The organism is Enterovibrio baiacu (assembly GCF_004120195.1).
Classification (GTDB): Bacteria; Pseudomonadota; Gammaproteobacteria; order Enterobacterales; family Vibrionaceae; genus Enterovibrio; species Enterovibrio baiacui.
Window position 1 is genome coordinate 1 of the sequence record NZ_SCHN01000030.1, and the last position, 46,568, is coordinate 46,568.

The 46,568-nt window shown below is 47.4% G+C and carries 36 protein-coding genes and 1 tRNA gene; 11 read left to right on the forward strand and 26 right to left on the reverse strand.

The window, feature by feature from the left end:
- Positions 1–423: 423 nt before the first annotated feature.
- Genes EQP46_RS23065 through EQP46_RS23080 form a run of 4 tightly spaced genes read right to left on the reverse strand, consistent with a single transcriptional unit; the run spans position 424 to position 3,369 of the window.
- Complete coding sequence (locus EQP46_RS23065; RefSeq protein ID WP_129495833.1) at positions 424–864, reverse strand: type IV pilus modification PilV family protein; 441 nt, start codon at positions 862–864, stop codon at positions 424–426.
- On the reverse strand, positions 854–2,140 hold the full coding sequence (locus EQP46_RS23070) for a hypothetical protein (RefSeq protein WP_129495834.1): 1,287 nt from the start codon (positions 2,138–2,140) through the stop codon (positions 854–856). Before EQP46_RS23070 ends, EQP46_RS23065 begins: the two co-directional genes overlap by 11 nt.
- A gap of 3 nt (positions 2,141–2,143) precedes the next feature.
- Entirely contained in the window at positions 2,144–2,833 is a 690-nt protein-coding gene (locus EQP46_RS23075) for a PilW family protein (RefSeq protein WP_129495835.1), read from the reverse strand.
- Positions 2,830–3,369, reverse strand: a complete 540-nt coding sequence (locus EQP46_RS23080; RefSeq protein WP_129495836.1) for a pilus assembly FimT family protein — start codon at positions 3,367–3,369, stop codon at positions 2,830–2,832. The genes EQP46_RS23075 and EQP46_RS23080 overlap by 4 nt, the downstream gene beginning before the upstream one ends.
- 102 nt (positions 3,370–3,471) lie before the next feature.
- On the opposite strand from EQP46_RS23080, the gene EQP46_RS23085 reads away from it, so the two are divergent.
- The gene (locus tag EQP46_RS23085; RefSeq protein ID WP_240671790.1) at positions 3,472–3,909 is read left to right on the forward strand and encodes a type IV pilin protein; all 438 of its coding nucleotides are present in this window, start codon (positions 3,472–3,474) and stop codon (positions 3,907–3,909) included.
- Positions 3,910–3,952: 43 nt separating this feature from the next.
- On the opposite strand, the gene dnaJ is transcribed toward EQP46_RS23085, so the two are convergent.
- The 3 genes from dnaJ to grpE form a co-directional block, all read right to left on the reverse strand.
- A complete protein-coding gene (gene dnaJ / locus EQP46_RS23090) occupies positions 3,953–5,095 on the reverse strand; it encodes a molecular chaperone DnaJ (protein WP_017012482.1) in 1,143 nt (380 codons plus the stop codon).
- Positions 5,096–5,221: 126 nt separating this feature from the next.
- Entirely contained in the window at positions 5,222–7,135 is a 1,914-nt protein-coding gene (gene dnaK, locus EQP46_RS23095) for a molecular chaperone DnaK (protein WP_129495838.1), read from the reverse strand.
- Positions 7,136–7,331: 196 nt separating this feature from the next.
- Entirely contained in the window at positions 7,332–7,934 is a 603-nt protein-coding gene (gene grpE / locus EQP46_RS23100) for a nucleotide exchange factor GrpE (RefSeq protein WP_129495839.1), read from the reverse strand.
- Positions 7,935–8,117: 183 nt separating this feature from the next.
- Between grpE and nadK the strand changes: the two genes are divergently transcribed.
- The 3 genes from nadK to bamE all read left to right on the forward strand — a co-directional run bounded on the left by nadK (position 8,118) and on the right by bamE (position 11,329).
- Complete coding sequence (gene nadK / locus EQP46_RS23105; protein WP_129495840.1) at positions 8,118–8,999, forward strand: NAD(+) kinase; 882 nt, start codon at positions 8,118–8,120, stop codon at positions 8,997–8,999.
- Between the two features lie 158 nt (positions 9,000–9,157).
- Positions 9,158–10,825 (forward strand): DNA repair protein RecN, encoded by a 1,668-nt coding sequence (gene recN / locus EQP46_RS23110; RefSeq protein WP_129495841.1) that lies wholly within the window; start codon positions 9,158–9,160, stop codon positions 10,823–10,825.
- A 147-nt stretch (positions 10,826–10,972) separates the two neighbouring features.
- On the forward strand, positions 10,973–11,329 hold the full coding sequence (bamE, locus tag EQP46_RS23115; RefSeq protein ID WP_017012477.1) for an outer membrane protein assembly factor BamE: 357 nt from the start codon (positions 10,973–10,975) through the stop codon (positions 11,327–11,329).
- A 69-nt stretch (positions 11,330–11,398) separates the two neighbouring features.
- On the opposite strand, the gene phoU is transcribed toward bamE, so the two are convergent.
- Genes phoU through EQP46_RS23135 form a run of 4 tightly spaced genes read right to left on the reverse strand, consistent with a single transcriptional unit; the run spans position 11,399 to position 16,826 of the window.
- On the reverse strand, positions 11,399–12,106 hold the full coding sequence (phoU, locus tag EQP46_RS23120; protein ID WP_017012476.1) for a phosphate signaling complex protein PhoU: 708 nt from the start codon (positions 12,104–12,106) through the stop codon (positions 11,399–11,401).
- 13 nt (positions 12,107–12,119) lie between these two features.
- Complete coding sequence (pstB, locus tag EQP46_RS23125) at positions 12,120–12,938, reverse strand: phosphate ABC transporter ATP-binding protein PstB (RefSeq protein WP_129495842.1); 819 nt, start codon at positions 12,936–12,938, stop codon at positions 12,120–12,122.
- Between the two features lie 25 nt (positions 12,939–12,963).
- A complete protein-coding gene (gene pstA, locus EQP46_RS23130) occupies positions 12,964–14,610 on the reverse strand; it encodes a phosphate ABC transporter permease PstA (RefSeq protein WP_129495843.1) in 1,647 nt (548 codons plus the stop codon).
- A 44-nt stretch (positions 14,611–14,654) separates the two neighbouring features.
- Positions 14,655–16,826 (reverse strand): ABC transporter permease subunit, encoded by a 2,172-nt coding sequence (locus EQP46_RS23135; protein WP_129495844.1) that lies wholly within the window; start codon positions 16,824–16,826, stop codon positions 14,655–14,657.
- 241 nt (positions 16,827–17,067) lie between these two features.
- Here EQP46_RS23135 and EQP46_RS23140 point away from each other — a divergent pair, with 241 nt between their 5' ends.
- The 3 genes from EQP46_RS23140 to ppx are packed head-to-tail and all read left to right on the forward strand — an operon-like array spanning position 17,068 to position 21,194.
- Positions 17,068–17,577: a glycine cleavage system transcriptional repressor gene (locus tag EQP46_RS23140; protein ID WP_129495845.1), complete on the forward strand. Its 510-nt coding sequence runs from the start codon at positions 17,068–17,070 to the stop codon at positions 17,575–17,577.
- Positions 17,578–17,596: 19 nt separating this feature from the next.
- A complete protein-coding gene (gene ppk1 / locus EQP46_RS23145; RefSeq protein WP_129495846.1) occupies positions 17,597–19,693 on the forward strand; it encodes a polyphosphate kinase 1 in 2,097 nt (698 codons plus the stop codon).
- On the forward strand, positions 19,686–21,194 hold the full coding sequence (ppx, locus tag EQP46_RS23150; protein ID WP_129495847.1) for an exopolyphosphatase: 1,509 nt from the start codon (positions 19,686–19,688) through the stop codon (positions 21,192–21,194). Before ppk1 ends, ppx begins: the two co-directional genes overlap by 8 nt.
- Before the next feature lie 93 nt (positions 21,195–21,287).
- Here ppx and EQP46_RS23155 read toward each other — a convergent pair whose 3' ends face one another.
- From EQP46_RS23155 to sbcD, 5 genes are all read right to left on the reverse strand, one after another.
- A complete protein-coding gene (locus EQP46_RS23155; protein ID WP_129495864.1) occupies positions 21,288–22,241 on the reverse strand; it encodes a PstS family phosphate ABC transporter substrate-binding protein in 954 nt (317 codons plus the stop codon).
- 14 nt (positions 22,242–22,255) lie between these two features.
- Positions 22,256–23,551 (reverse strand): phosphate regulon sensor histidine kinase PhoR, encoded by a 1,296-nt coding sequence (gene phoR / locus EQP46_RS23160; RefSeq protein ID WP_129495848.1) that lies wholly within the window; start codon positions 23,549–23,551, stop codon positions 22,256–22,258.
- Positions 23,552–23,614: 63 nt separating this feature from the next.
- Entirely contained in the window at positions 23,615–24,304 is a 690-nt protein-coding gene (gene phoB, locus EQP46_RS23165; RefSeq protein ID WP_129495849.1) for a phosphate regulon transcriptional regulator PhoB, read from the reverse strand.
- 146 nt (positions 24,305–24,450) lie between these two features.
- Positions 24,451–28,140 carry an SbcC/MukB-like Walker B domain-containing protein gene (locus EQP46_RS23170; protein WP_129495850.1) on the reverse strand — a complete coding sequence of 1,230 codons (3,690 nt, stop codon included), beginning with the start codon at positions 28,138–28,140 and terminating at the stop codon, positions 24,451–24,453.
- Complete coding sequence (gene sbcD, locus EQP46_RS23175) at positions 28,137–29,372, reverse strand: exonuclease subunit SbcD (protein ID WP_161972889.1); 1,236 nt, start codon at positions 29,370–29,372, stop codon at positions 28,137–28,139. The genes EQP46_RS23170 and sbcD overlap by 4 nt, the downstream gene beginning before the upstream one ends.
- Before the next feature lie 122 nt (positions 29,373–29,494).
- Between sbcD and rdgC the strand changes: the two genes are divergently transcribed.
- A complete protein-coding gene (gene rdgC / locus EQP46_RS23180; protein WP_192545542.1) occupies positions 29,495–30,409 on the forward strand; it encodes a recombination-associated protein RdgC in 915 nt (304 codons plus the stop codon).
- A gap of 70 nt (positions 30,410–30,479) precedes the next feature.
- Here the strand turns inward: rdgC and EQP46_RS23185 are convergent, their stop codons facing one another.
- Entirely contained in the window at positions 30,480–31,760 is a 1,281-nt protein-coding gene (locus tag EQP46_RS23185) for a peptidoglycan DD-metalloendopeptidase family protein (protein ID WP_129495852.1), read from the reverse strand.
- Positions 31,761–32,052: 292 nt separating this feature from the next.
- Here EQP46_RS23185 and trhP point away from each other — a divergent pair, with 292 nt between their 5' ends.
- Together trhP and EQP46_RS23195 are read left to right on the forward strand one after the other, a co-directional pair.
- Positions 32,053–33,444: a prephenate-dependent tRNA uridine(34) hydroxylase TrhP gene (gene trhP, locus EQP46_RS23190; protein WP_129495853.1), complete on the forward strand. Its 1,392-nt coding sequence runs from the start codon at positions 32,053–32,055 to the stop codon at positions 33,442–33,444.
- Between the two features lie 3 nt (positions 33,445–33,447).
- Positions 33,448–33,702, forward strand: coding sequence for a YfhL family 4Fe-4S dicluster ferredoxin (locus EQP46_RS23195; protein WP_129495854.1), 255 nt, complete (start codon positions 33,448–33,450; stop codon positions 33,700–33,702).
- 59 nt (positions 33,703–33,761) lie between these two features.
- Here EQP46_RS23195 and mepA read toward each other — a convergent pair whose 3' ends face one another.
- The 8 genes from mepA to EQP46_RS23235 form a co-directional block, all read right to left on the reverse strand.
- Positions 33,762–34,598 (reverse strand): penicillin-insensitive murein endopeptidase, encoded by an 837-nt coding sequence (mepA, locus tag EQP46_RS23200; RefSeq protein ID WP_129495855.1) that lies wholly within the window; start codon positions 34,596–34,598, stop codon positions 33,762–33,764.
- A gap of 193 nt (positions 34,599–34,791) precedes the next feature.
- Complete coding sequence (locus EQP46_RS23205) at positions 34,792–36,717, reverse strand: TonB-dependent receptor domain-containing protein (RefSeq protein ID WP_129495856.1); 1,926 nt, start codon at positions 36,715–36,717, stop codon at positions 34,792–34,794.
- 152 nt (positions 36,718–36,869) lie between these two features.
- The gene (locus EQP46_RS23210) at positions 36,870–37,574 is read right to left on the reverse strand and encodes a response regulator transcription factor (RefSeq protein ID WP_129495857.1); all 705 of its coding nucleotides are present in this window, start codon (positions 37,572–37,574) and stop codon (positions 36,870–36,872) included.
- Between the two features lie 141 nt (positions 37,575–37,715).
- A complete protein-coding gene (locus EQP46_RS23215; RefSeq protein ID WP_129495858.1) occupies positions 37,716–38,546 on the reverse strand; it encodes a sugar phosphate isomerase/epimerase family protein in 831 nt (276 codons plus the stop codon).
- A gap of 1 nt (position 38,547) precedes the next feature.
- Positions 38,548–39,822: a DUF6005 family protein gene (locus tag EQP46_RS23220; protein ID WP_129495859.1), complete on the reverse strand. Its 1,275-nt coding sequence runs from the start codon at positions 39,820–39,822 to the stop codon at positions 38,548–38,550.
- Between the two features lie 9 nt (positions 39,823–39,831).
- Positions 39,832–41,088, reverse strand: a complete 1,257-nt coding sequence (locus EQP46_RS23225; RefSeq protein WP_129495860.1) for an AMP-binding protein — start codon at positions 41,086–41,088, stop codon at positions 39,832–39,834.
- Positions 41,089–41,110: 22 nt separating this feature from the next.
- Positions 41,111–42,826 carry an IucA/IucC family protein gene (locus EQP46_RS23230; protein WP_129495861.1) on the reverse strand — a complete coding sequence of 572 codons (1,716 nt, stop codon included), beginning with the start codon at positions 42,824–42,826 and terminating at the stop codon, positions 41,111–41,113.
- Positions 42,813–44,675 (reverse strand): IucA/IucC family protein, encoded by a 1,863-nt coding sequence (locus EQP46_RS23235; protein WP_129495862.1) that lies wholly within the window; start codon positions 44,673–44,675, stop codon positions 42,813–42,815. The genes EQP46_RS23230 and EQP46_RS23235 overlap by 14 nt, the downstream gene beginning before the upstream one ends.
- A gap of 153 nt (positions 44,676–44,828) precedes the next feature.
- Between EQP46_RS23235 and EQP46_RS23240 the strand changes: the two genes are divergently transcribed.
- Positions 44,829–46,181: an MATE family efflux transporter gene (locus EQP46_RS23240; protein WP_129495863.1), complete on the forward strand. Its 1,353-nt coding sequence runs from the start codon at positions 44,829–44,831 to the stop codon at positions 46,179–46,181.
- 171 nt (positions 46,182–46,352) lie between these two features.
- Here the strand turns inward: EQP46_RS23240 and EQP46_RS23245 are convergent.
- Positions 46,353–46,429 (reverse strand) — tRNA-Asp (locus EQP46_RS23245).
- Between the last annotated feature and the right edge of the window lie 139 nt (positions 46,430–46,568).

Genomic DNA, 46,568 nt, shown 5'->3' on the forward strand with positions numbered 1-46,568 from the left:
ACGAGTGCCCACACAGATGCCCACACAGATTGTATAGGTCAAATTGTTAAAGAACGTTGACTATAGAAGCGTTCGCTTCTCATCGTCAGGGCTGCGAATTTTACGCTGCCGGGCGATGAAGTCAAGAAGAAATTTTGAGATTTTTCAGCGTGGTGTTCACCACATCCAAAACGTCTTGTTGACTCCCTTCAACCGCGATAAGCACTGGGCTTTTCCGTTGAAGCAGGCGGGCATTCTACTGATTGAGAAGGTCACGTCAAGCGTTTATTTTCAATCAATTTTGAAGCCGTTTCGCCATCCTGATTCAGTGGCCAGTTCCGTGTGGAGCAGGTCGCCGTGTCAGTGAGGTCGCATTATAGGGACGGTTCAGATCTTGGCAAGGGCTTTTTGTGAAAAACATCACGAAAAGCGTCCAATCGAGCGCTAATTGAGCAAGTTGGTGTATTTTGATACGGAAACAGGTATCGATAGGTTTTTGAGGCCTCCTGAACGGTCATTCCAGGATACGCTAACAGTAAGTACCTTCGCGTAAGTTACTTCGGCACCAGTATCATTGTTACTATTTAATACTCCTCCAGATGCCGTATTTAACACTATAGAGAAAGGACTACCACTCTCGAGCGATAACTTACAATCCGTTATGTCAGCTAACGTTCTATCGGCGCAGCTAGAACCTATCGCATTAAAGCTTTGAAGCATGGCAATTTGCTTTTCAGCAATATAGGTCGCTTTAACAAATAGACCTGCATTCGCTTTTTCTACCTCTATATAGCTATATAACTTCAGTGTTCCGACGCCTGATAGCACAACAATAAAGATAGATATCAGAATCTCTGCCAATGAAAACCCACGATTAGAAGTCATGAATGCTACCTTTTAATATCCTGGGTATACCAGAACCTCCTGGTGAGGGGTCTTTACCTTCGTCATACCCTGGCTTAAACGATCCTTTCACGAGTGATATTGAACCGGGAACATCGACGAGATAGCTTCCCTTACTCTCATAGGAACCATGAAAGTAAAACGGTAATTTACCCCATTTACTCGAATCATTTTTGTACTCAAGAATCAACTCAGCACAAAGAGAAGACATCGCTCCGTCTTCACATAGATTGTGACCCGTCCCGTCTGTCTTTTGATATGCTCCCCAAGAATCTGCGAGGCTGCTTTCTGAGTAATCGACTGTAAACTGAAAAATGGTTCCATGAAATGTGAAGGCGTCTTTAGCGCCGACTACACCATTCTTTATCACTACAAGCGGTGGATTTTCACTACTTCCTGCACCGGATAGCCCTGCTATAAAACAGTCGCCATCAACCCAAATCTTCTTTTTACCTGCATCGATTTCAGACTTAACAGTACTGCCGCAACTGCTAACTGCTTCTTTGTTTGCAATCGCAGATCCTGTGGTTATCTTAACGTCAAACGTCTTTTTTACACTTTCCCAATTCTCTTTGGGTGTATCAAACAAGTCTTGGAATACATCGACATTTTCTTGATTATCTAATATATCTGATTCGAATTTGTTTGTTACAGGCTCAGACTTCGCAGGTATGTGAGTACTGAAATTTTCATGGCATTGCTCATTTGTTCCGGTCAATGCCGACTTAAACTCTGCTGTACTATTGCCGACATCGATAGTGACATCCCCTCCTGCAATGATGGCAATGCACTCATATATACCAATATCACCATCGGTACCGACTTTGTCGCCTTTCGCTGGTATCCAAGCATTACCACCATCAATAACCAAACTGCCAGAGGTCTTGAATGCTGCAGCTGTCGCTCCACCAGATTTAACCAAAACACTCTGAACGGCATAGCCTGACGTAGCACTCAATGTCCAGTGAGTCTTGTTATCAATCAATGTGATTCTGCTGTTTGTTGGCGATTTACAAACATCAAAAACTGATTGGCTAAAATCAGCATCTTTGGGATTGAGCCCCTTTTCCTCAAACACAGCGATGGCGCAATCTAGTCCGGCTTTCGCGTTTGCTCTTTGCTGAGTATCTATCACTACGTTTTGTGATTTTTTAATGTCTGATATCCCGGAGCTTCCAACTGAGATAGCAAACAAAGCGATGATTAAAACAACACCGCTAACTACAGCTAACGTAGCCATTCCTTTTTGGTTGTTCATGCATTAACCATCCACATTGGGTACAACAACGGAAAAATTTACCGAATCAGTTACCGAGCTATCTGCTTTCAATGAAGCTTTGATCTCTATGTCAATAGATTGAAGTCGATTCGTATTGGTACCAACTGAGTGGTAGCTGCTTCTTTGGAAAGTCAGCGTATTAATAACAATCCTGTCAAAAGTCATATCTCGCCAATATCCACTTGTACCGCCATCAGAACTATCACTGGCACAGTTCCAATTTGTAAGCCCTTTCCAGTTTTCATAAACTTCAATGACAGGGTTATTCTTACTGTCTGCGCCTAACCTGTATCCCTTCGCATCATCTTTATCAAGCGATAAGGCTCCTGAACGCTTGTCATGGTTATAGGCAAATAGGATACATGCCCCTTTCTTCGTTTCAGTCGCGCTATCATCGATTAAAATTGAAGAAGAATTACCTAGCGCATCTGACAACATAAAGACATTCGTCGACACGCAATCAAAGCAAAAACCTGCTCTTTTAATCTCATTGCTTATTGTTGTCGCTAACATATTTAGCTGAGTATTGAGAAAATCTCTTTGGAGTTGTTGCGTACCCATGCTGGCATTAACTGAAAACAAGGCGAGAGCGGAGGCGAGAACGATAAGACTGACGGTCAAGCCAATCATCATTTCTATAAGGGTGTAACCGTACAGCCATGCTTTTTTCATGATGGACAAGCATCCCAATCACTCACCGCTGTGTTACTGCATCCTTTTAGACCGGAATATTGTCGGATCATAATGCCAGACTCTTTTCCCGTTTCAGAACCTGCAGCAAGTTTAAGTGTGGTATTCGTAGAAGGAAGGCCAGTCATATGTGAGAAGTGAAAGAGTTTTACTGGTTCAGTTTTCACTGGAAATTGAACGGCAACCAAATCGTCAATGTTGAGAAGCACTTTTTGTAAGCCTTCATTTTCCGAACAGGAAAAATCGTCAGCTTCAGATATTTCGCTTAAACCAATACAACCATCAGAATCATTAGAGGCTGGGATGTAATGCACATAGACATTACGATGACGTTTTAGCGACTCTGATTGCCCAACTTCCAAAACCGAAAGCAACTGCATAGCAGTGCTTTCAACCTTCGCAGTTTTGTGTGAGGAAACATATGTAGGGACGGCTACCGCTGTGACCACTGCCAGTACTGACAAGGTTGTTATCATTTCAATTAAGCTAAATCCGCGTAGTCGATTCCAATAACTCACTGCTGACGTCCAATCTTTCCAACATAACTTGTCTGGATATTATCACGAAGATAACTTATGCCTTTGGAATCAATAAAGATTTACTGCATAGCGAAGATAAAAATGGACCGAGGAATCAAAACGTTACAGCTGGGTATGACATTGATCGAAATCTTAGTGGCTATCGCTATTATTGGTGCGCTGACATCTATAGCGGTCCCCGCATTCAGCAACTATTTGATCCAGGCAGAAAGAAGCCGTGTGCAAACCGACCTTTATCAATTGCAAGTCTGGGTTGAACAACAATACACAGCTAAAAGCGTTTACCCTTCTGAAATAAAATGCACGAGGTGCCAAGTTTCCGACGAATATACATTTACTATCGACATCGACAAATCAGGGACAGGCAATGACGTTTACAAAATTAAGGCCACGCCAAAGTCAACGTCAAATCAGAAGAATGATACCGACTGCTACACAATGATCATTAATGCTGCATCGGAGCAATCAAACAAAAGTAAAGATGGAACTACATTAGACAGCAGCAAATGCTGGGTATAAAAAACCAGCCATCAGGCCGGTTTTTTTGTATTCACTTTGTGTCTTAGCTTGTCAGGTCATCAAAGAATTTTTTGACGCCATCAAAGAAGCCTTCAGATTTAGGCTTGTGCTTTTTCGCTGCACTTCCACCTAAAGACTCTTCAAACTCTTTTAGCAATTCTTTTTGTTTGCTGCTTAGGTTAACTGGCGTTTCTACCACAAGCTTACAAATCAAATCACCAACGCCGCCGCCACGAACAGACTGAACACCTTTACCGCGCATGCGGAACATACGACCGGTTTGTGTTTCAGACGGTACTTTCAAGCTAACACGGCCATCAAGTGTTGGGACTTCAACTTCACCACCTAGCGCAGCCATCGTAAAGCTTACTGGCACTTCGCAATAGAGGTTGTTGGCATCACGCGTAAAGATGTGGTGGTCGCGAACGTGAACTTGTACGTACAAGTCACCTGCTGGTGCACCAAACTCTCCTGCTTCACCTTCGCCGGTCAAACGGATACGATCACCCGTGTCGACACCCGCTGGGATCTTAACGCTGAGGGTTTTGGTTTTCTGAACTCGGCCTTGACCATGGCAGGAATCACAAGGATCTTTGATGATTTTCCCACGACCATGACAGGTAGGACAGGTTTGCTGAACCGCGAAGAAGCCTTGACGCATCTGTACTTGGCCTTGGCCATGACACGTACCACATGTTTGTGGTGATGAGCCCGCTTTCGCGCCACTGCCACCACATGGGTCACAGCTTACATAGGTAGGAACATCGATTTCGCGTGTAATACCGCGAACCGCCTCTTCGAGAGACAATTCCATGTTGTAACGAAGATCCGCGCCGCGTTGCGCACGTTGTGCACCACCGCCACGACGACCGCCGCCAAAAATGTCACCGAAGACATCACCAAAGATGTCACTGAAGTCTGCGCTTCCGCCACCGAAACCGCCGCCACCCATGCCACCTTGTTCAAATGCAGCATGACCGTACTGATCGTAAGCAGCACGTTTCTGATCGTCAGTTAAGATTTCATAGGCAAGTTTAACTTCTTTAAACTTGTCTGTGGCTGATTCATCACCTGGATTTTTATCAGGGTGATATTTCATCGCCAGGCGCTTGTACGCTTTTTTAATGTCGCGTTCGCTGGCGTCACGGCTTACGCCAAGTACTTCATAAAAATCACGTTTTGACATTTTTCAGTTGTCACCTGTTTTTATACTAGGCGGACATAAATCCGCTTCGCATCATACAACTACGGGCGGAGGAGAATCCTCCTACGCCCGTGCGAAATAAAACGGCTAGCTAAAAATTAGCTGGTTTTATTTTTTGTCGTCTTTAACTTCTTCGAACTCAGCATCAACAACATCGTCGTCTTGCTTAGATTCTGCACCGGCGTCTTGAGCTTGAGCAGACTGGGCTTGTTGCTGTGCAACTTCCATCAATTTCTGAGAAGCAGCGATAAGCGCTTGTACTTTCTCGTCGATTGCTGCTTTGTCTTCGCCTTTACGCGCTTCTTCTAGCTCAGAGATAGCAGCTTCAATTTTTGCTTTCTCGTCAGCAGGTAGAGCGTCGCCAGCTTCTTCAATTTGCTTGCGAGTGCCGTGAACCATTTGGTCAGCTTGGTTGCGAGCAGTCACAAGTTCTTCGAACTTCTTATCTGCTTCTTTGTTCGCTTCCGCTTCCTGAACCATTTTCTCGATTTCGTCGTCGCTCAGACCACCAGATGCTTGGATAGTGATCTTCTGCTCTTTACCTGTGCTCTTGTCTTTTGCAGACACGTGCAAGATACCATCCGCATCCAGGTCGAAGGTTACTTCGATTTGTGGCATACCACGTGGCGCCGCTTGGATACCTTCTAGGTTAAATTGACCTAGAGATTTGTTGTGCATGGATTGCTTACGCTCACCTTGCAGAACATGGATAGTTACAGCGCTTTGGTTGTCGTCAGCTGTTGAGAACACTTGATTCGCCTTAGTAGGGATCGTGGTGTTTTTCTCAATCAGTTTCGTCATCACGCCGCCCATGGTTTCGATACCAAGAGACAGTGGAGTCACGTCTAGTAGAAGTACGTCTTTCACGTCACCCGCAAGAACACCACCTTGAACCGCAGCACCAACAGCAACTGCTTCATCAGGGTTCACGTCTTTACGTGCTTCTTTACCAAAGAATTCAGCAACTTTTGCTTGAACCATTGGCATACGAGTTTGACCACCAACAAGGATAACGTCGTTGATGTCGCTAACAGACAGGTCTGCATCCGCAAGAGCAACTTTCAATGGCTCTAGTGAACGTTGAACCAGATCTTCAACCAGAGACTCAAGCTTCGCACGAGTCACTTTGATGTTCATGTGTTTAGGGCCTGTCGCATCAGCAGTGATGTACGGCAGGTTAACGTCAGTTTGTTGTGCAGAAGACAGTTCGATTTTCGCTTTTTCTGCTGCTTCTTTTAGACGCTGCATTGCTAGCGGATCTTTACGCAGGTCAATGCCTTGGTCTTTTTTGAACTCTTCAACCAAGTAGTTGATCATGCGGTTATCAAAGTCTTCACCACCTAGGTGAGTGTCACCATTGGTTGCTAGTACTTCGAACGTCTTCTCGCCTTCGACTTCATCAATCTCGATGATTGAGATATCGAAAGTACCACCACCAAGGTCGTATACCGCGATAGTGCGGTCGCCGCCTTCTTTGTCCAGACCGTATGCTAGTGCAGCTGCGGTTGGTTCGTTGATGATACGTTTAACTTCTAGACCTGCGATACGGCCAGCATCTTTGGTTGCTTGACGCTGAGCATCGTTAAAGTACGCAGGAACAGTGATAACCGCGCCAGTTACTTCCTCACCAAGGAAGTCTTCTGCAGTTTTCTTCATTTTCTTCAGAACTTCAGCAGAAATCTGAGGCGCAGCCATTTTCTCGCCTTTCGCTTCTACCCAAGCGTCGCCATTGTCAGCTTTAACAATTTTGAACGGCATGATTTCGATATCACGTTGTACTTCTTCGTCTTCAAAACGACGACCGATCAGACGTTTGATCGCGTACACAGTGTTTTCTGGGTTAGTAACAGCTTGGCGTTTTGCTGGCTGACCTACTAATGTTTCACCGTCCTGGGTGTAAGCGATGATCGATGGCGTTGTGCGATCGCCTTCGGCGTTTTCGATTACGCGTGGCTTGTCACCGTCTAGTACTGCTACACATGAGTTGGTAGTACCCAAGTCGATACCAATGATCTTACCCATTTGGTTTTCTCCGAAAATTCATCTTATATATTGCGTAAACCCTATATGGGGTTCGCTATTCAGGGTTCAACCCTAATAAAGAAAATTTTTTATTTTCTTTCCCGATGACAGGTAAATGAGGGCTGCTTTTTTGCTTTCAAGGCTTCAAACGAAAAAAAACCCGCTTAAAAACGGGTTTTCTTCAAAACTGGCAATATTAGGCTTGTTCGTTAACGTTGCCTGATGCTGCTTTTGAAACCATCACCATCGCTGGACGTACAACACGACCATTCAGTGCGTAGCCTTTTTGCATCACCAACATCACAGTGTTTGGTGCATGCTCAGCACTTTCTTGGATAGACATCGCTTGGTGGAATTCAGGGTTGAACGCTTCACCTTCAGGGTTTAGCTCAACAAGGCCAAATTTCGCCACAGAGTCTTTCATGGTTTTCAAGGTCAACTCAACACCTTCAAGCATAGGCTTCAGTGCTTCGTTTTCTTTGTCTGCCATTTCTAGCGCGCGTTCCATGTTGTCGATAACTGGAAGCAGTTCATTCGCAAAACGTTCCAACGCGAACTTACGCGCTTTATCGATCTCTTGCTCGGTACGACGACGAATGTTTTCAACATCAGCGCGCGCACGCAGTACGCTATCTTGCTGTTCTTTTACCGTCGCCTCGCTTGCTTCAAGCGCCGCTTCAAGTTCGGTGATCCTGCTAATCATTGCATCCGTCTCTGCATCAAGGGCGTTTTCGTCCTCTGACGCAACCGCGTCGTTTTGCAATTCTTCTTCCTGGATCTTATTTTCTTCTTTGCTCATGCTCTCTCCGACACAATACTCTGTGTTAACTCCCCAAAAAACCGATATTGGGAAATCAATCTCGACAGTTTTGCTTATTATGGGGATGTATGCCTGTGTTTCAAGGTGTCATTCGTGGCAAAGCACGACAAGCTTTTATCAATAACTTATAATCGAGCCTCTAAATGGCGCAGGATCAATAAGATGTCAAAGCGTTTCAATACTATCGCTCTGGTTGGTAAGCCAAGAAATCCGGAGGCGGTAGCGACTCACGAGAGTCTTTACCAGTGGCTTACTGAGCAAGGTTATCGCACATTGGTCGACAACCGGCTCGATAATTACTTAAATATTCCCGCGCAAGATTTTCATGATTTACTTTCCCTAGGCGAAAAAGCCGATCTTGCGATTGTCATTGGTGGTGATGGCAACATGCTGGGCGCAGCGCGCGTTTTATCGCGTTTCGATATTTCTGTTATTGGTATTAACCGCGGCAACCTTGGCTTCCTGACCGACATTGATCCTGATGATTACGAAGAAGCGCTAACGTCTGTTTTGGAAGGTGACTTTGTCGAGGAACATCGTTTCTTGTTAGAAGCGGAAGTGCACCGTCATGGGCAGATTAAGAGCCATAACGCAGCCCTTAATGAAGCCGTGCTTCACCCCGGCCAAGTTGCACACATGATTGAGTTTGAAGTGTATATCGATGATAACTTCGCCTTCTCTCAGCGTTCAGATGGCTTGATCATTTCAACACCAACAGGGTCGACTGCATATAGCCTGTCCGGTGGTGGGCCGATTCTCTCGCCAAGTCTTGATGCAATTTCATTGGTTCCTATGTTTCCGCATACGCTCTCAAGCCGACCACTGGTTGTCGATGCAAACCGCCACATTAAATTGGTGGTTTCTCCGGACAATGGAAGCACGTTGGAAGTCAGCTGTGACAGCCAAGTTTCTTTGCCCGTCAATCCTGGAGATGAAGTTCACATCTATCGCAGCCCATCGTTTTTGCAGCTGATTCACCCTAAAAATTACAGCTATTACAAAACACTGCGAACAAAACTCGGATGGTCAAATAAACTGTTTTAGTACCCCACCATTCGCACAAAAAGAGCAGGCTTAGCCTGCTCTTTTTGTTATCAGAGTCACATTTTTCTCATTCACAGCACACTGAACAACTTTACTGTATGTAATCACAGTATATACTGTACATATCAACAGGTGATGATTAATACAGGTATTCATACATGCTGGCGCACATTACGATTCAGAACTTTGCCATTGTTAAAGCGTTGGAACTCGACTTTCACAAAGGAATGACCACCATCACGGGTGAAACAGGTGCAGGTAAATCTATTGCGATTGATGCACTTGGCCTATGCCTGGGCGATCGCTCAGACCCTTCAATGGTACGCCCCGGTGAAGAGAAAGCTGAAATTGTGGCCCTGTTTAATTTGCAGAATAACCCTGCAGCTCGACGCTGGCTCGAAGACAACGAGCTTGTCGATGGCGATGAGTGCATTCTTCGCCGTGTCATCACCAAAGAAGGACGCTCTCGCGCATTCATCAATGGCAGCCCGGTGCCAGCGTCTCAGCAAAAATCACTTGGTCAGCATCTAATCAATATCCATGGTCAGCATGCACACCAACTGTTAATGCGTAACGACTATCAGCTCACTTTGCTCGATCAGTACGCTGGCCATCAAAACCTACTTCATACCATGCGACAGCGCTATCAAGCGTGGCGCGCGGCAAGAAATGAGCTCAAGCAACTCGAAAAAAACAAAGATGCCTTCGAAGCGCAAAAGCAGCTTCTTGAATACCAAGTGAATGAGCTTAACGAGTTAGCACTGGGTGAAAATGAATACCCAGAATTAGAAGAAGAACACAAACGCCTTTCCAATTGTGGTGACATCGCCATTTGTAGCCAAAGTGTGCTTCAAGCGCTCAGCGAAGATGACAATAACAATGCCATGTCGTTGCTGCAGTTTGCACAGCATAAGCTCGCTGAACTTGCGGCGATGGATTCACGCTTTTCTGAACTGACCCAAATGTTAGATGAAGCCTATATTCAGGTTCAGGAAACAACGCACGAGATTTCCAGCTACATGGATCGACTCGACATGGATCCATCACGCCTTAGCTACCTCGATGAACGCATGGCAACCATCCTTCGTTTGTCGCGCAAACACCAAGTTGCCCCTGATGCACTGTTTGCCGCCCACCAATCTCTGGTGGCTGAGCTAGAAACCTTTAACAGCAGCGATGAAAAAATTGAGCAAATGGCTGCAGACGTTGATGCTAAATATCAGGCGTGTTTGGTTGCTGCGGAAAAACTCAGTAAGAGTCGCAAACGTTACGCGAAGGAATTAGACAAACTGATTTCTTCCAGCATGCATGAATTAAGCATGGAGCACGGTAAATTCCATATCGCATTAGAAAGTCACCCTGATAACAATTTGTCACCTCTGGGTGTGGATAGCATTGAATTGCTGGTTTCCACCAACCCAGGACAGCCTATGCACGCGCTTGGAAAAGTGGCATCGGGTGGTGAATTGTCGCGTATCTCTCTCGCGATCCAAGTGATCACAGCTCAGAAAGTCGACACCCCAAGTTTGATTTTCGATGAGGTCGATGTCGGCATTAGTGGCCCAACAGCTGCTATCGTAGGCCGATTACTCAGAAAGCTTGGCGAATCCACACAGGTAATGTGTGTTACCCACTTGCCGCAAGTGGCGGGTTGTGGCCATCAACAAATGTTTGTCACCAAGACCAGCAACAAAGGCAACACCACAACAAGCATGGTGCCGCTGGACGTGTCATCACGCGTTCAAGAACTCGCACGCTTACTTGGTGGCAGTGAAATCACAGAGCACACGCTGGCCAATGCACGCGAGCTACTGATCGCTGCATGATTTTCAGATTTATAGGTTTTCGCGGTCTAAGATAAGAAACTTTTTGGAAATAGCACGGTCGAACTGACAAGTTCAAGCAAGAGATTTTTACTTCTCGTAATAGCTTGTTTATCATCGACCCCTATTTTGGAAATGAAGTAAGAAGTCATGCGTTGGAAAAACATCGCTGTGGTATCACTTGTTTTAGCCAGCCTTACTGGCTGTTCTCTTGCTAACAAGTTGGTTTACCGCATAGATATTAATCAGGGAAACTACATCGACCAAAATGCAGTTGAAGAACTCAAGTTTGGCATGACCAAGGAACAAGTAAAATTCTTACTTGGTCCTCCAATGTTAGTAGAATCAGGCTATCCAAATACTTGGTATTTTGTGCAATACCTAAAACCTGGACATGATGCGCCAGAGCAAAAGGAATTGATTTTGTCATTCGACGACAGCAACCAATTGGTCGGCATGAAAGGCGATTATCAACCCGGCACCCGTTTCTTTGAAGCCATTCGCTAACGCGTTCCCCTTTACGAAAAAACCCGCTACTGCGGGTTTTTTTCTATCAGGGCGATGTGAAGTAGCAACCTACTTGAGCATTTTTTCGAGCTGCTCTTTGTTCGTGTGTCGGATGTCTTTGCCTTTTACGAAGTAAATAATGTATTCGCAAATGTTCTGGCAACGATCCCCTACACGTTCAATCGCACGAGCAGACCACATCACTTTCAATACGTTAGGAATAGAACGCGGGTCTTCCATCATGTAGGTCATAAGCTGACGAATAATCGCTTCGTATTCTTTATCGAGTTGGTCGTCCGAGTGGTAAACTTTCATGGCCGCATCAACGTCCATGCGCGCAAATGCATCCAGCACATCATGCAGCATTCGTGCGGCTTTCTGCCCAAGGTTCTCAAGGGATACTAAGAACGGCTGCTGATGGTTTGAAAAGTTATCCAGTGCCATTTTCGCAATGCTGTCAGCGACATCACCAATGCGCTCTAAATCCGTGATGGTTTTGATGATAGCAATCACCAATCGCAGATCACCCGCCGTTGGCTGACGCTTTGCGATGATCCTCGTGCAGGCTTCATCGATCGCCACTTCCATCGAGTTAACCTTGTGATCTTCTTTGATCACCTGCTTAGCAAGATCAGCATCTTGGTAATGCATCGCGCGCAGCGCATCCGTTAACTGACGCTCCACCAGCCCTCCCATCGCTAAAACATGCGTGCGAATAGATTCAAGCTCAGCATTGAACTGACCTGAAATATGACGGCTGATGTTGAGGTTATCCATCTACGTAAAATCCTTAGCCGTAACGGCCAGTAATATAATCTTCTGTTTGCTTGTTCTTCGGTGTGGTGAACAGCGTATCTGTATCCGCATATTCTACCAATTTCCCTAAATTGATAAACGCGGTTTGATCAGAAACACGTGCTGCTTGCTGCATATTATGCGTAACAATAACCACGGTGAATTCACGCTTTAAATCATTGATCAACTCTTCAATGGTAAGTGTGGAAATGGGGTCGAGTGCCGATGTTGGTTCATCAAGGAGCAGAACTTCAGGTTCAATAGCAATCGCTCTCGCAATCACCAAGCGTTGTTGCTGACCACCAGACAAACCAAAGGCATTTTCATGAAGGCGGTCTTTCACCTCATCCCACAATGCCGCACCACGCAGAGAACGTTCAACCGCATCATCCAATGTACGCGCATTTTTTACGCCTTGAAGACGAAGACCATAAATCACGTTTTCGTAAATAGATTTAGGGAAAGGATTTGGGCGTTGAAACACCATGCCGACTTGTCGACGCAATGCGGGTACATCCACGTCTTCATTGTAGATGTTCATCCCGTTCAGCGATATTTCGCCGTTTACACGGCAACCATCAACCAAATCATTCATGCGGTTAATACAACGAAGCAGCGTCGATTTGCCGCACCCTGACGGACCGATAAATGCGGTGACTTTCCCTTTAGGAATACGCATGTTGATATCGAACAATGCCTGAGTATTGCCATAGTGCAGGTTGAGATGTTTGATCACCAATGCCGTCTGTTCATCAGGCAGTGATGACAGATCAACTGGGCCAGGTAATCCAATGTTGGCATTGATAGAGATCATTTCGCTATCGGTTCCTCATGAAGAATTACACTTCTTGTTCAAGCGCACGATATTTCTCGCGCAGATGGTTACGAATGGTAATCGCTGCTAAGTTCAGACTCACAATCACGGTAACCAATAAAAACGATGTCGCGTATACCAACGGTCTTGCCGACTCAATGTTCGGACTTTGGAAGCCCACGTCATATACATGGTAACCCAGATGCATGAACTTTCTATCTAGGTGAAGAAACGGGAAGTTACCATCAAGCGGTAGACTCGGTGCCACTTTCACCACCCCTACCAACATCAATGGTGCAACTTCCCCTGCCGCTCGTGCAATAGCCAGAATCAAGCCCGTCATAATCGCAGGACTTGCCATAGGCAAAACGATTCGCCACAAGGTTTCTGATTGTGTAGCGCCTAGCGCCATTGAGCCATGACGTACAGACGAAGGAATACGCGCTAGCCCTTCTTCAGTCGATACAATCACAACCGGCAAGGTCAAAATCGCCAAAGTTAATGAAGACCAAAGAATACCGGGGGTACCAAATGTTGGGTTGGGTAAATCATCCGAATAAAACAGGGCATCAATGTTGCCGCCCACGAAATAGACGAAGAAGCCCAACCCAAACACGCCATAGACAATCGACGGCACACCCGCCAAGTTCACAACCGCAATTCGGATCATGCGAGTAAATGCATTCTTGCTGGCATATTCATGCAGGTATACCGCAGATAGCACGCCAAGTGGCGTCACCATGACTGACATCAACAGCACCATCAACACGGTACCAAAAATGGCAGGAAACACACCGCCTTCAGAGTTTGCTTCGCGCGGGTCTTCGGTGACAAATCGCCCGATATGAACCAGCCAGTGTCCTAACTTTTCATGCCACCCCATCGCATTGGGATACCAGACAGAAAGCACGTCATTGATGGGTATCATGACAGACTGACCATGGCGGTCTTTTAAGATTAGGCTATCTAACGACATCTCAGTGCGCAATGACGCGAGCGTTACTTCCAACCCCGCGTAACGAGATTTAAGCGCTGCCATTTCATCTTGCACGTTTTCAGGCACAGCCTCACCCGCTTTAAGGAACACACGTTCCTCTTTACGAAGGGCATTTAGCGCATAGCTAACCTTGCCGATTTCAGTATGTTCAATCAGCGAAATTTCGTCACGATGTTCACTTGCCAACATGACCTTTTGTTCGATCAGACTTGGCGTAAGCGTTTTATCGACCAATTTCCCGTCTTGCATATAACCGCTTGGAATACCGAAAAATGCGCCGTTTTCAACGCGCTCAACCACCGCGATATCTGGCAAGGCTTTTTGCGATAGCAGGTTTTGCTCCAGCACTGAGATAAAATCATGGGCCTCGCGCTCACGGTTCGCAATCTTAATCAGCAAGCGTGTATGGTCTAGCTGTGCAGGGTTTTTCAGTGCAATCCCGGCTTCTTGAAGTTGGTTTGACGAGACATTTTCAGTGCCATAAATTTCACCAATGAATGTTTCAACACCATTCGGTGTATCGATTTCAAATTGGTAAACCGGCGATGGCCAAAAATAGGCAAGCCCCTTCCAGCCAATCAGCAGCATGACACCCAACACGGCAATAAGACATAAGCTGACCATGCCAGCAGACATCCATACCCAAGGGGAGCTTCGATTCAGGCGCTTAAACATCGTCGCGCCCCACTAGCAAACGCTTTGATGGGGAAATAAAACCATTACAACGCACGGTATTTCTCCCGCAAGCGCTGACGAACAAACTCAGCGATCGTATTAAATAGGAAGGTGAAGCTAAACAATATAAACGCGGTAAGGAACAATACACGGTAGTGGGAACTGCCGACTTCAGACTCAGGCATTTCAACCGCAATGTTGGCCGACAAGGTACGCAGCCCTTCAAAGGGATTCCACTCCATCAACGGTGTATTACCTGTTGCCATCAACACAATCATGGTTTCACCAACCGCACGGCCTAATCCCATCATCACAGCGGAGAAAATACCCGGACTTGCCGTGAGCAACACCACACGTGTGAGGGTTTGCCAATGGGTTGCACCCAATGCAAGAGAGCCATTCGTCAGGTGGCTAGGCACAGAGAAAATCGCATCTTCCGCGATGGTGAAAATCGTTGGAACAACCGCAAAGCCCATCGCCAATCCCACGACAATGGCATTACGTTGATCAAAGTTCACGCCAAGCACATCCGTGACAAATACGCGGCTATCGCCACCGAGATAATGCGCTTCAATGTATGGTCCTATCGCAAACGCCCCGTACCCTAGCAATAAAATGAGCGGGATAAGTACAAACAGGTGTCCACCACTTGGCAGGTGTTTTCTCACTGATCGTGGTAATTCAGCCCAAGCAAACGCTGTGACGAGGAATGCAATTGGCAACGCGAAGAAGATGAGCAAGACAGCGGGCAAATGGGTTTCAACAATAGGCGCGAGCCAAAGCCCAGCAAGAAAACCGAGAATCACAGTCGGCAGAGCCTCCATGATTTCAATCGTCGGCTTCACAACTTTACGTAAGCCAGATGGCATGAAATAGGCCGTATAAATCGCACCGCCCACCGCCAAAGGCACTGCAAAAAGAAGGGCAAACGCCGCCACTTTTATCGTCCCGAATACGACAGGTACAGCACTCAGCTTACCTTCAAAAGACTCGTCGCCAGATGTCGATTGCCACACATAATCAGGCTCGCTGTAGCCTTCATACCAGATCTTGCTCCACAGCGATCTGATGCTCACGTCGGGGTGAGGATTCTCAACATCCAACAAGGTCAGCACATTACCTTGCTCTACGATCAGGCGATCAGCACGCGGCGAGAAAGAAAATGCTTCAACACCTTTCGCTAACTCTGAGAACGAAAAGCGGTCATCGGTTTCACTCGGCGCATGCCATAAGGTTAACTTTCCGAAATCTGATAAGTTCGCGAACACATTTCGATGCAGTTCCGCCGCCATCATGCCGGGCTGTGTGTCAAAGCTTCGCGCTAACGTCAGCGATCTCGCATTGGCTTTCACAACATCAAACCATTGCCCGATTTGACCGTTCTCCATGCGAATCAGTAACGAATGCCCGCCCGCCAATGCCGTCATTGAAAGTGGCTTTTGGTTCGTCACCGCTTCGATATCAACCGTTTCTCTTAACGTAATATCGCGGCGAAGCACACTGTAGACTTTCAACTTAGCGCCCGACAGCACATACACTTTTCGGCCATCATGGGCAGCTAGCACGGTTGCGTCCGGCGATGCTGGAAAAACAGCGCGACGTGTTTCTTTCCCTTGCTCTTGGACTGAAATGACTAGCGCATCGTCAACAATGCCCGCCACGAGCAAATGATCGCCTTCCATCGAGAAAGACACCGATGAGACGGGAGCTTCACCATCACTGAGATCTACCGTTCGAAGCGGCTGAATATCTGGCGTGAACTGGCGAGCACCATCTTGGTAATGGGAGAGAAAGCGAAGTCGGTGTAACGACACTTCACCATTTTTCAGCCCATAGGCCACTTTGCCTGCTGCCGTCGATGTGGCAAAAAAGCTGGTTGGCGAAAACGCGAGTTGCTGCTGAAGAAGTGTTACAGGTTTCTCGTTTAACGAAAAAACGATCAACTCACCAGAATCTGAGTAGCGAAAACCAAACTGGTTGTTTTCATCAATGCCAAGCTGTGCAGGCGCACCGGAAAGAGGCAATTCCAGACGCGTATCAATCGTTACATCTGGGTTTTTGAAAAGCGGAAACACGACATATGCGAGATAGAAGAAAATCAATAGCAACGCAAAAAGCACGACTAACCCGCCACCGATAACGGATAAGCGAGCAAGTTTGTCTTTCAAGCGCCGACGAGGATCACCTTGTGTCAGCACATTGGCGGCGTTTGCCATTGGTACCTCTGAATCTGAATTTAGTGGCTCATATTATGTCTTTTTGATGACATAAATGTGACAGTGCATAAATATGTAAGCCGTGTAGCAAGTGAAACAAGGCAACGATAAAAGGTCTCGAGACCTTTGTTAACATTGACTCAAGGCACACTTCCTAATGGCTCAATAACGCGTCAGTGGACATGCCATAGACCTGCTTTAATAATGGAAGACCCACCGATGCAGATGTTAAGGATTAACCATGAAGCAGCTAGTGATCACCCTGATCGGCACAGATAGACCAGGGCTTGTCGAAACACTCTCCGATACCGTATTTCAGCATCACGGCAGCTGGCAAGCGAGTAGCCTGAGTAAACTCGCAGGTAAGTTCGCCGGAATCATACAAGTCGACATAAAAAATGAAGATGCAGAGTCGCTCGCAAAAGCGCTGAACAGCATTCCTGAACTCGACGTGCTGATAGCGGATACGCCGCGTCAATCCGAACCAGATAGCACTACACACTCTCTCACCGTGACAGGCAATGACCGCTCGGGCATTATTCAAGAGGTTACGCGAGAAATTGCGAAATTTGGTATTAATATCAACAAACTGAAAAGCCACGCGCAAAGTGCTGCCAATTCTGGTGGCATGATTTTCACGGCAGATTTCGATCTTGATATCGCCAATTCAATTCCTTTATCGGATCTCGGAGAAGCATTGGAAGGCTTGTCTGATGATCTCATCGTGGAGTTTGACGTCAGCGATATCTGAATGAGTAGGAAAGGGAAGGATGAGTGCTGACAAGCTTTTCATAGATAAAGAACTAAGCTGGTTATCGTTTAACGAAAGGGTATTACAAGAAGCTGCGGACAAAAGCGTTCCAATCATTGAGCGTGTCCGCTTTCTCGGTATTTTCTCAAGCAACCTTGATGAGTTTTATCAGGTCAGGTTTGCCGATGTAAAACGCCGACTCATTATTAGCGAAGAGCAACGCGGCGACGCGGACGTTCGTGAGCTGATGAGTAAAATCCAAGAAAAGGTGCTTAAACTCAATCAAGATTTTGACCACCTTTATAACGATATTTTGTTGGAGATGGCACGTCGCCATATTTTCTTAGTCAATGAACGACAGTTGACGGAGTACCAGCAAAACTGGCTAAAACGCTTTTTCGTCAGCAGTCTTCTTCCCCATATCACGCCCATCATTCTCACAGAGAAAATGGATGTGCTTGCTTTCTTGAAAGACGCCTACTCCTACCTTGCTGTTGAACTCAAAAAAGAAGGACAGCCTACGCGCTACGCGTTAATTGAAATCCCAACAGATGAAGTCGAGCGCTTCATCAAAGTGCCAGAACCCAAAGGCAAGCGTCGCCGTAAAACCATCATCTTACTCGACAACATCATTCGTCTTTGTCTTGATGAAATCTTCCGCGGTTTCTTCGACTACGACAGCATCGAAGCTTATGCCATGAAAATGACGAGAGATGCGGAATACGATTTAACACATGAAGTCGACCACAGCTTGCTCGAAAACATGTCAGACAGTCTCGATCAACGCTTAACCGCCCTTCCTGTGCGTTTCGTTTATCAAAGAGACATGCCGGAAGAGATGGTTGAGCGCATCATCAAAATGCTGAAAATCTCTGATTACGACAGTGTCCTGCCTGGCGCCCGCTACCACAATTTTAAAGACTTCATCGGCTTCCCAAATGTAGGCATGAAGTACCTTGAAAACCCTGCGCTACCTGCCATCGAATCAACGGACTTCATGCGTCACAACAACGCTTTTGATGCCATTAGAGAGCGTGATGTACTTTTGTATTATCCGTATCATACCTTCCGACACATGACGGAATTGGTTCGCCAAGCCTCATTCGATCCGAAAGTGCGCAGCATTCGCATCAACATCTACCGTGTTGCAAAAAACAGCCGAATCATTAGCTCAATGATCGATGCGGCAAACAACGGTAAACGCGTCACTGTAGTTGTAGAACTTCAAGCCCGTTTTGATGAAGAAGCAAACATCGAATGGGCACGCGTATTAACAGATGCCGGCGTCAAAGTCGTCTTCGGTACACCCGGCTTAAAAATTCACTCAAAGCTGTGTCTCATTTCTCGCCGCGAAGAAGAGGGCGTTCAGGAATATGCACACATAGGTACAGGTAACTTCCATGAGAAAACCGCCCGTATCTACACGGACTTTTCCTTATTTACTGCCGATAAAACACTGACCACCGAAGTGCGTAAAGTCTTCAACTTCATTGAAAACCCCTACAAGCCCGTGAAGTTTTCCAACCTTATCGTTTCACCACGCAATTCGCGCAGTCGTCTTTACAAACTCATCGAGCGAGAAATTGAACATGCCCGTGCCAAACGCAAATCGGGGATCACACTCAAGGTCAATAACCTTGTGGATCCGGGGTTGATAAATTTGCTCTACAAAGCCAGCAGTGAAGGCGTGAAAATACGCATGATCATTCGCGGCATGTGTTCGCTGATCCCGGGAGTGAAAGGCCTAAGCCAAAATATTCGCGCCATCAGTATTGTCGATCGTTTCCTTGAACACCCGCGTGTCTTCGCCTTTGAAAACGGCGGCGAGCGCGATGTTTACATATCTTCTGCCGATTGGATGACACGCAACATCGATAATCGCATCGAAGTTGCTACGCCGATCAAAGATGAACGCTTAAAGCAACGCATCATGGATATTCTTGAAATTCAATTCCTCGACCGTGCGAAAGCGCGTGTTTTAGACAAAGACATGTCAAATGCGTATGTAAAACGCGGAAATCGCAAAAAAGTTCGCTCGCAAACTGCCATTTACGATTACCTTAAACAAGTAGAACGAGCAGAAAAACGGCAAGCGGATAAACAAAAGAATGAATGACGACGTTAGCGCAGAAAAGCCAAGAGAAATTGCAGCCATTGATATCGGCTCCAACAGCTTCCACATGGTTGTTGCCCGTGTCGTCGGGCAAGGGCTGCAAATCGTCAGCCGACACAAACAGCGTGTCAGATTAGCGTCTGGATTAGACAGTCATCAAAACATAGACAATGCCGCCATCACACGCGGCATTGAATGCTTGGGGATGTTTGCAGAACGCCTGCAAGGGTTTGATGAAGCAAACGTGCGTGTCGCTGCCACCTTCACACTTCGAGAAGCAAAGAACAGCCATGTGTTCTTACAACGTGCAGCTAGCGTGTTCCCCTACCCTATTGAGATCATCCCTGGTATTGAAGAAGCACGCTTGATCTACATGGGTGTCAGCCACACACAACCAGGCGAAGGGAAGAAACTGGTGGTAGATATCGGCGGTGGCAGCACCGAGTTGGTCATTGGACGCGATTTCTATGCAGCTCTCACAAACAGTAAGCACATGGGGTGCGTCAGCTTTAATGCCCGCTTTTTTAAAGACGGGCAACTCTCAGCGAAACGATTTGCGTCGGCACAGCTTGCGGCTGAATTGAAGCTCGAAAGCATTGCAAGGCAATACATTCAATTCGGTTGGAACGAAGCCGTGGGTTCATCGGGCAGCATTAAGTCCATTCGTGAAGTGCTGATTGCGTCTGGGCATGAAGATGGGCATATCACACGTAAACGCCTTGATACCCTAATTGAAGCCTTACTCACGTTCAAACACAGCGACGACATCGACTTGCCGGGGCTGTCACCCGACAGACAACCCGTGTTTGCCGCAGGGCTCGCCATCTTGTCTGGCGTTTTCCGTGCATTGAAAATAGAGAAGATGGTGTTTTCTGATGGCGCACTGCGCGAAGGCTTGCTGTATGAAATGGAGGATCGCTTCCAACACAGCGACATTCGAAGCCGCACTGCCGCCGATTTGGCAGAGCGATACCATATTGATAGTCAACATGCCGACCGCGTCCAGCAAGTCGCATCCAGTTTATATCACCAAGCAGAGCCGCAGTTAGGTCCGAAGAAAACAGAGTTGTCAGTACTGCTAAGTTGGGCTGCGCAGCTTCATGAGGTGGGGCTAAGTATCTCGCACTCTGGCTTTCACAAGCACTCTGCCTACATATTGCAGAACACCAACCTTCCGGGCTTTAACCAAGAACAGCAAACCGTGCTTGCTACCCTTGCACGCTTCCATCGGAAAGCACTGAAGCTTGGTGACATGCCTGATTTTACTTTGTTTAAATCCAAGCATATCTTCCCCCTCATCAGGTCACTTCGGTTGGCGTGTGTATTGAATGTTCAACGCTCTGACGATCCGCTACCCGACGTTAAACTGACGGTGAGCGATGACGCTTGGACACTGTGTTTTCCCAAAGAATGGCTGAGCCAAAACAGGTTGCTCGAAGCCGATTTGATTGTTGAGCAAACGCTATGGAAAAACGCAGGTTGGACGCTGGATATTGCAGAGTAAATGACGCCAACCACCTCTAGAAAAAAATAAAAAGCCGAAGCAAGTTGCTTCGGCTTTTTGATGTTCATGACGCATAAATGATAGCTCTAGGAATCAGTCCAGCCCCACCAGCTCAAGCTGCTCTTTAATCACCACTTCTGGGAGGGCAACGAACCCTTCAGATGTCACCAACGCCTGCCCCTGGCGAGAAAGCATCATCTTAATGAATTCTGCTTCCATCGCTTGCAAAGGTTTATTCGGCACTTTGTTTACGTACACATAAAGATACCTGGAAAGTGGGTACACGCCAGAGGTGACATTGTCTGCCGTCGTATAGATGGATGACCCATCTACACTCAGCGGTAACATTTTTGCCCCTGCTGTGCGATAGCCGACGCCAGCATAGCCAATAGCATTGAGCGAAGAGCTCACCGACTGCACCACAGACGCAGAGCCGGGTTGCTCATTGACATCGGCACGGAAATCCCCGTCACATAGGGCTTCATCTTTGAAAAAACCATAAGTGCCTGATACGGAGTTTCGACCAAAAAGCTGAATGCTGCGTTTTTCCCAGCTGCCTTCCAGCCCCATTTGTCCCCAACGAGTAATACGCTGTGTCGAACCACAGCGCAGGGTTTCTGAAAATAATGCATCCACATCATCAAGAGACACGCTTTCGACAGGGTTATCTTGGTGAACGAAAATCGCCATGGCATCAATCGCCACTTTTATCGCAGTCGGCGGATAGCCATACCGACGCTCAAACAGCTCGATTTCTTTCGCGCGCATTTTGCGGCTCATGGTGCCGAATTGCGCCGTTGATTCAATCAACGCCGGTACTGCTGTGGAAGAGCCTGCTGTTTGAATCTGCATGTTCACATTGGGGTAGTATTGCTTAAACAGCGCGCCCCACTGCGTGACAAGGTTGGCCAAGGTGTCAGAACCTACCGTCGACAGGTTTCCCGAAATGTCGTCAGTGCGGTAATACAGCGGCAAATGATCGTCCGCGTTAGCCACAGAGCTTGTCGCAAGCGCACCTGTCACCAATGTGCTCACGGCTAACAGAATACTCGCAACGCGCCTTAGCATGACAAACGCTCCGGTAAGGTGAAGGAGAACACACTGCCTTTGCCTACTTGGCTTCGGATCTCAAGTTCCGATTCATGGTGGTTCAAGGCATGCTTCACGATAGCTAATCCCAAGCCACTGCCACCGGTTTGGCGCGAACGTGCTTTATCAACCCGATAGAAACGCTCCGTCAGGCGGTCAATATGCTGCGGTGCAATACCCTCACCGCTGTCTATGACTTCCAGACGCGCACCTTTCGATGCTCGGAACCAGCGCACTTTAATGGCAGCCCCTTCGGGTGTGTGCTTCACGGCGTTGTACACCAAGTTGGAAATGGCGCTTCGTAACTGATCATCATCTCCTAGCACTTGAAGGGAATGATCGACATCGAACTCAAAAGTATGAGCTTGATCGCCGCTCAATGTTTGCGCCTCTTTTTCAAGCACATCCAACATCGCGGGAACATTCACTTTCTGGTCGAGGGCAATCTTCACGCTGGCTTCGATTTTAGAGAGCGTCAGCAATTGCTCCACCAGCCCTTCCATGCGAGACAATTGTTCAGTCATCACCCCATGGGCTTTATCCCACATAGGGCCTTGCAACATGTCAGGGTCTTCAGACATCTCCAAATAGCCGCGCAATACCGTCATTGGCGTACGCAGTTCATGGGAAACGTTAGCAAAGAAGTTTCTGCGCATGCCTTCGAGTTGTTTCAACTGCGTGATGTCACGCACCACCATCAAGTATTCACCTTCGGCGTAGGGCATGGTTCGAAACTCGAGGGTTTTAGAGGCAAGCAACGGCGAACGCATTTCGAACGCATCACCAAATTCAGCGCGTGAAAGGTAGTCGATAAATTCTGGCGTACGAATCAGGTTTGCAATGTATTGCCCCGCATCATCAGGCATACGAAAACCCAACAACTCTTGAGCCAGCTTGTTACACCACACAATAGAGCCATCATGCTCAAACACGACAACGGCATCGGGCAAAGATTCGGCACCGTTTCTAAATCGGCGGATCAGGTTAGCCAACTCTTTCCGGCGACGACGGTTACGTTTTTGAAGGCGGTAAATGCCGTTAAACAGCGGCGTCCAACTGCCTGAGCCGGAAGGCGGTGTGAGGCTTCGCTCTTTCCAAAGCCAATCAGAGAGCTTTAGCTGATGGTAAAAGTTCCACAGCAAAACAAGCACGGTGGCGAGAAGCAGCAGCCAAGGCAAACCGCCAAAGAACCATCCGATGATGAACCAAGGTAAATAAAAAAAAGCCAGCTCAAGAGCCAGCTTCTTCCAAGTGAGTCTTTCGACCATCTATGTCTCCAACCTGTCACCCAGTGGCCATTGGATGACAATATGAAAGCGTATCCGTGAGGATTAAGAGCGTGTCGAGAAGCGGTAACCAGCGCCACGGACGGTTTGAACCAGTTTGTCGTGGCCTTCTTCTTCGAGCGCTTTGCGTAAACGACGAATATGCACGTCTACTGTACGATCTTCAACATAAACGTTAGTACCCCACACGTTGTTTAGCAGTTGTTCACGGCTATAAACACGTTCTTGGTGCGTCATGAAGAAGTGCAGCATTTTAAATTCAGTCGGGCCCATATCGAGCGGCTTATCATTTGCCGTTACACGGTGCGATACGGGATCTAATTTCAAACCTTGTACATCGATAACGTCATCCAATGAGGTGGGTGACACGCGACGCATGACCGCTTTTAGACGGGCCATCAGTTCTTTCGGTGAGAATGGCTTGGTGATGTAATCATCTGCGCCCACTTCCAAACCGCGCACTTTATCTTCTTCTTCACCGCGCGCTGTCAGCATAACAACGGGGATCTGACGTGTAAGCTCGTCGCGTTTAAGGTGCTTAATCAGGTTAATCCCTGAACCGCCTGGCAACATCCAATCCATGAGGATTAATTCCGGGTACGGCTCGCAGATCTTTTCCAGCGCGCTGTCATAGTCTTCTGCTTCTACGGCCTGATAGCCTTTTTGCTCTAGTACAAAACACAACATCTCACGAATCGGTGCTTCGTCTTCTACAACAAGAATCCGTCTTACCATTATTTAATAATCCAGTTAACGTTCATTTCTTTGACGCCATTATGTGATTATATTATGACATTTTTGTGACCCATCACGAGCAATCACAGCACAGAAAAACCGCTTCACTGTCGACTTTTCACGACAGGCCACGAAAAATGTCGCCTTCAGCAAGATGACGATGAAGTAACGCGATAGTAATTTTCTAACTCACTGATCCCTAACCCGGTCTTCTTCGTCACACGCAGTTGTGTCGGAATACGTTCTTTCATGGCTTCGATATGACTGATCACGCCAATCATCTTGCCAGAGGCATTCAAGCTGTCGAGCGCGTCCAGCGCAATGTCTAAGGTTTCGCTGTCCAGCGTGCCAAACCCTTCATCAAGGAAAAGCGAATCAATGCTGGTCTTGTGGCTCACGAGATCAGACAGCGCCAGTGCAAGCGCCAAGCTGACCAAGAAGCTTTCACCGCCGGATAAGGTTTTCGTGTCACGTTCAATGTCGCCTTGCCAGGTATCAAGCACACTCAGTTCTAAGCCCTCACCCTGTTTACGGTTCAGCTGATAACGACCATGAATGCGTTCCAACTGTTTGTTGGCAAGGTAGACCAGATTATCCAACGTTAAACCTTGAGCGAATTTGCGGAATTTATCGCCCTTTTGCGAACCGATCAATGCGTGCAAATACTGGATATCATCATAGTCAGCACGAAGGCGTTCAATCTCTTCAAACAAGGCTTGCTGATTCTCTCGGCGTTGCTTGTCTGATGACAATTCATTGCTGAGTTCACCGCTGCGTTTTGACAATTGGTTCAACACGTCCGTTTGCGCTTGAAGCGCCGTTTCGACCTCATCCAATGGTGTTTGCTGCAATTGCTCGGCATTCTCATGCGCCAGCACCTCTGCCACATGACGTTGCGCTTTTTGAAGCAACACTTTCGCGCCTTCTAACGCATTTTCTAGCTGGCGCTTTTCTGCCAACAGTTGCTGCTTTTCTTCTTCCGGCAACAAGGCAGACTGGAAGGCATCAAGTGACGTGAAAGGAGATGCTAGCAAGCGTTCATTCCATGTGGCTTCTTTGCTTGCTGTATCTTCTTTTTGACTACTAAGGGCCTGCTCCAAGCTGCTCGTTTCTGCTTGAATCGCTCGCAAATCACCTTGGCACTGCTGGGCTTGCTGTTGCGATACCGTCAAAGCTTCTTCGGCGCTCACCAGTTTCGCTGCACTTTGTTGTCTTTCTTGCTCTACCACCTTGTCGCCAAAGAGCGCATCGCGTTGCGCTTTCGCAGCATTCAATGCGCCAAGCAGTTTCTCACTGTCCTTTTGCACCGCTAACCGTTGTTCATTCAGCGCAGTCAGCTCACGAGAGATACTCGCCAGTTCTGACTCCAGCAGCGCAATCGCTTTTCCAAGCGCGTCTTTACGCTGCGTGTTTTGCTCCCACAACTCAGCATCTTGCTTTCTTTCCTCAAGCCAGATTAATAGCGTGTCGGCATGAGGTGCGGTGTAACCGCTGTCTGCAATTTGCGTGTTCAGGGCGGTTTGTAACGTATCGAGCTTGTCTAAACGCAAACGCTTGTCTTCGAGCAAACCGTGTAACTGTCGTTCATTGTTTTCAATGGTTAGCATCAACAATGACAGCGCCTGTTCAAAACCTGCTTGAGCACGGGCTGCGTCATCCCACTGCTGTTTCGCTCTTTGAAGATGCTTGTCTTGGTCTTTCAGTTGAGCCAGCGTTTGCGTCAATGTATCTCGCGCTTGTTTTTGCTCATCCGTGAAGGCCGTAAACGCATCTTGCTGCTGTATCGACAACGCCATACCCAGTGCTGAAGAGGTTTCGGCCCATTGGTGTTCTAGTGCTGCTTGCTGCGATTGCATGCGCGTTAATTGCTGTTCAAGTTCAGTGACGTAACGCTTGCATGTTTCCAACTTCACGCCGGTTTCTTTGCCAGTAACTTCCAACTGACTCAGTGCTGTCTCAGCATCTATTTTCTCTTGAACGGTTTCCGACACATTCAGAACTGCACCAGTCAACGCGGGGTGTTCCGTCGAGCCACACAGTGGACATGCCTCTTCGGGGTGAAGTGCAGCGCGATACTGAGCAAGGTGCTCTTCTTGACTAACGAGTTTGCCTAGCGCGTCAATAAGCTGCTTCTTGTCTTTGAACTGACCGCGAAGTGCCACCAACTCTTGTTCTAGGGATGTCGCCAAAACTGTTTGCTGCTCTCGTAGCGCCTGTTTCTCGACCTTGTCTTTATCAATATCAATCCATTGCTGCTGCCACTGGCTCAACTGAAAGTACGTTGCAAGCTGAGCGTTTAGCTGCTCACGCTGCTTATCAATGGCATCCACATCGCCCTTTTCTGTCGCTTCAACAAAGGCATGTTGCAATGTTTCCCAATGGCGTTTCGCCGCATCACTGGTTGCTACTGCAGCAAGTTGTTCTTTTTGGTCTTTCTCCGCACGGGCTTTGTCGGCATTGAGTGAGGCCGTGAGCGTTTTTTCTTGCTCATGTAAGCCCGCCATGGCGGCGTGTTCTTGTTGGATCTGCAGACCCATTTGCGCCCACTGACCAAGGTATTGCTTGAGCGTCCCCGCCGATTGATGCTCAGTAAGGAATGCAGTGACCGCACCTAGCGTTTGGGTTTGCTCCTCAAGCGCACGCGTTTTTTCATCACGCACCGAGGTTTGCTCTGTACACTTGGCTTGTAATGCAATGTATTGCGCAGCGACTTCCTGATGACGCTGAGTACTGTGTTTGATCTCGTTATCGAGCGGCATGACTTTTTCGGTGATCAACACATCAAGGGCTTGATGCTGCGCTTTCGTTTGGGCGAAGGTTTCCTGCGCCAGTTTCAACGCTTTATCTGCCGTCTGACTTTGGGCTGTGCTGGTTGTCAGCATGTGCTGCTTCGCCGCCAATGCTTCTTCGCTGGATGCGCTTTTCTGCACCGCGGTTTGCCATAACTCGTAAGGCATACGCAGCTTCTCAGCTGGCTCACTGTTTTCTAATTTTTCAATGCGCGGCAGGGCAGCGTCCCAGTTTGATTTCGCAAGGTGCTGCTGCTGTTCTGCCTGTGACTGTTCCTGTTGGCTTTTTTGACATTCTTTCCACCACGCAAGATGAGCCGTGAGTTCGGCTTGCCGTCCTTGCTGCGCTTTGTGGTTAGCATCCACCTCTGCCAATGCGGCTTCGATGGCGTCAATCTCTTCGGCATTCAGCAGTTGTACGCCTTTGGCTTCCGCCTCTTTTTGGCTCAGTTGTAGCTTCGCAGCCGCAAAATGCTCATGCACTTTCTCAGAAATTCTGCCGTAGATCTCCGTGCCCGTGAGTTCTTCTAACAACTCCGCGCGTTCGTTTTCCTTGGCATTTAGGAAAGCGGCGAAATCACCTTGCGACAACATCATGGATTTGGTGAATCGCGAGAAATCGAGGCCAGTGATGTATTCCACCAGTTCATTTTTCTGCTTCACTTGTGTTGCCAGCACCTTGTCCGATTTCGCATCGACCAGCTCAACATCAGCCTGCTGTAAGTTACCATCAACTTTACCGCGAGAACGTCGCATGCTCCAAAACGCGCGGTACGGATGGCCTTTCACTTCAAACTCAACCTCTGCGGCACACTCCGCCGTGCCCCGCGTCATGATTTCGTTGCTTGATGTAGAGATAAGCCCCAATCGCGGTGTTTGGTGATAAAGCGCCAAGCAGATCGCATCCAACAAGGTCGTTTTACCTGCCCCCGTTGCACCAGTAATGGCAAATAAGCCATTGTCTGAAAACGGTGTTTGGGTGAAATCAATCTTCCATTCGCCTTTCAGCGAGTTCAAATTTTTAAAGCGTAAGCTGAGGATTTTCATTCGCCCGCCTCCACATGCTCAACTTCCGCGACGATTTGCGCGAACTGCGTTTGAATGCGGGCTTTACGGGCTTCTTCTACTTCGCCGTCAAACACTTCAAGGTCGAGGCGTTTTTGAAAAACATCCTGCGGGGTTAATTCCGCTAAGGTTTCTTTTGCCTCTTGGGTCAACGCTTGCGATTTTTGTGTGCGAGCACGTTGCAACTGAAGCACTTCCACATTGAGGTCTTCGGTAAGCAGCTGAATGCGCTGCTGTAAATCGGACAGATAGTCTTGAACCGCGACTTCGATGTGCAGCCAAATAGGTTTTGGATCATCATGATCTTTTAACTCGGAAAGCTGTACCTCTATCTCTTCCAACGACCCTTTTAGGACAGCCATAGGCTGAAAGCTCGGCACGCTGATAGGCTCGATGCTAATACGCTGCTCACCGTCGAATTCCACCAGCACCACTTGCTTGCTGAATTTGAGTTCATCGAAGCTAAGGGGAATCGGCGATCCGCTGTAACGAATATGCTCTGATTTAGCGACAATTTGAGGACGGTGAATGTGCCCTAAGGCGATATAATCCGCTGGGGGAAAACCATCAGCCGCAAAACCATCGAGCGATCCGATATAAATATCACGTACCGATTTAGACGGACTAACACCCAATGCCGTTAAATGCCCGGTGGTGATAATGGGCACTTTCCATTGGTGTTCGCTACGCAGTTCAACCGCGGCTTGATACAAGGCGTGATAGTGGGCTTTGATGGCATCGCCCAAGGCTTGGCGTTTTTCAGTGCCAGATTCGCCAGCGCGGCTGGTCATGACATCGCGAGGGCGCACAAAAGGCACCGCACAAACAATCGCGCCAACATCACCCGATTTGGTTTTCAGCGTCAGTAATTGGTCTTGAAGGTCATCACTGGTGTTGGCCACCACTTGGGTATGAAGGCAGGCCAGCAAGGATTTAGATTCTTTTAGCGTGGACACCGAATCGTGGTTTCCACCTAAGACAATCAAGGAACAATGACGCTGACTGATGGACACCACAAACTGGTTATACAGTTCACGTGCATAGCTTGGCGGCGCGCCGGTATCAAACACATCTCCCGCGACAATGACAGCATCGATTTGGTGTTCATCAATTTGGCTTAACAACCAGTCTAGAAACGCTTGGTGCTCGCTTCGGCGACTTTTCGTGAAGAAATTTTGTCCTAAATGCCAGTCAGAGGTGTGAAGTATTTTCATCGCAAGTTGTGTGCTCGTTCTTGTGCTCAGTGCCAAATTGTACCCCATTTGAAGCGACATTCTCCCTTGAATGCAATACCATGTGGCCTTTGTCATTACTGGATGGATAAAGCCTCGCCATGATTTGGTTCAAGAACATTTTCACCTACCGCCTTTCGCGCGATATCGACCTCGACCCAGACCACATTGAGAAGCAATTGTCTGAGTTTCGCTTCACGCCTTGTGGCAGCCAAGACATGCAAAAATTTGGCTGGACCACTGCGCTAGGTAAACATGGCGATATGATGACCCACGTAAGTGATGGCAACATTCTGATCTGTGCGCGCAAAGAAGAGAAAATGCTTCCGGCTTCTGTCATCAAAGACTCGCTAAACGCGCGTGTTGAGGCGATGGAAACTGAGCAAGGCCGCCCATTGAAGAAGAAAGAAAAAGACAGCATTAAAGATGACATCGTGATGGATTTGCTGCCGCGTGCATTCAGCCGCTTGAGCCAAACCTACGCGTTGATCATGCCAAAAACGGGCCTCGTGATTGTTGATGCAGGTAGCGCCAAAAAAGCAGAAGACATTTTGGCCCTGCTGCGTAAATCACTCGGTAGCCTGCCTGTCGTGCCTGTTGAAACCAACAAACCAGTCGAGCTGGCCATGACCGAATGGGTTCGCTCAAATGCCGCGCCTAAAGGTTTCACCATTGGTGATGAAGCTGAACTGAAAGCGATTTTGGAGCAAGGTGGCGTGATCCGCTGTAAGCAACAAGATCTCTCGAGTGACGAAATTCTCGCGCACATTGAAGCAGAAAAGTTGGTGACCAAACTGGCGCTAAACTGGCAAGACCGCATAGAACTGATGCTTTGCGAAGACATGTCTATCAAGCGCATTAAGTTCTCTGAAGAGCTGCGCGATCAAAATGCAGACATCGACCGTGAAGACATCGCTCAACGCCTTGATGCAGATTTGTCTCTGATGTGCGGTGAGCTTGGCGCATTCTTGCCAAACCTGTATGAAGAACTTGAAGGAATTGATACGGGAAGCAACTAAGCCGTATTGGGTGAATCTCCTCATAAAAAAACAGCGCCAATCGGCGCTGTTTTTTTATGTTCAAAATCCGCTACATCTTGGCAAACATCATCTTGTCGTAGGCTGCCACTGACTTTTTGAAATCGGTCATTTCGCTGCGAGGCACAGAGGTAGCCATCGGGATTTTCGCAGTCATTGGGTTAACCGCACGACCACGGATCAGAAGTTCATAATGGATATGCGGCCCAGTTACACGGCCACTGCGACCAGACAAGGCAATGCGCTGACCACGCGTTACACGTTGGCCTTTACGCACCAAAATTTTACTGTTGTGCAGGTAGCGGGTTCGGAATTGATTCCCGTGATCCACCACCACATATTTGCCGGCATAAGGATGATTTCTCACCATCACAACCACACCATCACCCGTCGAAACAACCGGTGTTCCGGTTGGTACAGCAAAGTCAGTACCGTTATGCGGAGAAACGCGTCCCGTCACAGGGTGCTTACGTTTGGGGTTAAAACTCGAACTGATTCGCTTTTTGCTTACCGTTGGATACCGCTGGAAAGCACGCTGTAAGCTATTGCCGCTCTTATCGTAGTAATTTCCGTCTGTATGCAAGTACGCGGTAATCGGTGCACCACGACGCTCAATGCGAATGGCTTGAATTTCTCGTTGTCCACTCGGCACGCCATCAACAAATTGCTCCGCTCGCACCACTTCAAAGCGATCGCCTGCGCGTAAATCTCGTGAGAAGTTGATTTTGTCTTTGAGCAGATTAGTAACGGTATCTACATCGTTGTAGCTCAGCCCGGCTTTTCGCGCCGACACTGAGAAGCTGCCTTTGATATCCCCCGCAGAGACGGATTGCACCCACTCACCGGGAATATCGATTTCCTGAAACACGAATGTGCCATCATCTTCACGTTGATACATCACTTTAGATGCAACGTTAAATTCGAGTTCGAGCTTGTCGAGGTGCTTCGCGGAGCCATCAACCCAAAAGCGCAAAATATCCCCCGGTTGAAGGGTATCAATGCGTAAATGGTTAAGGTCGGTTTCCATCAAGTTAAGCAAATCGCTATAGGGGATACCTAACTTCATGAAAATCTGACTGAGGCTATCACCGGATTGAATGGTGTATTCATAATCTGGGAGCAAGAGCTTTTCAATGACGGCAGTGTCAGTCACGACAGCATCATTCGCAGGGAAAGCGGGGAGCAAAGAATTCGAAATCGTTAAAGGTATGATTCGAGACGCGTCAGAGCTTAAGAAATTGACGGACACGGCAACCGTCACAAGCGACAGTCCCATTAAGCCAAGCATCGATTTAGACAACTTACTCATCGTCTTGGTTTTCTTTTCGTACATTAAACGACTTCTCAATTACGCAGTATTTATTCATCACGGCCTGACAAGAGTATAGACACACGCCGCGTGTTTCAATTTATCGCCTTCCATTACTGGCAATTCATGCCAAGCGATTCCGTCATTTTATGCGCACACTGCGCATAAACCCTTGGGCTGTAAGAATGACATTATTTTCTTCGAAAGGTTTCCAGAATCGAACTGGCTATGTTAACAAGATCACAGTAAAATCGCCGCTCCTTCGCATCAGCGTCTGATGCGCCTGACTTACACTCAGAAATAAGAAGCATTGAATATGTTTGTACCAGAACTTCTCTCGCCTGCTGGCAGCTTAAAAAACATGCGTTATGCGTTTGCTTACGGTGCAGATGCAGTTTATGCAGGCCAACCACGTTACAGCCTTCGCGTACGTAACAATGAGTTTAACCATGAGAACCTTCAAATCGGTATCGATGAAGCCCACGCATTGGGTAAGAAGTTCTACGTGGTGTGCAATATCCAACCGCACAACTCTAAGCTAAAAACCTTTATCCGCGATCTAAAGCCTGTTGTTGATATGGGCCCCGATGCGCTGATCATGTCAGACCCTGGTTTGATCATGATGGTTCGCGAAGCGTTCCCTGATATGGCGATTCACTTATCTGTTCAAGCGAATGCCGTTAACTGGGCGACAGTGAAGTTCTGGCAAACCCAAGGCATTGAGCGCGTGATCCTTTCACGTGAACTGTCTTTGGAAGAAATCGAAGAAGTGCGTAAAGAAGTGCCTGAAATGGAGATTGAAATCTTCGTTCACGGTGCACTTTGCATGGCGTATTCAGGCCGTTGTCTGCTTTCTGGTTACATCAACAAACGTGACCCGAACCAAGGTACCTGCACCAACGCTTGCCGCTGGGAATATAAAGCCGAGAAAGCGACAGAAAACGACGCCGGCCAAATCGTTGAAGTGCAAGACGCTGTGCAGGTTCAGGAGGTTGAAGAACGTCCTAACAACACTTTGGGTCTTGGTAAACCAACCGACGAAGTCGTACTGCTGAGCGAAGCACACCGCCCAGAAGAGAAAATGGCCGCGTTTGAAGACGAGCATGGCACCTACATCATGAACTCAAAAGATTTGCGCGCGATCCAGCACGTAGACCGTTTGACTAAGATGGGTGTGCACTCGCTGAAAATCGAAGGTCGTACGAAGTCTTTCTACTACTGTGCGCGTACTGCGCAAGTGTATCGTAAAGCAATCGACGACGCGGTAGCGGGTAAACCGTTTGACGAAACCTTGATGAGCACGCTGGAAAGCCTTGCACACCGTGGTTACACAGAAGGTTTCCTTCGTCGTCATAATCACAGCGAATACCAAAACTACGACTACGGCTACTCTGTATCAGACGCGCAGCAGTTTGTGGGTGAATTCACCGGTAAACGCCGTGGTGATTTAGCTGAAGTTGAAGTGAAGAACAAATTTGTTGTGGGTGATTCACTGGAAGTGATGACACCAAACGGCAACGTGACCTTCACGCTAGAAACCATGGAAAACCGCAAGAGCGAAGTGATTGACGACGCGAAAGGTAACGGACACTTTGTGTTTATCCCTGTGCCTGCGGACATGGATCTTGCTTTTGGCCTCTTGATGCGCAACTTGGTTGAGGGTACGAACACCCGTAACCCAAACACAGTTCAAACTGCGAGCGCATAATCCATGGCGTTACTGATCACTGAGAAGTGCATTAACTGCGACATGTGCGATCCAGAGTGCCCGAACGAAGCGATTACGTTCGGGGCTGAGATCTACGAAATTGATCCAGACAAATGCACGGAATGCGTGGGTCACTATGAAAAGCCAACGTGTCAGTCAGTTTGCCCTATCACGAACTGCATCATTATCGATCCTGAACGTCGTGAAACGAACGATGAACTCTTAGAGAAGTTCGTCACCCTTCAGGGTCTTGCATAAGAAAAGCGCCGAAAGGCGCTTTTTTATTGTCCGAGATGTTTCCGCGCAAAGCGTTCACATCACTGGCGAAGCACCACCAAGCACTGTTCTGGTTTTACTTTTACCCGCTTTTTCTTCTTCGTCGTGACGACTTTTTCCTGTTCATTCTTGGGCTTAGGTCGCCAACTGATGAGCTCACTGCCACAACCATCACCTTGCGGTGGCGCAGCTTGATCAACACAAGAAGCACTTCCCTCGGGGCAACGTAATCGAACATGCATGTGATAATGGTGTCCCCACCACGGCCTGACCTTGCGTAGCCATGTTCTGTCTTCCCATGTCATTTCACATAAGGTCTCTTTAATGACAGGGTGAACGAAGATGCGGGCGACTTCAGGCTCCGATGCTGCCACTTGGAAAAGAACAGCATGTTCCTCAAGCCAATTATCTCGACGCAACGAGTAGGACTTCAAATCAACCATGCTGATTGCTGTCGGTTTTTCTACGATGTTTTTTTTGAGCCTTTCCGGTGCAAAGCTCAGCCAAATGTCCGCATCAAGACCGGTTTGATGACTGGAATGCCCGCGGGTGAAATTCCCACCGCGCGGCATTGAAATGTCGGCAATCAATAAATCATCCAAACCAAACCCTTTGGTTTTCCCCGCAAGTTCCGTCAGGTAGGCGATCATATCTGGGTGCCCATAGTATCGGTTTCTTGATGGGCGAATAACTTGATAGCCTTCCCCCACCAGCGGCATGGCTTCTCCGCCTTGGAGGCAGCCATTGGCATAGCTCCCGATTGATTGCTCTTGGCCACTTGCGGGCACACCCGCACGCTCCCACGGATTTGCAAATGCCATGTCGACGCCCCAAAAGAACAAGGCCATCAGAAAAAGCATGAATAGAGTTTTCTTCATCTCGTCCCCACAAGAATACGTTTCTCTACGATCTTAGCAGGCTAGACTTGCGCAAGCGGCAATAGGTTACTTAGGTATAAAGATATTTGTAACAGGGATTAAAAAAGAGGAGCCAAGCTCCTCTTTTTACAGAAACATATTCATGTTTCAAGACATGCTGTAAGAGGAACGCCCGCCCCTCTTACTCTTGGTGCTAGAAGCCCCAGTTAACACCCAGTTTGATATTACGGCCTGGTTCATACGTGCCATTGAAATCTCCGCTCAAGCTCGCATGATCTCGATACGTTTTATCAAACACGTTCTTCACTGAAGCCGTCAGCGCGAGATCTTCGCCGCTGATTGGCATCCACTGCGCATACAAATCATGTACACCGTAACCTGGTTTTTCTTCCGAACCATCAGGCACATCCGTCAGACGTTGTACGAAACGGCCAGTCCAACCAAATTCCAAATCATCGGTCGCGAAGTAATTCACAGTGGTGACAACCGTATCGCCACTTGCAGTGCCGATGTTCATGTTACCGTCACTCAAAGGTACACCATTTAGCTCTGGTTCAGCTCGGCTGTAGCTAATGGTCGCAGCAACACTTTCCAACTGGTAGCCTGCCGAAACGGTAAAGCCTTGGTTATCCAATGTTCCGACGTTCTCGTAAATGGCGCTTTCACGGTCGATCACATCTTCAATTTTGCTGTCGAAAACGGTGGCAGACAAATACCCGTTGTTGAAATTCCAGTTCACGGTCAATTCAGTATTTTTCGCCGTTTCGCCTTTTCGGTCGCTTGAACTATAGACGTAATCCAATAGCCACAACTCACTCACTTGAGGACCACGGAACGCTTCTGCATAACCAAGAATGACGTTCAAATCTTCCGTGATGAAATAGGTTGCAGCGACATTAGGGCTAAAACCACTGTCGGAAATATCAGTACCTTCCGAGCGAGAATCGCCATCTCGCAGATCTTCATCTAGGGCATAGTGGTCATATCGTGCACCCGCACTGAGCATCACCGATTGCGTTAAGTTGTAATCACCTTGTAGGTACACACCGACCTGATCGCCTTTGTCTACAAAGGTCTGGCTTCCACCGCTAAACGTTGATTCATCTCTGCGGAAATCCGTACCGTAAATCAGTGTGAGTTGTTCAAATTTAGATGTGTTGCGAATGTCACCGCCGATTGACTCAGTATTACCCACATAGGTCCCGAATCTCGGGTCGTTGAAACGTTCAAGGTTCAAATCGGTGTAATAAAATGTGGTATCTAGGTTCAGCCAAGAGCTGCCAGAATCAAAAAGGTAGTTTAGCGTTGCTGTATCGCGGAAAGTGCTCTGCAATAATGGGTAGTTTCGGCTGAAATCCCCCATGTGCGGGCGGGCGTAGCGGGTCGCATCGTCCTCTTTACGCTCGTAACTAAAGGTGAGCGTCTGAGAATCGGTTAGCTCGCCGACGATCTTTGCGAAGCCGAACTTATTGCGGAACCCTGTGTACTCAGCCGTGTCGCCGTTTCCATCTTCATAATCGTCTTGGTCTGTATAACCCAAAGACGCCAATACAGTGACTTTATCACTCAGCGCGCCATAACCTGTCGCTGATGTTTTAAAGCCATCGGTATTGTCGGAATACGTGGTTTTAACACGCCCACCAAATTGATCACCCGCCTCGAGTAACGCGCGCGGATCTTTGGTTTTCATTTTGATCGCACCACCGAGAGCGCCTGCACCGTCGGTCGCACGTCCTGCGCCGGCAGAGACTTCAACTTGCTCCAGAAGCTCTGGCTCTATGAACAAGCTGCCTTGGTGGTGGAATAGCGAGCCAGCTTGAACAGCACCATCAATCGTAACGTTCAGCATCGTATCTTCAAGGCCACGCACATACACTTTCTGTGAGTAGTCCGTTCCCCCACCTACCGTGACTTCGGAACTGGTACGGAAAATGTCGTTGAGGTCACTCGCTTGGCTTTTCTCCAACTGGCTCGCGTCAATCGTGACGTCTGCAGCTTGGAGCGGATTACCTGTCACAACGACGGTTTCGTCGGTGTTCGCGATAGCTACATGACTGAAAAGTGCGGTACATACAGCAATATTGAGCGGGGATATTTTGAAGCTACTTCCTTGGAACATCTTATTTACTTCCATCAATGATAACGATAATGATTTTCATTATTATCAAAAAGAAGTACCGTTCTGTAAATGCATTTTACAACTGTTACAATCAGATTAAGTCAATGATTTAAAACACTTTAATTCACTTAGAGTAAACGCATTCTCCTTGGTTAGGAAAAACAATACCCTACGCCATGTGCTGTTTGTAGACGCTCCGCATCCATTCCTGCCGCCATGAGTTTTTTACGTACTCGACTCAAATGCATGTCTAAACTTCGATCGTATTTTTGGAAATCTCGAGAAAGAACACGTTGATACAAATAGTCTTTACTCAGTATCTGATGCTGCTGAACCACCAATGTCCAAAGCAATTTAAATTGAATCGGTGTCACTGAGATTGTTTGCCCATCATAGGTTACGATCTGCTGTTTTTTATCCATGACCAGCTGATCAACGGTCATCAGCGAATGATGGGAAGGCGTAGGTTGTTGTCCCGTGCGCCTCAAAATAGCCGCCGTTCGGCAAACAATTTCACTGAAGGGCTGTTGGCGCGTGATGTAGTCATCCGCGCCATAAAGGAAGCTGTTAATACACGTTCGCTGACAATATGTTTCGGCCAATAAAACGATGGGGACTGAGGTCTTTTGACGCAATTGCTTGAGCAAGCAATGACCTTTCATTTCTGGAAGTGACGTTGATAACATGACAAATTCAATCGCCAATTGCTCATGCAATGTGAGCGCTTCATCGGATGTTAAACACCAGCGAACCATAAAGCCTTTACGTTGAAGTTGTTCAACAAGCATCTGTCCGTATTTTTTATCAGGCTCTACAACCAGCAACATATTTCCATGCTGTGCTCCTCGTGCATTCATTACTTCACCCACATTGTTTCAGAGCCAATAAATGCGATCGATTATCAATATCATTACGTTTTATAAAAGCCTAGCACCTCACATATAGGATCAAGATCACATAAATAGAGTCCAATAAGTTAGGCGATACATTCATTTTCATTATGAATGCATGCGAATGTGTTGCTGAACGGAGTCAAGTGCGGCTTTATCCCCCAATAAGGTTTGCTTAACGTCATTGCCAAACCACTCCAACGAGGCTGTTGCATGATCGTTTTTCAACACTTCGGGTAAGAATCGGTGGTAGTCCATCGCCCCTTCTAAGAGAGGCACCATGCCATGACGGCACCCCGCAGGGGAGTAAACATTGTCTGGCGAGAAGACGTTTAGTTGCTCTCTCGAACGCACATTTTTCAGATGGTAGTGCCCGATGCAATGCGCCACGCGCCGATGGAAAGCGACAGGATCTTCCCCTGCCTCCCACACGTGCAAGGTATCAAAATTCAATTTCAATGCCGGATGATTCACTTCTTCCAACAATTGAATGATCGAATTTGGCGTGTCCGCCAACGTCCCTGGGTGCGTTTCGACAAGCACATCCAACCCTAAATCAGCAGCATAACAACAGATGTGATGTAGGCGGCGTGTCATTGCTTTTCGCTGATGAACATCCACATTTTCGCTGGCCTGATGCCCAGCAAAAGTGCGAACTTTTGAGGTTTCCCAGTAGTTCGCAAGACGGCAGATATGCTGACATTTTTCTTGAGCATCTCGTGCATCTCCCACGATGGGAAGGTAATCACTGAGCATGGAAATAGACAGCCCCATATCATTGATCCACTGGGCATCATATTGAGGCTGCGTTTCTAAACCGCGCGCATGTACTCCCCAAAGCTCGATACCTTGGAAATCATGACACCTCGCCCACTCGGCAATGTTCTCTAAAGAAACCAGATGGTGTCGAAACGAGATCGTACAAATAGACAACTGCATATCACACAGCCTCAGCACAGCTTTCAACGATCAAATCATTGAGTTCACACCAATCTTTGTACACTTCGTACAATCGATTTTTGATGCGCATTTCGGTTTTATCTTGCTTGTTTAACAGCGCATAAATCCCCACCTGCAGAGACAGATCTTTCGTCTCAGCAAGCTTCATGATTTGATACTGAATTGAGGTATACGTTTGAATCAGATCTTCAATCACATCACACCAGTGTTCGAAATCATCATCCGCCAACCCTAACGCTCGCCAGAAATAAGCAAAGCCGTGCTCATACGCATATTTACGGACGGCAATCACTCGAATCTCACGCAATGCGAGATTTAATGCAGATAAAGAAACGCCATGCGAACCGGATAGATGGGCATTCAATATGGTGCGAATAGCATCGGTCAGTGGGTTTGATGTCGCGATAAAGCAGGCATCAAAATAGGCTTTCACATCTTCGGGAATAGCATGTTTTAAACCCTGCTCATCAAACACATACCCGCCAGCGACACTTGGTTGGGCAATGGCATTGAAAATACGCTCACGATCAAGCAAGCCTTCCCAGCGAAAGTCAGGATCCAGCATCATGAGTTTTTCTGGATCGTCTGAGTTTTCTAACATGACGTAATGTGGGAAGGGGTTTTGGCTAAATTTATTCTCTCTTTCAGGCAGTTGATACATATCCAACATGACCATCAGGTTCGTCGTCTTTGGTTTTTTAACCAGCAACCTATTCATTTCTTGAATATTTTCTTGCTTAGACGCATTTTCCTTATACCAAGAATCTAGGCGAACGCCGTAAAGGCGATGATACCAAGAAAGGAACTGCTCATGATTGATGTCATCGGAATGGTATTGAAGTTGGAAGTCTTCACTGATGGTGAAAGTGGCATCCCACACACCGAAATAAAATGGACGATGATCGATCCCTTTACGTTTGAGAGACTCACATACACAGCTGACAAAGCAATGCACTTTTACATCTTCAAACTCTTCCGTTGCGACCTCATCAACCACCACTGCTTTGCTGTTCACTCGGCACAGAAAATCCGCCAAGCTCGACACGGTTGCATAGTCTGCTGCTGTGATGTTTTGCTCCGGCACGCTCAATCCTAAATCGAGTTCTAAATGCAGAATCAGCTGAAGAATCAGCACGGAGTCGAGATACAAATCTTCATTTAACTTTGCCGATTCACTGAAGCTGTCCATATGTCGGCTTTGCATGTTTTCAGCCAACACTTGTCGGATAGATTTGATAATGTCTTCGCGCTGCATGGTGCCTCCTTACCCTAACGCCGGAATTGAAATTGTGCTTTGAGATAGCGCTTTGCGATTAATTTTGCCGTTCGCCATTTTTTCAATTTCTTCGCATTGCTCGATATCGACGGGTAGCTGATAAGACGCCAACCTCGTTCCACACCAATGACGAATTCGACTCGGTTCCAACTGGCTCGTGGCAATGAATTGCAGACAAACACGCTCGCCAGAAAAAGGGTCTGGACGCTTAAAAACGATCGCCTCCGTGACATCAGGGATTTCAAGCACCACATTTTCGATGTCTTGTGGATAGACGTTGAGCCCAGATACGTTGATCATGTCATCGCACCGAGACACAAAATAAAGCCCACCTTTATCATCGGTATACCCAAGGTCTTGGGTATGAATGATGACGTCGCCTTTTGTGATCACAATTTCATCTGGAGAAGACGCATCCTTTCCCGCAAAAACATGCAGGTGCGGTAATGGCAGCCCTACTTGGTTTGCGGCTATCGTGTTCGTGTTAATGGCAATACAACCAGCCTCTGAACAACCGTACTGCTGAAAGACATGTTTTGTTTTCTTTCGTAATGCATCAAACCAAGCCCTAGGCAGCACGGTACCTGACGTCATTACGGCATGTAGCATCTGATCTTTTGGATAGAGCTGAACCACGGAATTAATCAACGCGGGGGAGGAATACAACAGGTGGTTGGGTGTACTCAGCAGGTTTTTTAACAAGTATTTGGGGTTGATGTTATTGATGATGACGGGCGTTAACCCTCGCTTTAACGCGACGAGTACACCGGCTATCAATCCATAAGAGTGCGTGATTGGACAGGCGATAAGTGGCGTCATGGTTTGAGGGGCAGTAAAGAAAGCGACGTAACTGTCGACTTCTTCCGCAATTGATTGCCAAGTACGGGTAATCACTTTGGGCTCGCCCGTTGTTCCTGAACTGGTTTGAACGAGCACTGCGTCATTATCTCGCGTGCTATTTTGCAGTGTCATCGCAGGTTGATGCTTATCAAACAGCAAGAAATGGCACTGTGCACGGTTCGCTAAGCGCTTTGCCGCAAGCCGAGGAGTAGGCGCAAATATCGGGTAGAAGGACCCACCGTGTTGACGTAGATACAAACACACAGACAACACATATGCAGGGTCCTCACTGCAGATCGCAAAGCGTTTTCCCGCACAGTCTCCAAGGATGGGGTCGGCTTTAAATGCCTCATAAGCGTTATAAAAATACTCATGACCATAGAATTCATCGTTAACGAAAATCATAACGTCCCTATTATTCGATATGCTAAATAGACAGTGGGTTTGGAATGAGGTGGTGACACTCGGCGCTGCTCGCCTTCAGCTTTCTTGTCATCAGAGATTCAGTGAGAATGTCGGGGGCTCGGTATCCAAGCAGTGACAAACGCTCGGCAAGCTCAGGATGACTCTTTTCGTAATCATCGAGTTTTCGAGAAACACGGCGCCAAAATTCGTGCTCGGGAAGAGGGTAGAAAGTGCTGATAAGGTGCGAAACGTCCGCAAGGTTGTAGATAAACAAGGTATCCATAACCAGCTCACGCAACAGTTCAATCGAACTCATTGCGTAGTAATCATCAAGCGGCGCATCAATGAGCGAAGGTTCAATTGCTGCAAAATTCGGCACCGCCTTGGCATCACGAATAAATGCTGCGTTGTATTCGACGCTCTCGTGAAAATCTCGAACGATAATGCGCTCAGGCCATCCATCACGGTGCACTAACACCATGTTCTGACCATGAGGCTCAATGCCAATGCCGTGCTTCACCAACAGATGCCAGATGGGTGTCACTGTGACCTCGATAAGCTGCGCTAACCATGCATCTAGTCCATAGCGTTCGACCCACCCCGTAATGAAGGGTAAGCCGTCATTTTCCACCATCATGATGGCGTTAAACGGAACAGCTTCCTCACCGGCCTTCAAATGAAGCTCTACACTTTCTCTAAAAATAACCGCCAACTGACCTAACTCAGGCGATGTCCTCACGTCCAATGAATCATCGGCAAACCGTGCGCCAGCATATTCGTTCAAGATGCTCACCCCTTCTAACTCAGCATCACCAATCAGGGTGTTTTCAAGCCATTGAGATACCAATGGAGCAAGGCAAACGGAATGTGTCGCTAGGTTTCGATGAGAAGAGGTATTCACCATATTCATTGGTAGCTTTATGTTCGGGTGCAGGGACGCGTCTTTGTTCAATAACGTTCTGACGGATTGGGTTGCTGCGTATTTATCCGAGCCGATACCAAGAAATATGATGGCTTTCGTTGCGAGGTATTTGGCTAACCAACCCTCTTTCAATTGCTGCCACTGCCAAGGGTGGATAGGCAGTAGGCCATAGTCCTCCCACGTCCCCTCGTGAGCATTTAGTGCGCCAGACAGTCGACTCCATTGCGCGTGTCCAAGTTCATTCAGCCAAAAGTTTGTTTGCTCTACCGGTAAGGTTTGCTTGAAGTGAGAGTGCCGAACCGCCAGCCAATACAGGTTGAAGGTATTCCCCGTTTCGGGCCCAAACGATCGATGATCCGATTCAGTAAAACCTGTTCGCGCTTTAAAAGAAGGATGATAGGGATGCCCTTCATCCAGTTGATGTTCCAGCGCTGAATAACGGGATAAACGTCGTGATAACCGCTTCGGTAAATGCTGCATATTCCAACGACTGAGCTGTACCGTTTGAAGAAACTCTTCGGTCAGCGCTTTCTTGATGTTCGCCGTTGTTGGAAGATCATCAATGATCGTTAGCCACTCACTGCGAATATCGACAGATCGTCCGTTGATTTTCAGACTATAAATCGCCAATCGATACCGACCAAACGCACCAATGTGCCCCTCCACACTGTATTCGCGCTGGCCCATCAGCCAGAAGAACTCGTCCGCACTTGATGAGGCTGAAGGTTCCACTAACTTTTCGAACAGCAAAGCTTCAAGTAATTGCTTAATCACTCTTGCTTCTGGTGGCAGTTGTTCACAATTAGGCAGAGGCATAGCTAGCCTCCGTTGCTTCTTCTAAGCAGGTCATCACTAGCGGGTTGGGAATATGGCAGTAGATAGCTTGCTCATTTTCGACCGTCAGTTCGTCAACGTCATGAACGCGCGTTAATAGATTCCCTTTGGCTGGGATACTGGATTGAGAGAGCAGTTGATCAACAAACAAGGTTCCAGCGCCTGTGAGAACATGGCGCAATGCCAAAAGGCGCTGCTGGACGAAGCTGACCAATATTCTTTCTTCAACCAAGCTGTCAGCGCCTAAGCGCCCAATAATGGAGAACAGATTATTAATCAGTAAGTAGTAGGCAAACCGATCACAAATAACGTCATCGTCAAAGTACAAAGCATCAACCGTGACTGACTCAGGCTCCATAGCCGCGAGGTGGTTTCTGTAGGCGTTCGATAAGTAGAAGCCTTGGTTATCTCTGAAGTAGTAAATTGTTGGATAGCCTTCCTCAAGCTGAAGCACGCTATTTTGCTGGTGCGCTTCCAGGGCGATGCCATGCTCATCGTAGAGCTTTAACATGGGTTCGATACTGCATTCCCAATACTTCGCAAACCACTTTATGGAGGCTTGAGAGAGCGAGGTGTTTTCTCTCAATGCGATGGTTTGAACGAAGCGAGACAGCATTGACGTCTCCTCGGGAAGAGCGTCTTGGGTCAGGGCCGCGATGGTGACAACATCGGTATCTTTTCCTTCCAAAAATGGGTTTTCTCGGATGATGACTTCAAACCCTGTTTCGCTTTGCTCTGGCAAGACAACCGTAATGTAAGCAGGGTCAGTGATAATTTTGAATTGGGGATAAGCTTCGCTGAATCCTGCTTTTCGATAGAGCGTCGCCATCACTACACCCGCATCAAGCTCATGCCTTTTATTCACGCGCAGAGAGTTCGTTATTTTTACGGGCAGTGAGAATTTATACATCCACGCTAAATGCGCGTTATAGAGAGAACGAACCGAAGACGTTGCAGTGAATTCAACGCCTTGAATACCCAAGTCGATGACTAAACCATCCGCCATTAAATGACGAACACTCGGTTGATGAATCAACCATTGGGCTTGAAGCGGATGCATGGGCAGAACCAAATGATCATCTGCTATCGAGGATGATATTGGTAATGAAGACGCGATGATCTCTTCTGCTGAAATGGTCAGCGCGGAACGCTGACATATTAGGTTTCGAGCAATGCTGAAGTAATGTAGAGAGAAACTCCCCTTCGTTTCTGGCGCATAATAGACGTGATGATAGTCCAGCATGCCTTGACGACTTTTAGGGGTTGGGTGTTGCCAATGTCCAAAGAGTAGAGACTGTTCTGCATCGATAAAATCGGAGCTTGCCAATTTAGGATCGCCAAGTCTCTGCGAAATATACGTTTCCATTAACGAGCGGCTTTCAGTCACTCTAGAGAGCAACTCTTGTTTGTTGTTCTCACGCTGAACATTAAAGGTCGAAAAGATATTGGACGAGAAAATGGTTTCGATTAGAAGCTGTAACACACTCGAAAAAGGCACTTCTTGCCATCTGCGACTGGAAGGGTGAAACAGATAAGCGCGAGAAAATCGGTGACACCCAACTAAGGTGCGGTAGCTGACGGTAACAGCAAGTCTAGTGCTTTGGGTTGCAAGCGGCGTTTCAACTACCCATGCACAGTTTTCCAATGACATCGAATTCTCCGCGTCTTGCCATTGTTTCGCGGTATGCCAATGTCCTTCATCTATCTCTTTTAAGTAGCAGTTGAAGAAAGCCTGAAATGATGCAATGTCTGCAATTTCCTTTGCGTTCTGGCTCAAAATAACCTCACCTTCAAAGCGAGCAACACTCTGTGTAAGTGCTACATCCAACAAGGCTGAGAATCCTAATTGATATTAATTATCATTTCACCAACTGTTACTTTTGTTACAGCGCCCCTCCAGAAAGGTCTCAAATTAACACCCCGTCCCTAGTGATAACTCGCTCACTCGCACAAGATAATGCTTTTACGCAAAAGCATGACGTTCATGACCTCCAAAAACCGCATTACCGACGCGCCAATCATTCCAACATTCTTCTACTTTGCCTTACCTTCTCTCGCGGGATTGTTGGCCATATCAAGTGCGAGTATTGTTGACGGCATATTTGTTGGACGCTATTTAGGCGCAGGGCCTCTTGCATCAATTAACCTGCTCATTCCTTACTTTACGTTTATGTTTTCTGTCTGCTTGATGATAGCGATTGGAGGCACGGTATTAGCGGGAAGGTACATCGGTGAAAAGAAGCAGAAAAATGCAGACGCGATATTTTCCCAATCTCTCATTAGCGCAGTATTGTTCACGACAGCTATGGCGACTCTCGTAACACCCAATAGCGAGTATTTGTTCAATGCACTCAATGCACCACAAGACATACATGAGACCATGGATAGCTATTTTGGCATTATGTCTTACTGTCTGATCATCCAATTAACCACCATGGTGCTTTATTACTTTGTTCGAGCGGATGGGTTTCCAGTATTGGCCACAACGGCACTCATCTTCGGCTCTATCACCAATATTGCACTCGATGTGCTTTTCCTCGGGTACTTAGGATTAGGCATTGAATGGGCGGCATGGGCGACCACTATTGCTCAAAGTCTCCAACTCACCATCTTGCTTTCCTTTTTTGTAAAAAAGCAAAGAGCCTTAAAGTTCACGCTAAAAGGATTAAACGTTAGAGAGTCAGCCCGAGCACTCATCAATGGCTTCTCGGAATTCATCAATGAAATATCGGTCGGGACCGTGATATTCACTGTTCACTGGTTATTACTTTTGGAGGGTGACGATACGGCAATTGCCGGCTTCTCAATCGCAAATTATGTATTGTTTATCAGCATGATGACTTACTACGGCATCGTGGATGCTATCCATATACTCGTGAGTCAAAATCTCGGAGCTGGGAACATCCGTCGTATTAGATACTTCATGCTGTTAGCAGCGGTAACTATTCTAAGCATGAGTACTGTACTGGTATTGACCTGTACTCTGTACCCTCATTATCTTTCTCAGTTGTTCCTTTCAGATATCGAAAATGCATCACAGCAAAGTGCTTTGCTTTATCTAAGTATCCTTTGGCCATGTCTGATGTTCAGCGGCCTAAACGTTTTAATCTCTGCGTATTTCACCGCGATACAAGAACCACTGCAATCTACGGTTATCGCATTGAGCAGAGGATTATTGCTTCCAGTGATATTACTCATCGCATTATCTACCTATGTGAAACAAATTCACTTCCTTGCAGCCCTACCCATCGCTGAATTTATTACATTCGCTATGGCGAGCACTTTGTTTGTTATCAACCAAAAGCGACAGACCCCAACAGATCCTGTCTATGCTTGATCCCCTAAACGACAAAAGCCCCGCTAATCTAGCGGGGCTTCTTGATAAATAGCGGAGCGGTCGGGTTGGCAGATTACCTCCGAGAGTCAAGCCAGAGGCGCGTGAGAGTCCATTTACAAAACCCGCAGACGATAAAAAGCCCCGCTATTGCTAGCGAGGCTTCTTAATAAATGGCGGAGCGGACGGGACTCGAACCCGCGACCCCCGGCGTGACAGGCCGGTATTCTAACCAACTGAACTACCGCTCCACACGGTGATAAACAGTCTCCTGTTCATCCGATACATGTCGTTCAATACACATATCTAAATTGGAAGCCTGGCGATGTCCTACTCTCACATGGGGAAGCCCCACACTACCATCGGCGCTGTTACGTTTCACTACTGAGT

Bases quoted from the DNA above. Each gene is read 5' to 3' on its own strand.
- EQP46_RS23065 (WP_129495833.1), bottom strand. From the start codon at position 864: ATGACTTCTAATCGTGGGTTTTCATTGGCAGAGATTCTGATATCTATC.
- EQP46_RS23070 (WP_129495834.1), bottom strand. From the start codon at position 2,140: ATGAACAACCAAAAAGGAATGGCTACGTTAGCTGTAGTTAGCGGTGTT.
- EQP46_RS23075 (WP_129495835.1), bottom strand. From the start codon at position 2,833: ATGAAAAAAGCATGGCTGTACGGTTACACCCTTATAGAAATGATGATT.
- EQP46_RS23085 (WP_240671790.1), top strand. From the start codon at position 3,472: ATGGACCGAGGAATCAAAACGTTACAGCTGGGTATGACATTGATCGAA.
- dnaJ (WP_017012482.1), bottom strand. From the start codon at position 5,095: ATGTCAAAACGTGATTTTTATGAAGTACTTGGCGTAAGCCGTGACGCC.
- dnaK (WP_129495838.1), bottom strand. From the start codon at position 7,135: ATGGGTAAGATCATTGGTATCGACTTGGGTACTACCAACTCATGTGTA.
- grpE (WP_129495839.1), bottom strand. From the start codon at position 7,934: ATGAGCAAAGAAGAAAATAAGATCCAGGAAGAAGAATTGCAAAACGAC.
- nadK (WP_129495840.1), top strand. From the start codon at position 8,118: ATGTCAAAGCGTTTCAATACTATCGCTCTGGTTGGTAAGCCAAGAAAT.
- recN (WP_129495841.1), top strand. From the start codon at position 9,158: ATGCTGGCGCACATTACGATTCAGAACTTTGCCATTGTTAAAGCGTTG.
- bamE (WP_017012477.1), top strand. From the start codon at position 10,973: ATGCGTTGGAAAAACATCGCTGTGGTATCACTTGTTTTAGCCAGCCTT.
- phoU (WP_017012476.1), bottom strand. From the start codon at position 12,106: ATGGATAACCTCAACATCAGCCGTCATATTTCAGGTCAGTTCAATGCT.
- pstB (WP_129495842.1), bottom strand. From the start codon at position 12,938: ATGATCTCTATCAATGCCAACATTGGATTACCTGGCCCAGTTGATCTG.
- pstA (WP_129495843.1), bottom strand. From the start codon at position 14,610: ATGTTTAAGCGCCTGAATCGAAGCTCCCCTTGGGTATGGATGTCTGCT.
- EQP46_RS23135 (WP_129495844.1), bottom strand. From the start codon at position 16,826: ATGGCAAACGCCGCCAATGTGCTGACACAAGGTGATCCTCGTCGGCGC.
- EQP46_RS23140 (WP_129495845.1), top strand. From the start codon at position 17,068: ATGAAGCAGCTAGTGATCACCCTGATCGGCACAGATAGACCAGGGCTT.
- ppk1 (WP_129495846.1), top strand. From the start codon at position 17,597: ATGAGTGCTGACAAGCTTTTCATAGATAAAGAACTAAGCTGGTTATCG.
- ppx (WP_129495847.1), top strand. From the start codon at position 19,686: ATGAATGACGACGTTAGCGCAGAAAAGCCAAGAGAAATTGCAGCCATT.
- phoR (WP_129495848.1), bottom strand. From the start codon at position 23,551: ATGGTCGAAAGACTCACTTGGAAGAAGCTGGCTCTTGAGCTGGCTTTT.
- phoB (WP_129495849.1), bottom strand. From the start codon at position 24,304: ATGGTAAGACGGATTCTTGTTGTAGAAGACGAAGCACCGATTCGTGAG.
- EQP46_RS23170 (WP_129495850.1), bottom strand. From the start codon at position 28,140: ATGAAAATCCTCAGCTTACGCTTTAAAAATTTGAACTCGCTGAAAGGC.
- sbcD (WP_161972889.1), bottom strand. From the start codon at position 29,372: ATGAAAATACTTCACACCTCTGACTGGCATTTAGGACAAAATTTCTTC.
- EQP46_RS23185 (WP_129495852.1), bottom strand. From the start codon at position 31,760: ATGTACGAAAAGAAAACCAAGACGATGAGTAAGTTGTCTAAATCGATG.
- trhP (WP_129495853.1), top strand. From the start codon at position 32,053: ATGTTTGTACCAGAACTTCTCTCGCCTGCTGGCAGCTTAAAAAACATG.
- EQP46_RS23195 (WP_129495854.1), top strand. From the start codon at position 33,448: ATGGCGTTACTGATCACTGAGAAGTGCATTAACTGCGACATGTGCGAT.
- mepA (WP_129495855.1), bottom strand. From the start codon at position 34,598: ATGAAGAAAACTCTATTCATGCTTTTTCTGATGGCCTTGTTCTTTTGG.
- EQP46_RS23205 (WP_129495856.1), bottom strand. From the start codon at position 36,717: ATGTTCCAAGGAAGTAGCTTCAAAATATCCCCGCTCAATATTGCTGTA.
- EQP46_RS23210 (WP_129495857.1), bottom strand. From the start codon at position 37,574: ATGAATGCACGAGGAGCACAGCATGGAAATATGTTGCTGGTTGTAGAG.
- EQP46_RS23215 (WP_129495858.1), bottom strand. From the start codon at position 38,546: ATGCAGTTGTCTATTTGTACGATCTCGTTTCGACACCATCTGGTTTCT.
- EQP46_RS23220 (WP_129495859.1), bottom strand. From the start codon at position 39,822: ATGCAGCGCGAAGACATTATCAAATCTATCCGACAAGTGTTGGCTGAA.
- EQP46_RS23225 (WP_129495860.1), bottom strand. From the start codon at position 41,088: ATGATTTTCGTTAACGATGAATTCTATGGTCATGAGTATTTTTATAAC.
- EQP46_RS23230 (WP_129495861.1), bottom strand. From the start codon at position 42,826: ATGCCTCTGCCTAATTGTGAACAACTGCCACCAGAAGCAAGAGTGATT.
- EQP46_RS23240 (WP_129495863.1), top strand. From the start codon at position 44,829: ATGACCTCCAAAAACCGCATTACCGACGCGCCAATCATTCCAACATTC.